Consider the following 57671-nt stretch of genomic DNA (forward strand, 5'->3'; position numbering starts at 1 on the left):
TGCAACCTACATGGTCGTTGCTCCGGAACACGCTATGGTGCCGGAACTCACGACTGCCGAACAGAAGGCCGCCGTGGAAGAATACGTGCATGCCGCCGCTCTCAAGAGCGACCTCGACCGTACGGAACTCGCCAAGGAAAAGACCGGTGTGTTCACTGGTTCTTACGCCGTGAACCCGCTCACCGGCACGAAGATTCCGGTGTGGGTTGCTGACTACGTTTTGACGGGCTATGGCACCGGCGCTATCATGGCTGTGCCGGCTCACGATACTCGTGACTTTGACTTTGCAAAGAAGTTCAACCTCCCGGTTATCTGCATCATGGAACCGGATGCAAGCTGCCCCGAAGATGTTAAGCCGCTCGTGCTCAAGGGCGAAGCCTGCTGGGCTGCCGACGGCACCTACATCAATAGCGAAAATGCAACGCTCTGCCTCAACGGCCTCAACAAGAAGCAGGGTATCGCCAAGGTCATCGAATGGCTCGAAGCTAACAAGATCGGTAAGGCAACCGTGAACTACAAGCTCCGCGACTGGCTCTTCAGCCGTCAGCGTTACTGGGGCGAACCGTTCCCGATTATCCACTGGGAAGATGGCGAAATCTCTACGGTGGATGACGCCGAACTTCCGGTGCTCTTGCCGGAACTCAAGGACTACAAGCCGGGTGACGGCGGTCAGTCTCCCCTCGCCAACGCTACCGAATGGCTCCAGGTCGTCGATAAGAACGGCCGCAAGGGTATCCGCGAAACGAACACCATGCCGCAGTGGGCTGGCTCTTGCTGGTATTACCTCCGCTACATCGACGCTTGCAACGGCGACGCATTTGTGGCAAAGGAACTTGAAAAGTACTGGATGCCGGTTGACCTCTATGTGGGTGGTGCCGAACATGCCGTGCTCCACTTGCTCTACAGCCGTTTCTGGCACAAGGTCTTGTTCGATCTCGGCCTCGTCTCTACCGACGAACCGTTCCAGAAGCTCTTCAATCAGGGCATGATTCTTGCCTTCGCTTACGAAGATGCCGCTGGCTCCAAGGTCCCGACCGATGAAGTTGAAGAAAAGAACGGCAAGTACTTCAAGAAGGGTACTGACATCGAACTCAAGCAGATTGTGGCTAAGATGAGTAAGTCCCTGAAGAACGTGGTGAACCCTGATGATGTCGTTCGCGACTACGGTGCCGATAGCCTTCGCTTGTACGAAATGTTCATGGGCCCGCTCGATGCTGTGAAGCCGTGGCAGACCAAGGGCATCGAAGGCATGTTCCGCTTTTTGAATCGTGCTTGGCGAGCTGTTGTTGGTGATGATGATTGTCCTTCTGAATTTGTTGAAGGTTCTGCTCCAGAAGATATTGAAAAGCTTGTACATCAAAGTATCATTAAGGTGACAAATGATATTGAAAGCATGAGCTTCAATACAGCGATTAGCCAGCTAATGATTCTTGTTAATGAAATGTCGAAAACGCGGTATGTGCCTACGAAATTCGGAGAATCGGCTCCGGTGCTGTTCCCTGAACGCAAGCGCTACCGCGAACCGTGCGAAACGTTCGTCAAGCTCTTGCACCCGTTTGCCCCGCATATCGCCGAAGAAATGTGGAGCATCCTCGGTCACGAAGGCTCGCTCACGAATGTTGCCTGGCCGGAAGCCGACCACTCCAAGGCTGTGGAAAACACCGTCGAAGTCGTGTTCCAGGTGAACGGCAAGGTCCGCGCCAAGGCATCCGTTGCTAAGGACTTGGACAAGGCCGCCCTCGAAAAGCTCGCCATGGAAAATGATCGCATGAAGGAGTTTATGGCTGGCAAGACCGTCGTGAAGTCCATCGTTGTCCCGGGCAAGCTCGTGAACATCGTCGTTAAGTAACGCGACCATTTGTCGCGTCATCCTGACGCCGAAGGCGGAAGGATCCAGTTAAACCAAAATCTTAGAAAAAGCTCTGAAGTTCACCTTCAGGGCTTTCTTTTTGCTGTTTTTATATATTTTGTAAAACGAAAAATATTGTCACTTAATGGATTTGCCTTATGGAATGGAACGCTTCGGTCAAGAAAGAAATTGAATCCCGCTTGATGGAAAAGGAAAAGTCGCTTGCAGAATACGCTTGCAAGTCGTCGTCTGCGATTCGCTATTACGAAGCACAAGAAGATATTCGTCCGAACTTTTCTCGTGATGCGGACAAGATTATCCATTCCTATTGCTATAGCCGATACATTGACAAGACGCAGGCTTTTTACCTTGTTGAAAATGACCACATCACGCATCGAGTATTGCATGTGCAGCTGGTTGCAAAAATTGCAAGGACCATTGGGCGCTTCTTGAATCTGAACGAAGACTTGATAGAGGCAATTTCGCTAGGGCACGATGTGGGCCATACGCCTTTTGGACATGATGGCGAAAAGATTGTCTCGGCGTTTTTGCAGGAGTGCGGTGGAGGAATTTTTGAACACAACGTTCAAAGCTTTAGGCTGTTCCATGACCTTGAAGCGCGCGGCAAAGGGCTGAACCTTACTGCGCAAGTGCTTGACGGAATCATCTGCCACAACGGCGAAATCTTGAAAAATGAATACGGCTGCAACCGTAGCAAGACTCCAGAAAAACTGCTGGAAGAATACAGGAATAGCTTAAGCGGAACGCTGAAATCGAAAGAGATGGTCCCGATGACATTGGAAGGTTGCGTCATGCGAATCTCGGACGTGATTGCGTACGTTGGCCGCGACATCGAAGATGCCATCATTTTGAAATTGGTGAATCGCGAAGACATCCCCCAGGAAATCACAAAAATTCTTGGTAACAAAAACAGCGAAATCGTCAACACGCTCATTACGGACCTTGTCAACAATAGCCTAGACAGAGGAACGCTCGTCTTCTCGCCAGAAGTTTATGATTCGCTTAACCAGCTGAAAGAATGGAACTACAACAACATCTATTTGAATCCGAAAAAGTCAACCCAGGATGAAAAAATCAAGATGATGTTCCGCACCGTCTTGGAAGAATGCCTTGATGAACTTCAGTCTGGCGTGAAAAAGGCAACCGGAATCAATCACTGGCGCGAGTCGCTGGGTGAAAAATACAGGGAAACGACGCCGCTCTCGCGCATTGTCGCTGACTACGTTTCTGGAATGACCGATGACTACCTGATGAGCGTCTATAAGGAAATCGTATTGCCCAAATCCTTCGGCGTGAGCTTTGGGGAAAAGTAGTTTACTTTGCTTCTTCCTTATCCTTGGGCAATACCAAGTTCAAAAGGACGGCGAGGATGAATACCACAGCGACGCAGTTTTCAGCGAAAATGGTCTGGATAATCTGCGGGAAGATTTTGAACATCTGCGATGCGGATGTGAATCCGAGACCGGTGCTTAAGGACAAGCTAACGATAATCATGTTGCGCTGCGAGAAACCGCTTTTGGCGATCATGCCGAATCCTGCGAAGAGGATGGAACCGAACATCATGATGGTGCAGCCGCCGAGAACGGCTTGCGGGATGGTCGTGAGGAGGGTGCCTACGGGCGGGAAAAGGCCGCCGAGGAGCATGATGCCTGCGCTTGTTGCGATGGCGAAGCGGTTCACGACGCCAGAGAGCGAGGCGAGGCCGACGTTTTGGCTGAACGATGTAATCGGGGTGCAGCCGAAGAGTCCGGAAATGGAGCTGACAAAGCCGTCACAGCTGATGGCGCCTCCCATTTCGACTTTGTGAATCTGGCGCTTGAGGGCGCCGCTGCAAAGGGCGCTGGAGTCGCCGACGGTTTCTGTGGCGGACACGAGATAGATGGCGATGACGGAGAGAATTGCGCCCAAGTTAAATTCCGGAGTGAACGGGAGGAGCTTGGGGAGCGCGAAAAAGCCGTTGCTTGAAATGCCCGAGAAGTCCACCATGCCCATGCAGAGTGCAAGAATGTAACCGACGATGAGGCCGACCAGCACGGAAAGCGAACGGAGGAATCCCTTGGCAAAGACTTGCGTGAGTAGGCAGGTGAGGAGCGTGACACTTCCGACAATCCAGTTCTGTGCAGAGCCAAAGTCAGCGGCGCCTTGACCGCCTGCGAATGAATTGGCGCCGATGGGGAGTAGCGAGAATCCGATGGAGGTCACGACGGTAGCTGCCACGATATGTGGAATGAGCTTGAGCCAGTATTTGGCGCAGAGGCCGAGAAGTCCTTCGACGATACCGCCGACGATAACGGCGCCCATGAGCGTTCCCATGCCTTGCGAGACTCCGATGGAAATGGAGACGGAGAGGAACGTGAAGCTGATGCCCATGACGATGGGGAGGCGGGAACCGATTTTCCAGACGGGGTAGAGCTGGATGAGCGTACCGATGCTTGCGATAATCATGCAGTTCTGGATGAGCGAGGCGGTAAGGCCTTTTTCAATCCCGACGACATTTGCAAGGATGATGATCGGCGTAATGTTGCTCACGAACATGGCGAGCACGTGCTGCAAGCCGAATGGGATTGCCTGTAAAAGCGGAACGCGTCCGTCAAGTTGATAAATGTTGTCCGAAGTCTTCATGCTTTACCTTAAACTTTATTTCGTCATTACGAACCTTGAATGTATTGTCACGTCATTGCGGACTTTGAATGTTTTTTTACGTCATTGCGAGTTCCGCAAGGGGCGAAGCAATCTATGATTTACTGTTCGCGGAACTTGATGAATCCGGTTTCGGGATCCATGCTATCGACGATGGCGATGGATTCCAGGCGAACGCCTGCGGCGCGGAGCTTTGCTCCACCGGGCTGCATGCCCTTTTCAATGGCGATACCGACACCGACGAGTTCGGCGCCTGCTTGCTTCACGAGGTCGATGAGCGCCTTGCTGGCTTCACCGTCGGCAAGGAAGTCGTCCACGATGAGGATCTTGTCGGTCGGCTTGAGGTAGGGGCGCGAAACGAAAATGTCGTTGAACTTTTTGTGCGTGAATGAATATGCCTTGGCCACGTACTTGTCGTCGGTGCTGTTGACGGTCTGGCCCTTCTTGGCAAAAACTACGGGCACGTCGTTCAGGTAGGCGATGAATGCCGCGATGGCGATACCGCTTGCTTCGATGGTGAGCACCTTATTGAACTGGACGTCGGCAAAACGACGTTTGAACTCTTCGCCGATTTTTTGCATCAGGCGGATGTCAATCTGGTGGTTTAAGAAACTGTCAACTTTTAGGACGTTGCCGGGTTTGACTACGCCATCGGCAAGGATTTTTTGCTCAAGGAAGTTCATGCATGAAATCTAGCAAAAGGCGCGTTTTTTGCAAAGATTGCCTTGTAATAAGGATATGCCCAAAATTCCTCTTAAATAGTCAAATTGTCCATATATATGTAAAAGATAAGGATTTGGCGGGCGTGACAAGGGTGGTAATTGACGGTTATAGCGTGGCTTTTGCTGAGGCAATAGTAAAAAAGTATAAAAGTTTAGCCTTGACTAATTAGACTGGGCTTATTAAATTTAGTCATGTCTAATTAAATTAGACGACGTTAACGTAAAAGGATCATCATATGGAACACAATCACGTGAAGCTCAGCCAGAGTCTCGAAGACTATCTTGAGATGGTGCACATGCTTCGTTTAGCGAACGGAATTGCCCGTGTCAAGGACATTGCGGCAGCTCTGTCTGTCAAGATGCCTTCTGTGGCTAAGGCAATTCTCGAACTCAAAAAACTCGGGCTTGTGACGCAGGAACCTTATAGTGGTGTGGAACTCACCGACGAAGGTCGCAAGGCTGCAGCCGATGTGCTGAACCGTCACATCCTCCTCAAGGGATTTTTGATTCGTCTGGGAGTTTCAGAAGCGATTGCGGACAAAGATGCTTGCAGCATGGAACACATTCTTTCGGCTGAAACGCTTGCGACTATTGAAGAATTCATGAAGAAGAATAACGCAAGTGCCGTCGTGAAGAAGGCTCCCAAAAGTGAAAAAAGGAAATAACAATGGGTTGTAATTGCGGTTGCGGCGGCAAGTCGCAAACTAAAAAGTGGGATTTGGAACCGAAATTTTCGGATCTCAAGAAGGGCGACAAAGTTGAAATTGTCGGCTACAATGAGGGCGATGCCCGCTACAAGTCCAAGCTTTTGTCGATGGGACTTGTCCGTGGCGTAACGCTTGAAGTCTTGCAGATTGCACCTCTCGGGGATCCGATTGAGGTGAGTGTTCTTTCTTACCGTTTGTCGCTTCGCAGACAAGAAGCGAACGTTCTTAAATTGAAGAGGGTCTAATGGCTCCGAAGCTTTTTACTATTGCAATTGCCGGTAACCCGAACTGCGGTAAAACGGCTCTTTTTAATGCTCTTACGGGTGCTCGCCAACATGTTGGTAACTGGCCGGGCGTGACTGTCGAAAAGAAGGAAGGCTTCTTTGAACTCGGTAACCAGCATATCCGCGTGGTGGACTTGCCGGGTACCTATGCTCTCTTTGCCAATGCCGAAGATGAACGCGCCGCTGTGGACTACTTGCTCACTCGCGAAGCGGACCTTATCATCAATATCATTGATGCTTCGAACATTGAACGTAACTTGTTCCTCACTTCTCAGCTTGCCGATATGCACCTGCCGATGGTGATTGCGGCAAACATGATTGATATTGCTGAACAGCGCGGCTTGCATTTGGATTTGGATATCCTTGCTGAACGCTTTGGCGTGCCGGTGGTTCCGCTTTCTGCTGTGAACGACAAGAGCATTACGAACTTCATCAGTGAAATGGCCCACGTGATTTCGGGCAAGATGATGAAGCCGAAGGCTATTGATTACGGCGAAAAGGTCGAATCCGCTATCAAGTATTTGGAACCGAAGGTTGAACCGGTTGCAAAGCTTTTGGATACGGATGCTCGCTGGGTTTCGCTCATGTACTTGGGCAACGAAAAGAGCTATGCAGACAAGTTTGCCGAAGCCAAGGTCCAGATCAACAAGGCTGAAGTGACCTCTATTCTTGGCGAAGAAAGCGAATTTGCGATGGCAGATGTGCGCTACAGCATGGCGCACGAAATTGCAAGCAAGACGATCCTTTCGAACCGTTCCAAGAGGACTTGGTCGGATAAGCTCGACTCCGTGCTCTTGAACCGCTGGGCATCGCTTCCGATTTTCCTCTTGGTCATGTACCTGGTCTTCTGGGTTGCAGTGACGATCGGTTCTGCTTTCATTGATTTCTTTGACGTGCTGTTTGGCGCTATCTTTGTGGATGGCCTTGGCTACTTGCTCACGGATGTGCTCCATGCGCCGGGCTTTGTATCTGCAATCCTCGCGGACGGTATCGGTGCCGGTATCCAGACAGTTTCGACGTTCATCCCGGTCATCTTCTTCATGTTCCTCTGCCTTTCTTTCTTGGAAGACTCTGGTTACATGGCGCGTGCCGCTTTTGTGGCAGACCGCTTTATGCGATTCCTCGGACTCCCGGGCCGCGCATTTGTGCCGATGATGGTTGGCTTTGGTTGCGGTGTGCCGGGCATTATGGGTTCTCGTGTGCTCGAATCCAAGCGTGAACGCTTCCTCACGATTTTCCTCGTGCCGTTCATGAGCTGCGGCGCTCGCCTCCCGGTGTATGCGCTGTTTGCGGCTGCATTCTTCGGAACGCAGGCAGGGACGGTCGTGTTTGCCCTCTACCTTGCGGGCGTTCTCTTTGCGATCGTGTACGGCTTGATTCTTCGCCGCTCCTTGTTTGTTGGTGAGGCCAGCAACTTTGTGATGGAGCTGCCGCCTTATCACTTGCCGAAGTTCAAGTCGCTCATGATCCACTCCTGGCTCCGTTTGCGTGACTACGTGATCCGTGCCGGTAAGGTGATTACGATTGCGGTTGCTATTCTCGGCTTCCTCAACAGCTTTGGCTTTGTGGACAAGCTCTACACCGAAATCAATGGCGAAAAGACTGAAATCGTGAAGAGCGAAGAAGGCTACGTCATGATGCAGGACGAAAAGGAAGTCCCGCTCCCTGAAGGTGTCGTGATTGACGAATCCAAGATCCAGACGGAAAGTGAATTTACTGCAGGTAACGGCGATTCCGAAAACAGCTTGCTTTCTGTAATCGGTAAGGCGATTACCCCGATTTTCGAACCGTTCGGTGTTGAATCCAACAACTGGCCGGCTTCTGTGTCCCTCTTCACGGGCCTCCTTGCTAAGGAAGCTGTGATTGGTACGATGAACTCGTTGTACTCCATGGCGGGTTCTGGTGAAGCCGCAGAAGAAAGCGCTACTGCTGAAAAGGCTGCTCCGAACGTCATTCCGGCCTCCGAGCCGGAATCCTCTACAGCTGAGATGGCGGATCAAGCCCGCCATGACGGTGAAGCACCTGCTGCCGCCGCTGATAGCGCTGTAGTGGATTCCGTAAAGGTCGCCTCGAACGTCATTCCGGCCTCCGAGCCGGAATCCTCTACGGCTGAGATGGCGGATCAAGCCCGCCATGACGATGAAGCTCCTGCCGAAGAAAAGGTTCTCATCGCTGGCGTGGACGAATGCCCTGCCGAAGAAGAGGAAGAAGGCGGTGCTCCGGACATTCTCGGTGCGCTCAAGGAAGCCCTCGGCACGATTCCTGAAAATTTGAGCGAAGTCTTTGGTTCACTCACGGACATTCTCGGGACTTCTGGCGAACTTGAAGCTCAGAATGCCGCAGAACTCAAGAAGGTCACGCTCGACAAGATTCTTGATGCGAAGGCAATTACTTGCGAAGAATACGCTTCTATCGAAACCTTCAGCGAAGATGAAGGTGCTGACAAGGCTCGCGAAGAAGTCTTTGCAAAGCTTGCTGCTGCAGGCCTCACTTTGAGCGAAGATGAAATCGGTGCTCTCGAAGAAGGCGACTTGAGCGAAACGGCTGACATCTATGCCAACCTCCGTTCTTACTTCCACAACCCGGACAAGAACGGAAATCCGGTCGATGGATTTAACTGGCAGGTGTTTGCATTCCTCATCTTCATCTTGCTCTATGTGCCGTGCCTTGCTGCGATGGGTGTCGTGGTTCGTGAAATCGGCCTTGGACTCGGTGTGCTGATGGCTGTGGTGCAGACTGTCCTCGCTTGGGCTGTCGCGGTACTCCTCTACCAGGTGCCGGTCGGTGGAAATGTGTTCTGGATTGTAAGCTCGATCATCGTGCTTGTGGCAACGTTTGTATTCCTCAAGCTCTTTGGATTGAACGCAAATAAGAAAGGGCGTTTCGAAGACTAATTGTATTTGAGTCAAGAATCATTATTAAGGGCTGGTAGGCCCGAAACCTGCCAGCCCTTAATTAAACGCCTTGAATTAGACTAAACTAACAAAGATAGGAGAAACTAACATATGGGCGCTGAAAAAAATGATTCTGAATGGAATGAACTGAAAAATAATTGGCACGCTCTTTGCTTTAAGAAGAGTAAAAAGGGCGAAAAGCCAAGGATTTTGTAACACAAAATGTAAAATACTTGACGGAGTGTTACAAAAGCGAATAAAAAATCCGTCATGGGAGTGATTTATGAAGACTCGTTTAACATCCAACCTTTTGTTTGGTCTTGCTGCTGCATCTATCCTTGCCGTTCCGGCTATTGCTCAGGAAGCTGAAGCCGCATCTAAAGGCCCGGAAGTCAAGTTCTCTGGTGAAGTAGAATTTGATGCTTATACAGGTGATGTCGTCAATGAAGATATTAAGAGCCATAGCTACGAATCAACATTTGACTTGAACGTAGATGTGAAATTTAACGAAAAGTGGTCTGCATCCGTACAGTTGGAAGCTGATGGCAAAACGACGGATCCGAAAGCTATTTATAATGGTGCATTTGTCCAGTACACGCATAGCGACAAGTTTGCCGTGAAGTTTGGTGACTTGACTTTCTCGGAAGGCGCTTTCCTCAACTTCTACGATTATGACGATCCGGCTGATAACGCCGCTGGTATGGCAGAACACGATATCCGCGGTTTCGAAATCGACTATGACGGCCTTGTGTTTGGCCTTGGCTTTGGCCGCGGTGGCAACGACAATCCGGATTCTTGCCCAGAAGATGAAGAATGTGTCGGCTATGCCTATGATCTTCACCTTGCTTACGAACTCGGCCTTGGCGATCAGGTGTTGCGTCCGTTTGTGGATTACAAGTCCTATCAGGAAGCTAAGCATAATGAATTCCATGCCGGTCTTGATGCAAATTTGAAAGCAGATGTATTCACTTTCCACTTTGTGTATGGCTTGCATATGGATAATCTTGGTGAAGATACTCCGAAAGCAACGCATGCATTCCTGGCTGAACCTGCTGTAGAACTTGGCAAGGTGAATATTAAGGGATCTGTGTTCTTTGCTATTATCGATAAGGACGATCCGACTGATCACGGCGAAGAAATTCCTGAATATTTCTTTGCCTATGGTGAGCCGAGTGTGAAGATAAACGATGTCATTGCTCTTGGTCTTCCGTTGGAATATCACACAAATACGACGGATAAGGACGAAGATGTTTCTGTGTTCAACATTGGTCTTCGCGCATACTTCACTCCTATTGAAGGTCTTGACGTAACAGGCTTTGCCAAGGTGAATATCCCTGTTGGTGACGACGCTGATGACGCTGGCCTCAAGCTTGGTCTCGAAACTGTGTTTGCATTCTAAGATTTTGCCATAGGATAAACCTCCCGCCTCGATGAATGTCGTGGGCGGGATTTTTATATAGATAAATTTTATTAGATGAATCTAACTTTAAGGATTGTTTTGTGTCTATTTGGAGTTGAGTTAGGGAATAAAAAATTCTAAAATACATCTCAGAGACTATTGCCATAGAAGCTCGGCTAGCATATAGATTTCGTTACCTCATATATGCTAGATAGGTTATCCCGCCGTGGCGAAGGCTAACGGCGGGATTTTTGACTTTATACTAAATACTTAGGTTGTTCATGGATAGAAGCCTTGATTCCTGCTTGGTTCGACAATGCGCCCCGACTCTTGCGGGCCATAAGTTGGGCAATCTCTTTTGTGTTGATGTTGCTGATGGTGTTTTGCTTTGCAATATCCTTGCTCGTTGGAATCAGGCATTGAACCCTAAGGGCGTTATTGCTCGCGTGATTGCTGAACGTTGTGGACGTTATTTTATCTATGTCTACCGGAATAGCGCTTTACAAAATTTGGGATGCTCTTGCGAAGTACGTAATTTTTTGAAAGGTTTTGGCTACAGCTGCTTTGATGCTGAATCGCTGTTGAACTTTTTTCAGGTTCGCATGACGCGCTCGGTGTGCTTTCCGCATGAAGTGGGCGTGTTTTTGGGCTATCCGCTTGACGACGTGAAAGATTTTATTACGTACGGCGGTAAAAATTACAAGCTGATTGGCTGCTGGAAGGTCTATAACGACGTGCCGAATTCCATGCACATTTTTGAAGTATACAAAAAATGTCAAAAAATTTTACGTGAACGATTTGAATCAGGCGATTCTTTGGAAGAATTGACTGTTGCATGTTAACTAACCGAAAAAACAAAAAGGAACATAAAATGAATAAAATTGCTGTTATTTTCTGGACGGGTACGGGTAATACCGAAGTTATGGCGAATGAAGTGGTTGCTGGCGCAAAGGAAGCTGGTGCCGATGTGACGCTTTTCAATACGTCCGCTTTTTCTGCCGATAAGGCCCAGGAATTTGACAAGTTTGCTTTGGGCTGCCCGGCAATGGGTGCTGAAGAACTCGAAGATAGCGAATTCCAGCCGCTTTATGATCAGCTGAAGGCCCAGATTTCGGGCAAGAAGGTTGTGCTTTTCGGCTCTTACGGCTGGGGTGGCGGCGAATGGATGAATCCGTGGAAAGAAGATGCTGCAAATGCAGGCCTCGTGCTTGCTGATGAACCGCTCGCTATTGAAGGCGCGCCGGATGACGCTGGCAAGGAAAAGTGCCGTGAACTCGGCAAGGTTCTTGCACTTTCCTAGTTGTTGAGTCTTGATGATCCAAAAAAAAATGTTAGGCTCTCTAACAAAATTAGAGAGTCTAACATTGTTAGAATTTCACTAACAATGTTAGCGTTAATCTCGTGAAACTCAACTGCGATGCGGGGTCGCGTAAGTTGAGCATTTAATTTATTTGTAATTTGCAATTGGAGGGGAGAGTATCTAATTTTGAGATGCGGACAGGTGCTCCGCTGATTTTTCTTTAATAAGGAGAAACATATGTCTATATTCAAAAATGAAAAATTCTGGCTCGTCATTGCTGGCGCTGTGGGTTCTGCTGTCGCTAAGAAGGTCCTCAAGGCTAAAAAGACCCGCGAACTCGCTGTGACCGGACTTGCCCATGGCATGAAGTTCACCGCTGACGCCAAGGCAGCCTTCCAGGACATGAAGGACGAAGCAAACGATATCTGCAACGACGCCAAGGCAGAAGCAGGACTTGAAAAATAATTCGGAATTAGGATTTCGGAATGCGGAATTGAAATAATCGCGGCGAAGCCGCCAAATTAACTAATTCCTAATTCATACTTCCTAATTCCTAATTTTAATTGATATATCGCTATGAGATTCAGAATCGTTTACGATAAGCCGGGTCGCCTTCGCTTGCGTGCTGGGGCGTACGCTTTTGAACGTGAATATGAAGCGCGCATTCACAAGGCTTGCTTGAATGAGCCTTGCGTTAAAAGTGTTGTGGTGCGTAGCGTCAATGGCGGCCTCCTTTTTGAATATACCGCCAAGGCGGGTGATTTCGAGACTAGCCGTAAGCAGATTCTTGATTTTGTAAGAGCGCTTAACCCCAAAGAATTGCCCGAATGCGATGGTGAAACGGAATACCAGTTGCAAGCATTGGATGATGGCTTTAAGGCAAGCCTCACGGGAATGATTGCAAGGCGCTATTTGTTGCGCTGGTTTGTTCCGCTTCCGATTCGCACGGCGATTACGGTGGTTCGCGGGTTGCGTTATGTGGCTCGCGGGATTTCGACGCTCATGAGCGGAAAGCTCACCGTCGATGTTTTGGACGGGGCGGCAATTGGTGCAAGCCTTCTCCAGAAAAATTATGAGTCCGCAGGCACGGTCATGTTCCTTTTGGGCGTGTCGGGCTTGCTGGAAGATTATACCAAGGCGCGTACGCGCACGGCTTTGACGGGTAGCCTCGCCGTCAAGGTCGATAAGGTCTGGGTCGTGAAAGACGGCGTGGATACATTGGTGGATATGAAGGACGTCCAGGTCGATGACTTGGTGCGCATCCGTTCCGGTAGCATGATTCCTGTTGATGGTCGCGTGATTGAAGGCGAAGCCTTTGTGAACGAATCGACGATGACGGGCGAATCCAAGGCGGTGATGAAAACTGCCGGCAGAATTGTTTTTGCAGGGACGGTTCTTGAAGAAGGCGCGATTGTCGTGAAGGTCCATGCGGTTAACAGCAACACGAAAATCCAGAAGATCGTGGAACTGATCGACCGTAGCGAAGACTTGAAGGCGAGCGTGCAGAGCCGCGCGGAACATTTGGCCGATAGCATCGTACCGTTCAGTTTCCTTGGCTTTGGGCTTACGCTGCTCTTGACGCAGAACATCTCTCGTGCGGTTTCCATCTTGATGGTGGATTACTCTTGTGCGATAAAGCTCTCGACTCCGATTTCCGTGATTTCTGCACTGCGTGAAGCGGCGGATATGGATATGACGGTGAAGGGCGGCAAGTACTTGGAAGAACTTGCTCTTGCCGATACGATTGTGTTCGACAAGACGGGAACGCTCACGAAGGCGGAACCGCGACTTGAAAAGATTATTCCGTTTGGCGAATATTCCGAAAAGCGAATCTTGAAAATTGCGGCATGCATCGAGGAACATTTCCCGCATAGCATGGCTCGTGCGATTGTCAAGGCCGCGATGGAACGCAATATCAATCACGCCGAAGAACATGCCGATGTGCAGTACATCGTGGCGCACGGTATCGCAACTTCGCTTAAGGGCAAGCGCGTGGTCATCGGAAGCAAGCATTTTGTCATTGAAGACGAAAAAGTCAATGTCTCTGAAGAAAACCAGGCGATTATTGATGCGCAGGCGGGTGCAGCCTCCGTGATTTACCTCGGCATTGGCGGTGAGTTGGCAGGTGCTATTTGCATTGGCGACCCTCCGCGTGAAGAAGCTGCGGAAGCGATTCGCGGGCTGCGTGAAAGCTGCATCAAGAATGTGGTGATGTTGACGGGCGATAGCCTGAATGCGGCGGAACGCGTTGCGGAACATTTGGGAATCGATACGTTCTTTGCGCAGGTCTTGCCTGAAGACAAGCACCATTATGTGGAACGCATGAAGGCCGAAGGCAAGCGCGTAATCATGGTGGGTGACGGCATCAACGATGCTCCAGCACTCGCTGCGGCAAATGTCTCTGTCGCCATGAGCGATGCTTCGGACATTGCCCGTGAAACTGCCGATGTGACGCTCCGCCGCGAGAATCTCCAAGACCTCGTGGAACTGCGCCTCTTGAGCCAAAAGCTGATGGATCGCATCATGATGAACTACCGCTTTATCATCACGTTCAATACAAGCTTGCTTGTAGGCGGATTCTTCGGTCTGCTTTCTCCGACAACGTCAGCGTTCTTGCACAACATCTCAACAATGGGCATCTGTGCAAAAAGCATGACCAAATTGAAGGTTGAGTAATTAAAATTCAAAATGTTTGCAAAAAAGGTAGTCGAAAGACTACCTTTTTTGCAATATTTCTTTTAAATTTATTGTTGAGACGCTGATTTTACAAAAACCACTGAGTGTTCGTGATAGGATTGTTCCACTATGATTCAATTGAAGTCCATATATCTTTTTGTTATGATGTTTCTTTTGCTTCATGCTGCTTGTTGGGCTCAATTGCTAAATTCTTCACCCAAAAAACAATTGGTGGAGCAAGATTCTGTTGTTTTGTACCCATTAAATTTTGCGGATGCAACAAAAGAATCTGCTCTTGATAGCTCGATGAATTTTTTAAATCGTCCGCAAAATGAACCAAATTTCTTAATACGTCTTGGAATTTGCGCTGCTTCAGCTTTAGCGTATAAACCGGGTGGTTCGCCTGCGTTATGCAATATTGTACCCCCGGTAAAACGTTGGTGATGTAGTAATTGATACGATCAATCTATTTGCGTTTTTCTTTCCCGTAGGGCTTGGTGACGTATACGAGGGCGGTGGTGAGCGTGTAGTCGGCGACGAGGGCGGCGGCAAGACCGACGATGGAAAGCAATCCGACGTTGTGCAATGCGCCCATCGGGCTGAAGATGAACACGAAGAACATCGCGCAGAGAATGAATGTCGTCATGCCCATTGTCTTTCCAATTTCACGGTAAGAGAGCAACAGCGCTTTTTTGTAGCTGTCTGTGCGTTCGTATCCGTATTTGATGTGGTTGTTCATGTGGATGGTGTCGTCAACGGCAATGCCCAAAATCATCGGCATCACGATCATTGTTATCATGTCAAGTGGCATTCCCGAATAGCCCATGACGCCGCCGATTAAAAGCACGGGCGCGACGTTTGGAATCATGCCAATCAGGCCCGCCTTGATGCTCCCGAATGCGAGAATCATCATAATGGCGATAATCACGAAAGAGCCTCCGAACGAACGCAATAATCCGTTCACGAGCTTACCGTTCATTTCGGCGTAGTTTACGACTTCGCCGACGATTGACGTTTTGGCGTCCGGGAAAATTTGTGCGGCATATGATTCTGCGGAATCGAGGTCTTCTACAATTTTCTTGGCGTCGTATCCAGCGAGTTCGATATGGATGTATGTTGTTTTGTAATCTTCGTCCATGCGTTCAAAGAGCGCGTCGGCATCTGAAATCTCGTAGAGGAAAAGCAATTGCGTGAGCATGTCCTGCGCATCGGGAATCTTGTAATATTCCGTGCTGTCGCTGTTCAGCGTACGGTTCATTTCTTTCACGAGTCTCGTTATCGATTGCACGCGGGGTTTGTCACCCGAAGTTTTTGTGAGCTGGAGTGTGCCGAGTTTTTGTTCAAGCGCTTCGATGCGTTTCATGTTGGCGGGGTCTTTCAAGGCGTCGCTGTCGTTGAATTCGACCATCACATTGAAATCGTAGAGGCATCCGAGCTTGCCGCTGAGCATGTCCATGAGTCTTGTGACGAATGGGATTTTTTCGCCCATTGTTTTTGTGTAGTCCATGTTCACGTCAATGTTCATGACTCCTGGAATTTGCGCCAGCATTATGGCGGCTGAAATCGCGGCGACGATTCCGCTGTGCCTGCAAACTTTGCGACCGAAAAATTCAAAGAGAATGTCCGCTTTTGTGGCGCCTGCCGCTTTTACTTCTGTCGGATCGGGCTTTGCGTTTTTGCCGAAGCTCATGAGAATCGGAATCAAGATGATGACATACAAATAAACCATGAAGACGATGCCTGCCGAAATGCCACCAATCCAGCGGATGGGGCGGATGCCTGCGAACAGGAACGAAATCAGCGAGGCAACGGTGGTGATGACGGTGAAGAGGATCGGCCAGCCAGTTTCTTCGACGGCATTAATCACAGATTCGCGGCGGTTGCCCGTGCGCCTAAAATGCATGCGGAAAGAATTGATGTAATGGATGGAATAGCCGACCGAAAGTGCCATGCCCAAAAGTATGGGGAGTGCGACCATGCTTTCGTCGCCGACGATGCCAAGCCAGGCGTTTACGCCGAGTACGGATGCGATTCCTCCGACGGTTGCAATGGCGGGAACGATGACTCCACGCAAAGAGCGTACGAATAAAATGAGGCAAACGAGCATAACGGCGAAGCCGAAGCAAATGCGCATGGCGCATTCACGCGAGATGACTTCGTTTTCTTCCATTTCTGTGTAGCTCATACCAGTTGGCAAGAACTGGAACTTATCACTTTGGAATTCTTCGGAGAGGATGACGTTGCGGGCGAAAGGTGCTATGCTGTCTTTGCCGAAATCAACGCCGCCTTCGTACGATTTCAACGAGAGAATGACCCATGTTTCTTTGACGTCGTCAGAGACGATGTTGTTTACGAGCGATTCGCGGCTCATGATGAGCGATTTCTTGGTGGAGAGTTGCGCCGTGTCTGTCGGGATACCGCTTTCGAACGGATTGATAACTTCGAAGCCTTCATCGTTTGCGATGGGTATGGATAAGTTGTGCGTGAGTGAAACGACGCGGTCGGCGTAAGGAACTTCGTTTTCGAGGCGTTTAGAAAGTCGGTCAATGGCGCTTAAAACTTCGGGGGCGAATACATCGTTGGCGCGCACGAGAACCATGTAAGAATCTTCGCTGCCAAAAATTTCGTTGAAGTGAGCCTGATCGATTTTGACTTTGTCCCAGTCGTCGAACCATTCTTCTTCGCTGGCGGTCATTTGCAGTTGCGGAAGCCCGAGGCATGCGGCGAGAGTCACAAGAATTGTTGCGAGTAAGATCAGCCAACGGAATTTGACTTGAAAACGCCCCAGACGGGCGAAGACTTTATTAACGCGAGAAACTTGCATGTTTCCTCCCCAAAAAATTTGCCCGAATTTAAGATAACGCGTTGTATTTTTCTACTCCAATCGGACGCGTTAGGAACATGCGCGTATATAGTATGTATGGAAAATATTAAACTAGGCTAAGTTGCGTCTAAACGGAGTAGAATTTAATGGAAAAATTTCTCTATTTTCGCCAAAAAAATGCAATCGGAACTGTATAAGGAGATGTCCGCTAAAACAAATGTGAATTAGAACAGTATGGATTCTCCTTCGGAGAATGACAAATTTAAGGAATTCGGTTTCAGAATTGCATCGTTTGACAGAATAGAGTGCTAGATAACAATAGAGAATGGACTATGAGCAATACGAGAAAAACTGGTAAAAAATCTTCGAATACATTGGTGCGTGACCTCGTGAACGTGGGCATATTCGGCGCCCTTTACCTTGTGCTTTCTGGACTTGGAGCGAGCATCGGTTTTATTCCTGCGTTTATTGTGGTTTCCACATGCATGGTGAGCCTGGTGACGAGCGTTCCGTTGTTCCTTTTCTTTTCGAAGGTTGAAAGACCTTTGCTTTGCTGTGTGCTGATTTGCGCCCTTTTCGGCGTTGTGATGGTGTTCTCCGGTCACGGAATTTCTTTTGGATTGCTTTGCGTTGTTTATGGCGTTTTAGCGGGCCTTTGCTTAAAGCTGTTCCATAAAAATTTTGTCGGCTGCCTGCTTGCAAATGTGATGATTAGCTTTGTGCCATCTTCGATGATGATTCCGCTTTGGTCTTCGACTGAAGAATATTTGGCATATTGCAGTTCTGTTTGTGATAGCGCCTATATCGCTCACTTGGCTGAACTTTCGAACAGCTATTGGCCTTTGATTGGGCTTTTTGGATTTGGTGCTGCTGGCGCTGTGGTGGGCGGCTTCATTGCCCGTCGTGTGATGAAAAAGCATTTTGACCGCATCGGACTTGCGAGATGACGTCGTTGCGAGGAACGAAGTGACGAAGCAATCTAGGAGTCTTGCGGTTGCATTGGATCCGCGGACAAAACTGATTTTAGCATTGGCGGCGAATGGAATGATTTTTACCGCTCCGCTCGCCTATAGCTTGTTGATGGTTGTAGCTGCGTCTATTTTGCTATTGTTTGAAGGAAAGTGGAAATTTGTTTGTACTTTCTTTTTGATTTATTTGAGTGCAGCGTTTTTCTTTGGTCAAGTGAAAAATTTGGATATTGGAGCTTCTGGCACCATTATTCTAGCGTCGTTGTTTTTGATGTTCCGCATTATGCCGGTTTGTTTTGTTCTCTACTATGTCATCACGACGACCAAGGTGAATGAATTTTTGGCGGGGATGTCGCGGATGCATATTTCGAATAAGGTGACAATCCCATTGATTGTGATGATTCGCTTTTTTCCGACGGTATTCGATGAATCTCGTGCGATTGGCAATGCGATGCGGATGCGTGGAATTCGCTTGTTCAGTTTGCGGACACTAAAAAATCCTGTGGCTTTTCTTGAATACAGATTGGTTCCGCTTTTGGTATCCATTACGAAAATTGGCGATGAACTTTCGATTGCGGCGGTAACGCGTGGCCTCTCGGCGGAAACAAAACGCACCTGCGTTGCGACGATCGGATTCCGCTGGGTGGATGCTGTTGTATGGATTTATTGTATTGCAGTCCTTGTTGTGTTTATGCTCCGAAATTAGTGCTGTCATGTCATTGCGAGCGTAGCGAAGCAATCCATTATAATTGCCTATGAACATCTCTTTAAAAAACGTTTCCTTCTCTTACTCTGATTCTTTGGACGATGCGATTCTCAAGAACTTGAATTTGGAGATTCGTTCGGGCGAATGCGTTGTGCTAGCGGGTGAGTCGGGCTGCGGAAAGACGACGATTTCAAAGCTTATTAACGGCTTGATTCCGCATTACCATTCGGGAACGATGGATGGCGATGTGCTGCTCGGCGACAAGAATACCGCCGATATGACGCTTGCCGAAATTTCAAGAACTGTGGGTTCCGTTTTCCAGAATCCGCGTTCGCAATTTTTCAACATTGATACGGATTGCGAGCTAGCGTTTGGCTGTGAAAATATGGGGATGGATCCCGAAGAAATCAAGCGGCGCGTAGCTAATGTTGTTCAGGAATTTCATTTAGAGCATTTGCTGGGCCGTAGCATCTTTAATCTTTCGGGTGGTGAAAAACAGAAAATTGCGTGCGCGTCCGTTTCGGCGACGGGGCCTGAAATTTTTGTGCTGGATGAGCCTTCTGCAAATTTGGATCTCAAGACGATTGCGGATTTGAAGGAAATTGTTGCACGATGGAAGAAGGCGGGAAAAACGGTCGTTGTCGTGGAACATCGCCTTTACTATTTGCGCGATGTCGCCGATAGAATTTGCTATGTGAAGGATGGACAAATCGCACACGAATGGACTCCTGCCGAACTTGAAGCCAAAGGCGCTGCATACGCATCGAGCCTTGGACTCCGATGCATGAATTTGGGAATGTTGAGTGAACGTGCCGAACCACACCAACCTAATAACGTCATTGCGAGCGAAGCGAAGCAATCCATAACATTTGACAACCTTACTTTCTGTTACCATCGCAAGCATCCGATTTTGGACATTGACCGTCTTGAACTCCCGTGTGGGCAAATTACGGCGCTTATCGGCCATAACGGTGCAGGTAAATCAACGCTTGCGCAGGTGCTGTGCGGATTGCAAGGCTCTTGGCGTCAAAAGCGTGCAGCTCGCAAGCGCGGCACGTATTTGATTATGCAAGATGTGAACCATCAGCTTTTCACCGAAAGCGTTCTGGATGAAGTCTTGCTCGGCATGAAACCGCAAGACGAGAATTTGGCTCTTGAAATTCTTGATGGCTTAAATCTTAAGCAGTATGCGGACAATCATCCGATGGCTCTTTCGGGTGGGCAAAAACAGCGTGTCGCCATCGGCAGCGGAATTTCGAGCGGTTGCGATGTCGTCGTCTTTGACGAACCCACAAGCGGTCTTGACTATAGGCAAATGCTTGCTGTTTCTGCAACGCTTAAAAAGCTTGCCGCTAGCGGAAAAACGCTACTCGTGATTACACACGATCCCGAATTTATTTTGAACAGCTGCCAGTCCGTGATTCGCATGGAACATGGCAAAATCGTAGAACAGTATCCGCTTTCAGGGAATGAAAAACAGCTCGTCAAGACGATGACGGAAAACTATAGAGACTGTAATTGAATAATTTTCAATATCATAATGATTAGTCATTCTCCGAAGGAGAATCCATACATTTTTTTTTGAAATGTTTATTCTTTTTTCTCGCGGAATGCTTTGGGCGTCATCCCTGTCATTCGCTTGAAAAATTTCCCGAAGAAGCCTACGTCAATAAAGTTCAGCTCGTTTGAAATTTCTTGAATGTCTTTTTGCGTTGATTGTAAAAGGACCTTGGCGTCTAGGGCGATGTATTCGTCAATCCATTGTTTTGCGCCTTTGCCGCTCATTTCTTCAATGACTGTAGAAAGATATTTTGGGGTGATGAAGAGTTCGTCGGCGTAATATTTGACGCTGTGATTCTCGCGGTGATTTTCTTCGATTTTTTGCAAGAATGCGTTGAATAATGCTTTCTTGCGGTTAGATCCTTGTGGCTCAATGCATTTTTCGGTTAAAATGTCGATGCATTCGAATGCGGTGGATATCACAAGATTTTTGATGATTTGATAGTGGTAACGATTGCCTTTTGTGACTTTTATTTTCTCTTGAATATGCCGGAACGATTTTTTTATTTGTTCAAATTCTTCACCGTCTCTTTGCTGGAATGGTGATTGCTTTGCATGCTGGAATAGTTGTAAGCTGTCTTTGACTTGTGACATTAAGTCGTTCATCATGTCGATAGAGCATGCGATACATAACGGTTTAATGTCATTGCTTATGCTAATAACGTGGATGATTTGCCCGGGGAAAACGACAAAAATACAGCCTTTTTCCAACTCGTATGTTGTTGTGTTCACTTCGATTGTGCTGTGGCCTTTTTCAATCAAAAACAATGCAAGACCTTGTAGGTAAAAATAGCCAGATGTGTCTAGCCCTTCAATGTTTTCAAAAAAGACAATTTTCCCAGGAACAGTGTTCGACTGCTTTAAAAAATCTAATAGGGAAAGGTCGGCTTTCTTTATGTTATTTGCGTTTGTAGGCTTTCTTTTCATAAAATCGAATAATGAATGTTTAAAATTGCTCCTAGTAAAAATTACCTCAATTTTGCCTAAATAAGCACTAAAAAGTGTAAATTATGGTAAAAATTTCTGTTTTTGGCGAAATTTTAACCTTATAATTGACGAGCCTAAATCATATTTTTTAAAGTATGAATACGAAATTGTACATACTTCCTCTTTTGATATTGTCTCTTGTTGCTTGCGAAAGTGACTTCAATTCTCGCAATGACAAGAAAACCGCTCAGAAACAAACGCCGATAGTTAAAGTCGAAACTATTGTCGCCAAAAATTCAAATGTCGGCAGCTCTTTGCGTTATGCGGGTTCTGTAGCCGAAGTCGCGACTACGATGGTGAGCTTTTCTTCGCCAGGAACGGTAAAGTCGATGCATGTGGCTGAAGGCAAAAAGGTGAACAAGGGTGCGCTTGTGGCGACCTTGGATGATACCTCTGCAAAGAACGCTTTGGAGATCGCGTCCGCGTTGAAAACGCAGGCCGAAGACGCTCGCGCTCGTATGGAAAAGTTGCATGAGAACAAGACTATTTCGGAAATCCAATGGATGGATGTTGAAAGTAAGTACAGGCAAGCGATTGCGGCGGAAAAGCTTGCGCAAAAGGCGCTGGATGATTGCAAACTTTACGCTCCTGCAACGGGAATTGTTGCGGGAAAATCGCTCGAAGTCGGGCAGAATGTGGTGCCGAGTGCTCCTGTGTTTCGCATCGTGAATATTGCGACGGTTAAGGCGGTCGTTGCCGTTCCTGAAAAAGATGTTGCTATGCTCAATGTGGGCGATAAGGTTGAAGTTCGCGTCGGTGCGCTTGGCGATAAAGCTTTTGAAGGGAAGATTACAAATAAGGGGATTTCTGCAAACCCGCTTTCGCGTTCTTACCAAATCGAAGCGGAACTGAAAAATAAGAGCGGCGAACTTTTGCCGGGAATGCTTTTGGAAATGTCCATTGATAGCAAAAATTCTGTGACGGGTGTTGAACTCCCTGCTTCTGCTGTGCTTTTGGATGAATACAATCGTTCTTTTGTTTGGGTTGTCCGTGGTGGAAAAACGATGAGAAAAAATGTTGAAACCTCTCTAGGAAATGGTTCACAGCTTTTGGTGCAGGGAATTGACGATGGTGATTCCGTTGTGGTAAAGGGTATGTCTAAGGTGGGCGAGGGTGACCGCGTCCAGACGGCTAATCAGACTGTTGTTCAATAGGGGGATTTTATGAAAAAGAAACGTTCCTTTGTTGAAATCGCCATGCGCTATCGCGGCATTGTGTTTATGCTTTGCTGCTTTTTGGTGCTGTTTGGCGTTTATGGCCTTTCTGCCAACCGAAAAAATGAGTTCCCTGAATTTACGGTGCGTCAGGGCGTCGTGATTGCTGTTTATCCCGGTGCAACTGTAAAAGAAGTCGAAGACCGCGTCACGAAACCGCTTGAAGACTACATCTTCACTTACGGCGATGTCAAAAAAAGTAAAACGATATCTACGACTCGCGATGGCATGGTGATTGTTCAGGTGGTGCTCGAAGATTACGTGTATGACAAAGATGGCTTTTGGAGTCGCTTCAAGCATGGTGTTTTGCAGTTCAAGTCGAGCTTGCCGGCGGGAGTCCTTGCAATCATCGTGATGGATGATTTTGGCGATGCTTCATCGATGCTGTTGGCGATAGAAAGTAAGAATAAGACTTATCGTGAATTGGGTGAATATCTTGACGGACTTGCAGATAACTTAAGGCCGCTTGAAAGTGTTGGTCGCATTACGCGCTTTGGCGAACAAAAAGACCAGATTTCAATTTATCTGGACAACGATAAACTTTCCCAGTATGGGTTAGGCTACAAGTCGGTGGCGGCATTCCTTTCGGGGCAAGGTCTCGTGAATATTGCGGGAACTTTGAGGGATGGCGAATACAATCACCCGATTTATGTAGAAAGCGGCGTGAATTCTTTAGAAAGCGTTCGCGAAACAATAGTCTTTAGCGCGTCTGACGGAAGTGTGGTTCGCCTGAAAGATGTTGCTCGTGTGGAACGCGAATATCCTGATCGTACGGCTTACATCGAGGTGAACGGCAACAAGTGCGTGATGCTTAGCGTCGAAATGAAAAAAGGCCACGACATCGTGAAAATGGGCAAGGAAATCAAACAGGTGCTATCGGATTTTGAAAGCAGCTTGCCTAAAGAAGTTAAGATGTTCCGCATTACGGACCAGACGGAAGTTGTCGGCAAGAGCATCGAAGACTTTTTGAGAGAAATTTTGATTGCCGTATTGGCGGTTATTCTTGTGGTCGTTCTGTTGCAGCCATTCAAGGTGGCTCTGATTGCGGCTTCGACTATTCCCATATCCATTTTCATTTCGCTTGGGCTTTTCTTTGGTCTTGGCTACGAAATAAACGGCGTGACGCTTGCGGCCTTGATGGTGTCGCTGGGAATGATTGTGGATAATTCCATCGTGATATTGGATGACTATCAAGAACGAATTTATGGACCTGGCTCACGTTGGAGAGCGGCAGAACATAGTGCCGTGCATTTCTTGAAATCGATTTTTTCGGCTACGCTTGCCATAAGCATTACCTTCTTCCCGTTCTTGGTGACGATGAATGGAATGTTTAGCGATTTCGTGACAACGTTCCCGTGGGCGGTGACGATTGTCCTTACGATTTCTTTGCTCGTGGCGATATTTATTGTTCCCTATTTGCAATTCGCTTTCTTGAAGCCGAAAACGAAAAAGAAGAGCAAGTTTTCTTTTGAAAGTATCTCGAACTTTATTTATGAACGCGTTTTAAGGACTTGTTTCAGGTTCCCGAAATTGACCATTCTCGCGGCGCTTATTTGTGTTGTCTTGGGCGCGGTTATGATTATTTCTCGCCCCATAAAGCTTATGCCGATTGCAGAACGCAACCAGTTCTCTGTAGAATTTTATTTGCCGAACGGGACTTCGATTAATCAGACCTCTGCCGTGGCGGATAGCATGAAGCGTATCTTGGAAAAGGATCCAAGAGTTACCTACATTACGACATTCAAGGGAATGTCTTCGCCGCGTTTTCACATGACTTATGCGCCGCAATTTGCGGGTGAAAATTTTGCTCAGTTTATTGTAAATACCGAAAGTGCTCATGCGACAGATGAAATTATCAAGGAGTATTCGGAAAAGTATGTGGACCATTTTGCAAATGTATTTGTGCGTTTTAAACAGCTCAGCTTTAGCGATGCCGCGTCGCCCATAGAAATTCGAATTTCTGAAGGGACGGATGAAAGTCGTAGAATTGCAAGTGATAAAGTGAAAAATTATTTGCGCGGTCTCCCGGGAGTTTATCTTGTTCGCAGTTCTTATGGAGAACCGTTGAGTGGCGTAAAAGTATCGCTTGATGAAAACGCTTCAAAGCTTGGAGTGAACCAGTTCTCTCTTGAGGCGATGCTTGCTTCTCGCTACAATGCGGGGTTCCCGATAGCAACGCTTTGGGAAGGTAATAAAAATGTGCCTGTAGTGCTTAAAGGAACTCATGCCGATTCTGCGAGTTTCTCGGATCTTGAAAACGAAAAAATTGCAACTTATGGTGGGCTTGCCAATGCACCGCTCCGCCAGATTGCGAAATTCTCGCCTGTATTTAACGAGGGCGCTCGCGATAGAAGAAACGGTCTCCCGACGGTGACGATTTCTGCGGAAGTCTCGTCTGGCGTCAGTGCGAATGACCTTGCTTTAAAGCATTTTGAATCTTTGAAAAAGCTGACCGCAGATGATGGGGTTAAATTAGAGTTGGGCGGCGAAGCGGCCTCTGTTATCGAAACGCTCCCTGGCCTCCTTAAGGGTCTCGTTGTTGCGGTTGCCATGATGTTCTTTATCATGGTGTGGCACTTCCGTAGAATTCGTACGGCTTTAATGCTTTTCTCATTGCTTTCGCTATCCACTTTTGGAACGGGCGTTGCTATGTGGATTATGGATTTGGATTTCACGATTACGGGTGTTCTTGGCATGGTGAGCTTGCTTGGAATCATGGTGCGTAATGGAATTATCATGATTGATTATGCCGAAGAATTGAAGCGTGACGAACATTTGGATTCTAAAAATGCCATCTACAATTCGGCACTCAGGCGTATGCGCCCGATATTCCTGACTTCGGCGGCGGCATCTGCGGGTGTCTTGCCGATGATGCTGAGCGGGGACGGCCTTTGGGTGCCTATGGCAATCATCATTTTCTGGGGAACGCTTGTGACGATGTGCTTGATTTTGACGGTGCTGCCCGTTGCCTATTGGGGCGTAAGTTGTATGAAATTCAGACGCAGAAAAGGGGCTAGTAGACAGTAGGCGGTAGGAAGGGTAATCGTGTCATCCTGAGCGAAGCCCGTAAGGGCGAAGTCGAAGGATCTAAAGAGGTTTATTATGGATAATGTAAAATTAATTTTGTCATTTATTGCTTTTAGCGTTTCCGCTTCTTTTGCGGCGGATGTTTATACGCTTGATGATTGCTTGCGCCTTGCCCGCGAAAATAATGCCACGCTGAAGAGTGCAAAAGTGAATCGCCAAATGGCCGAAGAAACGGAAGGGAGTGCTTTCCCGGCGTATTTCCCGAAGGTGTTTGCCGGCGGCTTTGCCTTTATCGCGAACGATTTCTTGGTAAAGCAAAAAATGGACCTGTCCAAAGAAATGGAAAGTTTCGGGCAGCAAGTGGCCCCTGCTATGATGCAGGCGGGGATTGACCCATCTATGTTGGCGGGGCTTCCGACGACATTTAATATGGGAATGGTCGATAAAGGTATTATCGGGCATTTGACTTTAATCCAGCCGATTTTTGTGGGTGGTCAAATTTATAACGGAAATCAGCTCGCCAAAATTGGGACCCGCGCTGCAAAGTTGCAAGAGACTCTTGCTGAAAAGGAAATCCGCAAGAATACGGAGACTTATTACTGGCTCATTGTTTCGCTTAAGGAAAAACTGAAAACGCTTGCCGAAGCCGAAAAGCAAGTGGATGGAATTTATAGCGATGTCCAGGTTGCTGTAGATGCAGGTGTCGCTGTCAAGAATGATTTGCTCCGTGTGGAACTCGAAAAGAAAAAGCTGCAAAGCAATCGTCTGAAGCTTGAAAATGGAATCTCGGTTGCAAAGTTGATGTTGGCTCGGCAAATGAACCGCGACAATGCTGACTTTGACCTTGCTGATGCTGATTTGTCGCAAATTACTCCGCCTGAATCTTACGCAATTTCTGCTGACGATGCCGTTGAACGCCGTGCCGAAAGCAAGCTGCTCGCCATCAGTCGCGAAGCTGCCGAAAAGGAACGCTCGATGGAACGCGGCAAAGTGCTGCCTACGGTTGCTGTGGGCGCGAGCCTTTTGTATCAAAACTTGCTCGACGATGATGCTGTAAATGGAGTGCTTTTTGCGTCGCTTACGGTGCCGATTTCGGATTGGTGGAGCAATAGCTATTCTACCGCGAAACTTGATTTAAAGGCGAAAAAGGCGGCAATTGATGAAGTGGAAAACAAGAACTTGATTAAAGTGGATATTGACGCCAAATGGAATACGTTGAATGAATCTTTCAAGCAAATTGAAATCAGCCGCGATGCCATTGCCCAGGCCGAAGAAAACCTGCGCACGCAACGTGAATTCTATAATGCGGGTACGGTGACGCTCAGCAATCTGCTTGAAGCTGAAACATTACGCCAACAGGCGACAGATTCTTACACCGAAGCTGTCACAGGATATTATACGGCAGTCTGTGCGTACCTGACGGCAACGGGCCGGTAAGTTGAGCGGTTGTGGGGAATGCGTTGGGTTATTCTTGCTTTCTGTGTAGTTTTTCAGTGTAGTCTTCAGTGTAGTTTTCTGTGTAGTTTTCAGGTCATTGCTTGCGTTTTCAATTATCGTGTGAGTTGCTTGTAGCAATGCCTGATATATTTATTTAACGAAAACTTTTAGAATGTAAAAACGGATGCCGAGTTTTCGACATCCGCTTTTGTTTTGTGTTTACTTAATGAATGCTTGAAGTAACTTTATCGCTTCGTTACCTACGACAAATCGTGTTTCGATAATCGTGCGGTATTCGAATCCCGAGAATTGCTGCAAGTGGAATGCTGCGAATTCGTGGTCTCGCGAATAGCAGAGATTCAGTTTCATATTCCCGTTCTCGCCAGTTTGCGGGCGACCGTTCTTTTGCAGAATGGCGTCGAGTTCGGTAGGAGATGCTTCCAGAATAGCCTTCACCTTTTGCCCTTCTGCGGGCGCGAATTCCAGGTAAGTTCCCACGACTGGTGAATTTGTCGGGGCGTAAGTGACTTTGGTCTTGAAACCGAAAAAGCATTTTTCAGTCTTGATATAGATTTGATTGAAGAGGGCATTCGCCATCTCCATTTTGGAAATGTTTTCCATTGTTCTTTCTCTTTGTTAAAAGTTTAATTATTGCCGTTTGTTTGCACGGCGGAATATATGCTGAGAGAAAGAACTTGTTAACAAAGTATTCGCTTTAGTGTGAATACGTAATATTCTTTGGGAACCTGATATGCGAGGGGTGTCGGAAATCCATTGTGTGTTCCGATCGTTGCAAAAGCTTTTTGAACGGTGTGCTTTGCTCCCCATTTAAATGCTACAGCATCGCGACCGCCGACTCCTTGAAAACCTGCGTTCCGCAAAGTGCGCGAAAGTGCCTGTTGCCCAGCTCTGCGCGTGAGCAAAACGGCTTCGGACGAAACTTCCCGCGATAGGAAATGTGATTTTTCGGGAGCTGCGCTTTGATTGAATTTGGCGTCGCTTAATTCGACGCTTGATCTTAATTCAACATCATAATCGTAAACAAAAGAACCCTCAACAACTGCGGCTAAAATTGCAAAAATTGCAGCCGCAATCATCAAAAAGAAGTTTTGTTTAATGGTCTTCATCGGTGTTTAAAATAGAATTATTATTGCAGGAATAAACCTTTTTCACTGAAATGTTTATATTTTTGTAGGTGTCGGGAGCAATGATTTTTTCTTGGTAACTGTTATGGGCGATTGCAAAAAATTTATAGCAGAATTTCCAGTGAACTCTGCGGAGTTTTTCACTGCTATAACTTACGCTACTACTGAACTGTATATTTCGATGCATGTAATTGATCTTGAGGATAACACGGCGTTTCCTATCAAGACGAACGAATTCATCGATAAGTTTATGAAATGCGGCAATTCCCCACAAGAAAGTCTTACCAATGTCATGGTGAATCTTGCATGCCCAGAAAGTGTTGAAACCATCAGGAATTTTACGATTCTTTCGACATTGCCACAACGCCTTAAAAATACAAATGTTATTTCAGAAATTTTTCATGGAAAGATTCACGGTTGGAGTAAGGCGATATTTGTGCGCGTAGGCGATGAAAAACCTCTACGTCGAGTTCTGTTCCTTGTCGAAAATGTGAATGCGCAAATGACTAAGCTGGAACAAGAGAAAGAACTCTTGGAACAGAATCGCAAACAGCAAAATATGATCAATGCGCTTATGAACGGATACGCCTCCGTTGTCAGCGTCGATTTTGTAACAGAAAAGGTGGAAATATTTCGCATTAGCGATCGAATCAAAAGTGCGCTAAGCTCTACGAAAGAACTGCCCCCGTTTAAGCCTCTTGTTGAAAAACTTATCAATACAGTTGTTCAAGAAGATGACCGAGATGGTCTCCGAAAAGTGGCCGATGAGTCCTATATTAAAGAATACTTGCCGGTTGGTAGCAGCTTGTCAAAGATATTTCACAACGAAATCGGTCAGTATGTTGAAATGAAGGTTGTGCGAACTGGCGAAGAGACAACCTTATTTGGCTTTACCGACAAGAATAACGAAATTACGGAAATAAACGATAAAATCTACAGAGATTCGTTGACACAGGTGATGAACCGTAAGTATTTTGATGATAAACTATCGTCGCGTAATAGTCAAGCGGTCGTAATGGCTGATATTGACTTTTTCAAAGATGTTAATGACAATTATGGCCATCAGTGCGGTGATGCGGCTCTTGCTGCCGTAGCGGCGATATTGAGTTCTTCTGTTCGTAATTTGGATCGCGTAGTGCGTTATGGTGGCGATGAGTTCTTAATTTCGTTCAAGGGCATCAGCCATGAAGTGTTGAAAAACAGACTTGAGCAGATGCGGGCTCGGGCAGAAAAAATCAAACTTGAAGATTACCCGAATGTGAAATTAACGATGAGCTTTGGCGGAACATTTGGAGATGGAACCGTTTCGGACATGCTCTCTTTTGCCGACAAAGCGCTCTATGTATCCAAGAAAAAACGGAACTGCGTTACCTTAGTTCCGTTTGAAGAACAAGATTAGGTTCTATAAAAACGGATGCCGAGCTTTCAACATCCGCTTTTATTTTGGTTTACTTAATGAATGCGTTGAGCAACTTTTTCGCTTCGTCGCCTACGGCAAATCGCGTTTCGATAATCGTGCGGTATTCGAATCCCGAAAATTGCTGCAAGTGAAGTGCCGCAAATTCATGGTCTCGCGAATAGCAGAGATTCAGTTTCATGTTCCCGTTCTCGCCAGTTTGTGGGCGACCGTTCTTTTGTAGGACTGCGTCAAGTTCGGCAGGGGCGGCTTCCAGAATTGCTTTCGCTTTCTGTCCTTCTGCGGGGGTGTATTCCAGGTAGGTCCCCACGACGGGAGAATTTGTCGGAGCGTAGGTGACTTTGGTCTTGAGGCCGAAAAAGCATTTTTCAGTCTTGATATAGATTTGATTGAAGAGGGCGTTCGCCATCTCCATTTTGGAAATGTTTTCCATTTTCTTTCTCTTTGTTAAATGTTTAGATTTTGATGTTTGCCCGCACAGCGGGACTATGCTGAGAGAAAGAACTTGTTAACAAAGTATTCGTTTTAGCGTGAATACATAGTATTCTTTGGGAATTTGATACGCAAGGGGTGTCGGAAAAACATTATGCGATCCGATAGATGCAACTGCTTTTTGAACAGTGTGCTTTGTGCTCCATTTAAATGTTGCGGTATCGCGTCCGCCGACTCCTTGAAAACCTGCGTTCCGCAAAGTGCGCGAAAGCGTCTGTTGCCTGGCTCTGCGTGTGAGCGAAACAGCTTCTGACGAAACTTCACGCGAAAGAAGATGTGATTTTTCAGAAGCTGCGTTTTGGTTGAATTCGGCGTCGCTTAATTCGACGCTTGACCTTAATTCAACATCGTAGTCATAAACAAAAGATCCTTCAACAACTGCGGCGAAAATTGCAAAAAGCGCTGCCGCAATCATCAAAAGGAAATTTTGTTTAATCGTTTTCATCAATTGCTAAAATAGCATTTTTATGAATGCGAAATTGCACTTTTTTCGTCAACGAGAATATTTGACCATTGCCATCATCACGAAATGCATCACCATCGCAAACAGAGCCATGATGGCGATGTAATCTAGCGCGAACAGCAAATAGCCGTGTTCTAGATCCAAAAAGAAGAACGGTTGCTGGAGTGTAAGATATTTCCAGAGGCCGCGGGTGATAAAGGCGTAAATTCCGTAAGCACCAAGTGCCGCGACAATCCCCATTGCAACACGGTCTTTAATAAACATCGACAAATGCAGCCCGATATGGAGCGATACAAACACCAAGTACCAATGACTCGCAAGCATGTGGGCGTTGCGGGCAAAACTTGCTCCGCTTTCAATACCGAGCCAAGAAAACACGTGGTTCGATAGCATCACTCCGCTTACAATCAGGAACAAAACGCAAACGATAACGCCCGCGTTAATGACCGTCTGCACGGTTCGAAGCGCATTGTATTTGCCGTTAAGCACGCCTTTGATCCACGCACGGTTCCAAAAAATGTGAACCATCCAAAGGATAAATAAGACAACGCCTAAAATTTCGTGGATCAACCCGCTGTCAAGCGCGCCATCAAACAAGTCGCCCAAAGCACTATAAAAAAGACCGTTCCCACCCATCAAAATGAGGGTGAGCACGGCCATTGCGATATCTAATGTACGGCGGGCTATTTTACCCACTTGTCCACTTCCTTCTGCGCTTTTTCGCGTTCGTTTTGCGCGACATGCCCGTAGATGGCAAGGCCCACAGTCACATTTGCGCCCGTCACTTTCTTGAGCTTCGCGACTCCCGAAAGGCCGCTACCTTCGTGCGTCATGAACGGGTGAATCGTCTTGCCTTTGAGATTGTACTTCTCGAGGAAGGTGAACATGGGCATCGGCATTTCGCCCCACCACACCGGATACCCGATGTAGATTTCGTCGAAGTCCTCGGGGTTCACGTTCACGGGCTTGATTGCCGGGCGTGCGTTCTGCGCGAGTTCCTTCTTCGCAACATTGATGCAGTCGTCGTATTTCTTGGGGTATTCCTTTGCGGGTTCCACATGCAAGAGCGTACCGCCTGTTTTTTTCGCGATCATCTCGGCGATGATTTCGGTGTTGCCCTTGGTGATTGTTCCGACACCGTAGTTTTCGTCGGCGCGCGAATAATACGCGATAAGGATTTTCTTTTCGGCAGCCATAGTGACTCCAATGAGGAATGTTAAAAGGATGAGTATTATGCGTTTCATTGCGGTCCCCTTTATGCTCTTAAGATAACAAAAATCCATCGAAATAGCAATTACTTATTTACTATGGCATTCTATGCCTTTTAAGCATAGAAATGTATCCAAATTTAGTCCTTTATTAGTTAAGCCATTGACTAAAACATCTAAAATATGTTATTTTAAATGTATGATGTATCAGCCTTTGGTTCGAATAACTCTTTTAACGGCTTTGTTGCTCCTTGTCGGGTGCGGTGACGAAAAAGCCTCAACAGCACCCGAAGATTACACAACTCTTATGGAATTGGGTGAATTTACCTATGGTGAGTTTAAGGTTCGTACTCCGGGATATCCTATTTTTGAGCACTTGGACGATGAGTACGATATTTTTGCTGTTGGTAACGGTCCCAAAAGTCGTGTAATGCGGATTAAACGTGTTGCTACGCCGTGTAGCGACGGTGCTGTTGATGAAATGAGAATGGATTTCTTGATTGTTTGCAATAGCTCTGTTTGTGAGGGGTATCCTAAGCAGACGATAAAATTCTATCCGTTTGGAGATTATTTCCAAACGCTGGTGAATGCCCCATCAAGTGATGATTATAATCCGGACACAGACGGTCGCTTACTAGTTTTTGCAGATAACATTGAAAAGGCTGGATTTACTGTTGGTGATGTTCAATTGGTGGCGATGCCAACAAATGCACAACGATTAGCCATACAAGCTTTTAATTGCGTTACCGGGAATCCTTCCCAAACTCATTCGTCTATTTGATGGGAGTTGCTGTGAAAAAATATTGAAACTCGAACCCTTTGAGTCCGAGTTTATTTTGTGATATACACTTACTTCAAATTCGTCTTGAAAAATTCTTCCATCTTGTCGTAAGGGATTCTGCCGTTCACATCGTCGTAGAGGTCGGTGTGGACTGCGCCCGGGATAATCAGGAGTTCCTTGTTGCCGACGGTCATGCTCCAGTTTTTGCTTGCATCGAGTTTTGCGGGAACCTTGACCTTTTTGCCGGTCATCTTTTCGAATGCGCCTTCGCTGAAGTAGCGGCTGTGGGCCTTTTCGCCGTGAATCACGAGAACTGCGCTTTCGATTTCATTGGCGTAGGCGAGCAGTTTCGTATTTAGGAGTGATGTGCCTGCCGATTTGATCCAGCCGCCGTTGCTGTTGAGCGAACGCTTGTGGTAGCCACGCGGAGTCTTGTAGTAGTCATAGTAATCCTTCACAAAGAAGGGTGCGTCAGCCGGGAGCGGGTCCACCACGCCGCCGGCGAGCTCGTATTTGCCTTCCTTGAATTCCTTGGTGCGCTGTGCCATCAAAGCCTTGCGCATTTCGTTGCGTGCCTTTGCACTGTTGGCGGATTCAAAGTAACCATTGGCGGTGACGCGGCTCATGTCGTACATGGTTGAAGCGACGGTCGCCTTCACGCGGGTATCGATTCCGGCAGCATTGATTGCCATGCCGCCCCAGCCGCAAATGCCAATGATGCCAATGCGTTCCGGGTCGACATCGTCGCGAGTCGAAAGGAAGTCCACAGATGCCATGAAATCTTCGGTGTTGATGTCCGGGCTGTTCATATAGCGCGGTTCGCCACCCGATTCGCCAGTGAACGACGGGTCAAAAGCGACGGTCAAGAATCCGCGTTCAGCCATATGCTGCGCGTAAAGTCCCGAAGACTGTTCCTTGATGGCACCGAATGGCCCCGAAACAGCGATTGCCGGGAACTTGCCATTTACCTTGAGTGTCGTGTCCTTAGGAATGTAAAGGTCTGCGGCGAGTTCAATGCCAAAATGATTCTTGAAGGTGACCTTGGAATGTTCCACCTTTTCGCTCAGCGGGAAAACCTTGTCCCATTCGGTGGTGAGTGTGAGTTTGTTCATATCTTTCTCCGGTGCGGGTTTTGCAGCTTCTTGTGCGGACTGTGCTGCTGCGTTTTCTGTTGCTGGTGCAACCGTCTTTACTGCTCCTTGCGCAGCATTGTTTTCTTTTTCGGGGTTGCAGGCTATTAGAGCACCTGCGGTGAGTACGGCAAACGCCGCGGTCAAAATTTTGGATTTCATGATTTTCTCCCTTGTTGTTAAACTTTGCTTCCCATCGTATAAACTTTTTTCAGGAATGTCGGGCGCTCCTTGACATCACCGGGATTCTCGGCACCGGTGGCACAAATGCCGCCCTTGTATTTTACGCCGTCGAAACAGGCTATCCATCCGCTGATGCCGCGCTTTGCGATATTCATCGCCTTCTTGTCGGTGTCGGCGGCAGAAGCGAGCAGATACACTTCGCGGAACTTGTAATCGCTCGAGTAAAGCGAATTGGCTCGATCAAGCATGGTCTTGAGCTGACCGCTCATTTCGTAATAGTAAATCGGTGTCGCAAAAACAATGACTTCGGCTTTCTTCATCTTCGCGGTGATGGCGTTCGCATCGTCGTTGATGACGCACTTGCCCTTCTTTTGGCAAGCAAGGCAACCCATGCAAAACGCAATCTTCTTGCCACGCAGCGAAACGAAATCCACCTTGTTGCCGGCTTCTTTTGCTCCCTTCGCAAATTCCTGCGCCATCGCCTCGGAATTGCTCTTGTTGTGCAGACTGCTCGAAATCACTAGAACGTTTTTCATAATGGTTACTCCACGAAGAATGTCGCGGTCACATTCCCCTTGCCAAGAATTTCCTTGAGGCGTTTTTTGTTCACATTGTCAATTTTCCCAAGCCGTGTAAAGTTCCAGGAATTCTTGTCGTAATAAATGGTTATCGAATTTCCCTGATACAGAATGATGTCGCCTGCATCTGTATCGATTTGCTTGTCATTGCGCGGAAAACTTTTGGGTAGGTCGGCAACTTTTTCAAAACTGCCGTAATCATGCATGTCCAAAGTCATTTCTCCCTGTTGCAAGAATTCCGCCAAAGCCTTCGCCGAAGAGTTGTCTTCAAGTGTTGCCGTAAAAGTCGTGTCGTTCACGCGGATTTTTAGTTTCATCGGAGATTCCGTTGTTGCTGATGATTTATCCGTTTGCACCGAATTGGCCTTCGAATCAACTTGCGTCGGGGTAGACGCCGCATCGCTTGAGCAAGCGGCTAAAAAGATAAAAACCATGAACAAAATTATTCGTATGGTTATAATATACCTAATCCGTTATGTAATAGCAATTACTTATTTATTATGGCTTGTTATGCCTTTTAAGCATAGGTGCGTATAAAAAGAAACCGACCCAACAGGATCGGTAAATTTATTCCAAATACACGACTTCGCCGATTTGCGGCATGAGCACGGGCTTGCCCGATTCCTGAGCGGCCTTTTTCGCGTTTATAGGAGTAAAAATGAATAAACAGAGCGTTTTCCTTGAAATCACAAAATGCATTGCGGTTCTTTTGGAGGAATAAAGAAGCGGCTCATGTCAGACTTCTCCAATTGCAGAAGTTGGACTTTTTTATTGATACCGCCCGCATACCCTGTCAGGCTTCCGTTTGTGCCTACTACTCGGTGACAAGGAATAATCAGAGATATAGAGTTATGCCCGACCGCTCCTCCGACAGCCTGTGCAGACATCTGAGAAAGCCCTCGTTCCTTCGCAATTACAGTTGCGATTTCACCATAAGTCATAGTTTTTCCAAATGGGATTGTCAGCATAATCTCCCATACTCTTTTACGAAAAGCGGTCGTTTTCATATTCAGCGGCGGCGTAAAATCAGGATCTTTGCCGCTGAAATAGATATCGAGCCATCTGTCGGTCAGCTTAAATATCGGGAGCGTTTTTTCTTCGTGCTCCGTATCCAGTACATCAGCGAAGTATTTCTGTCCGTCAAACCACAAGCCGATCAATGCTTCGCCGTCAGACGCCATCGTAATCCCGCCAATCGAAGAATCGTAGTGATGCGTATATTCCATAATGCGCCCCAACTTATTCCAAATACACAACTTCGCCGATTTGCGGCATAAGCACGGGCTTGCCCGATTCCTGGGCGGCCTTTTTTGCATTTTTGAGAGGTTCGAAACACGAATGCTTGCTCAAGCAGAACTTCTTGATACGCTCCAGGCGCTCGCCGCGCGGCACATGTCCAAACTTTTCCTGACTCAGGAACAGCACGCCCGCGTCACCCAGGATAAACAGCACAGAAAGGGCAATGGCGGTAATCATGATTTTCTTTTTTTTCGGGTTCATCGTATGTCTGTAATATAACTAATTTCCCATGCAATAACAATTACTTATTTGTTGTTGGTCATTATGCTTTCAAGGCATAATAAAGTATATTATATAAAAGGAGATTCCCGCTCGGAGGCGGGAATGACATTTGCATGGAACTACGGACTCTTAAATACTTTTTGGCGGTGGCCGAGCAGGAGAGTTTTTCGCAGGCGGCGAACAATGTGCTCTTTGTGACGCAGCCGACGCTTTCGCGCCAGATGCAGGAACTCGAGGAAGAAATCGGGGCGCAACTTTTTGTACGCAGCAACAAGAAGACGACACTGACCGAAGAGGGATTGCGATTCAAGAAGCGTGCGCAGGAAATCATGGAACTCGTGAAGCACACGCAAAAGGAATTTGCGGAATCGAGCAAGGAGGAAGTTGTCGGCGACGTGTATATCGGTGGTGGCGAAACGAAAGCGTTTAGCATTATCGCGGCGGCGTGCAAGCGCATGCAAAAAGAACATCCGAAAATTTGTATGCACATCACCAGCGGCAATGCCCAAGATGTGACCGAAAAATTAGACCAGGGGCTTCTGGACTTTGGGCTTTTGGTGGAACCCGTTGACAAGTCGAAATATGAGTTTGTGGAACTCCCTGCAAGGGACACGTGGGGTTTGCTTGTGCGCAAGGACAATCCGCTTGCGAAAAAGGGATTTGTGACGGTTCACGATTTGGAAAATATTCCGCTGCTTGCCTCTCGGCAGACTATGATGATGCGGGAATTCTCGGGACAGCTCGGGCGCGACATTCATTCACTCAAAGTCATCGCGACTTACAACTTAATCTATAATGCGGCGATATTCGTGGAGCAGGGACTTGGTGCGGCTTTTACGCTGGAAGGTCTCGTAAATACGGGTGGCAAAAGCAAACTCGCCTTCGTGCCGTTCACGCCAATTCGCACGAGCGGTCTCGTGGTCGTGTGGAAAAAGAATCCTGTGTTCAGCAAACCCGCCGCGCAGTTCCTTAAATTTTTGAAAGCGGAACTAGAATCTAATTAGAGATTGCTTCGTCACTACGTTCCTTGCAATGACGGAGGATAAGCGGAGATTCCCGGTCGAGCCGGGAATGACAAAAAGCGGAATTGGAGGAAACAAAATGACTGAAAAAGAAAAGATGCTTGCAAGCGAACTTTACGACCCTTCCGACGCAGAACTCGTGAGACTGCGCCAAACTGCGCACACTCTGTGCCGTCATTATAACAATCTCGACGAGACGGACGACGAACGCGAAAGTATTTTGGACAAACTGTTCGTTAAGCGAGAGCCGGGTGTTTATCTGCAAGGACCGATTTTCTTCGACTATGGTGTGAATACGCGAATTGGTGAAAATACCTACGCGAACTTCAACTTTACCGTTCTCGATTGTGCTCCCGTCACTATCGGCAAGAATGTCTTTATTGGTCCAAATGTCTCCATATACACGCCTCTGCATCCGCTCCGCTGGCAGGAACGCAACATGTTCAAGAAGTCCGACGGAACACTTGCGAATAATGAATATGCAAAGCCGATTACTATCGGGGATAATTGCTGGATTGCAGGGAATGTCACCATTTGTGCTGGCGTAACGATTGGCGAAGGAAGTGTAATCGGGGCGGGGAGTGTTGTGACTCGCGATATTCCGCCGAATGTTGTGGCTGTCGGCAATCCTTGTCGTGTTTTAAAGCCAATTGATAACGAAATCAAGGATTAGTTGCCATACCCAAAATTGAACTGTAGCGGTTACAGTGCGCTGTCGAGCGCCATCATGAGCGTGAAGCCGACGGCGAAGAGGATGGTGCCTGCGTCAAAGTGGTCGCCTTCGCTCACTTCGGGAAGCATTTCTTCTACGACAACGTAAATCATTGCGCCTGCGGCAAACGAGAGCAGGTAGGGCATGAACGGCGAAAGAATTTCAGCAGCGATTAAGGTGATCAATGCGCCGATAGGTTCGACGGCTCCGGAGAACGCTCCGAGTGCGAATGCTTTTTTGCGCGTTGCGCCTTCGGCTTTTAGCGGGAGCGAAACGACGGCTCCTTCGGGGAAGTTCTGGATCGCGATACCGATGGATAGCGCGAATGCTGCCGAAAGTGTGATGGCGACATTTCCAGAAAGCCAGCCTGCGAAAACGATGCCGACAGCCATGCCTTCGGGCAAGTTGTGGAGCGTCACGGCAAGCGTAAGCATCGTGGTGCGCTTGAGTTTTGCTCTCGGGCCTTCGGGCGTTTTACTGCCTAAATGCAAATGTGGCGTGATTTTGTCCAAAATGTACAAAAATAAAATGCCGGCCCAGAATCCCACTGCGGCGGGGGCGAACGATAATTTGCCTAAATGTTCGCTTGCGCTGATTGCTGGGAGGAGCAAGCTCCAGACGGATGCTGCGACCATGACGCCTGCTGCAAACGCCAAAAGTCCGCGCTTGAGGTTTTCCTTCATCTGTCCACGGATAAAGAATACACAGGCTGCACCGAGAACTGTTCCTAAAAACGGGATGGCAAGACCTTGAATAATGGGTAAAATGGGTTGACTCATGCGTGAAAAGATAGTATTAAAATGAGCGAATTTTCAAAAAGCTTGCTGGAGTTTTGAAGGTCTAATTGGAGTAGCGCAATCGATTGCTTTTTTGTATCGTAAGCGCATGAATAGAATAAAGTCTTTTGTTGTTGCGGCCTCTGCCGTATTGCTCTTTACGACGTCTGCGAATGCATGCCTTGCCGCCTGCAAGGAAAAGAAACGGGATGAGGCGTATAGTAAGCCTCTCTCGGCTGCAACATTGCAGTCCATTATTGATTATTCCTTGCCGTTGAAAACGGTGGATCCGGAACTTGGCGAACCTTATCAGGTTTATCCGATTGATGTAAAGCCGTATGATAAAGATTTTCATGCAACGCTGATTGAATATCCTTACGGAAGTTCCCCGCGTACGGTGACGCATGAACCGAATCCTCGTGGAATTATCTTGTATGTTCATGGCTACAATGATTACTTTTTCCAGGAAGAGCTTGCGGAAAAGTCGGATTCAGCGGGATACGCTTTCTTTGCCATTGACTTGCATTACAATGGTCGTTCGTATAGCGAAGGCGAGCCGCGTTCGGATATGCGTAGCGTCAAGGAATACTATGCGGAATTGGATGCAGCTGTAGCGCTCAGCAAGAAAATCGTGGCAAAAGGCTCGGAAGCGAAATTGCCGTTTGTGATTCTCGGCCATTCGCAGGGTGGATTGATTACACCGAATTATTTGAATGAACGCAATAGCGAAGATTTTGCGGCTCTCGTTTTGAACAGCCCGTTCCTGGATTATAAAAATAGCTGGTTTGTTCGCAATGTGGCTTTTCCTGTGTTCTCGGATATTGCGCTCCTTTTCCCAGATATGGCGGCCCCTGCGCAGGAGTCTCCCCAGTACAACATTTCTCTTTTGAAAAGCGAAAAGGGCGAGTGGGAATTTAATCGCGAATTGAAAAGCGATGAATGGCCTCAACAGTATTTCGGTTTCCTCCGTGCGACGGAAAGAGGCATCAAGTGGATTCATGCGGGAATGCAGATCAAGGCTCCTGTCCTTATGATGCGTAGCGGCTGCACAGTGAACAATGTCAAATGGAATGAAGACTATATGCGGTGCGACTGCATGCTCGATGTGAAACTCCTTGAAAAGTGGGCCCCGAAATTGGGTGGTGACGTCACGACCGTTACGATTACGGATGGTATGCACGACTTGTTCCTTTCGCGCAAGGAGGTCCGCGATAACGCTTACCGCACGATGTTTGAATTTGTGGATGGTGCCGTATTGCGTAAGCTGATTGTGGTTGCGCAAAACTTTTAATAACTAGATTTTGTTTTAATCGGTTAGCGCACTTTCCTTGTCATGAGGGGAGTGCGTTTTTTAGGAGAAAATGATGAGTAAGAATATTTGGGATATCTTTGCGCCGGTTTATGAATTCTCGATGCGCTCGCAGAAGAACATTTATGATTTTATGTATGGGCGGATTGGCGAGGTCGCTCAAGGCAAGGACGTGCTTGAACTGGCGACAGGTCCGGGGATGATTGCTCGGCATATCGCGCCGCTTGCGAATCATGTGGTGGCGACTGATTTTGCGCCGAAAATGATCGAGACGGCTCGCAAGGCGAAGAATCCGGAGAACGTGCGCTTTGAAGTGGCTGATGCGACTTCGTTACGTTTCATGGACAAATCTTTTGATGTGGTCGTGATTGCAAATGCGCTCCACATTATCCCGGAACCCTCAAAGGCGCTTGCTGAAATACGCCGAGTCTTGAAAGATGACGGTATGCTCATTGCCCCGAACTTTATATTCCCTGCTGACGGTAAAAGAAACTTGTGGCAAAAGCTTTTGAGTTTGGTCGGCGTCCGCTTTGTGCACGAATGGACAGATACGGAATACAAATCGTTTTTAACGGCAAATGGCTGGACGATAACGATGGATTGCATTCTCAAGGGCCGTATTGGCTTGGCCTATGTGGAATGCGGAAAATAAATATTCTTAAAATTCTGCTTGAAATTTTACTTAAAATTATGTATTTTGAGAGAGGAGGATTCTTATGCCCTGTATCTTGCCTGTCTCGGATTTGCGAAATTATAATGAGGTACTTCAGAATGTATCTGAGGAATCTCCTGTGTTCTTGACCAAGAACGGTCGTGGCTGCTATGTTGTCATCGACATTAAGGAATACGAGCGGATGGTTGCTGCTTTGAAGCTCCAGAAGGCTCTTGCCGATGGTGAACGCTCCGCTGAACAGGGTGGTTGGCTTTCTGCGGCTGATGTGCGAAAGAAATACGAGGTGTAAATGCTCACTGTCGTATTTTCGCCAAAAGCCTCTGCGGATTTGGACGAAATCAAGGCTTATATAGAATCTGAGCTAGGCAGCCCCAAAGCTGCGAACGAAAAGGTTCTTGAAATACTTGATGCAATCGACAATCTTTCGATCTTTCCTGAAATTGGTGGGTCTTTGAAAGGTAAAATTGATTCTCTTGCTCGGTATAGAAGATTGTCTGTCGCTGGCTGCTTGGTCTTCTATCGAATTGAAGCAGAGAAGGTGCTTGTTGTCCGCATTTTGAATAGTCGGATGGATTACCTGCGAATATTGAACTAAATTTTCGATTATGTGTATATAAGAAAATTGCCTCGGATTTCTCCGAGGCAATTTAGTAGGTGGTTATTGAATGAGTTCTAGTTCACTTCTTGGAGCTTGAGCATTTTGCCGAAGAGGCCGCCTTTTGCCTTGAGTTCTGCGGGGCTGCCAGTTTCGACGACCTTACCGTTTTGCAGGACCACGACCTTGTCCGCATTGGCGATGGTGCGCATGCGGTGGGCGATGATGATGACGGTCTTGTTTTGCACGAGTTCCGAAATGCTCTGCTGAATCTTGGATTCGTTTTCGACGTCGAGGCTTGCAGTGGCTTCGTCGAGGAGCACGATGGGGGCGTCCTTGAGGATGGCGCGGGCGATGGAGATTCGCTGGCGTTCGCCGCCGGAGAGCGTGTCGCCGTTTTCACCGATGACGGTGTCGTAGCCTTGCGGGAGCTTTTGCACAAAGTCGTCGCAGTTCGCGAGTTTTGCGGCTCGTAGAATTTCTTCGTCGGTGGCGTCGCGTTTACCGATGCGGATGTTGTCGCGGATGGAGGTGTTGAACAGCACGACATCCTGGAAGACGATGGAGAAATTCTTGAGGAGCGTTTCGGGGTCAATTCTCGAAATGTCCTGGCCGCCGAGCGTGATGGTGCCGCCTTGAATGTCCCAGAAGCGAGCGGCGAGCTTTGCGGCTGTTGTCTTTCCGCTGCCAGACGGGCCCACGAGTGCGGTGATTTCGCCTTGCTTTGCGGTGAACGATGCCTTCTTCAAAACTTGCTTTTCTTCGTTGTAGTAGAAATCAACGTTCTTGAATTCTATGTCGTAATCGGCGGGTTCGAACTTTGTGGAGCCGCGTTGGACTTCCATCTCGTCCATTTCCTTGAATCGTTTGAGGCGAACATCCAAGAAGAAGAGTTCCGTCATGTTGTTTAGAACGAGGTAAATGGGACTGTAAATTGTCGATGCGCAGACGATGTACACGAGATAATCAAATACGCTTAATTTGTCTTGTGCAAGGAGAATGGAACCGAAGATGAGGACGGATGCAAGGCCAAGTTTCAAGAAAATCTGGGCGCCGTTCAAGATGACGCCAGACATGAACTCGCCTTTAATTTGGGAACGTTCATAAAATTTGGAGTGATCATCTAATGCTTTGCAGACGCTTTCTTCTTCGCAGTAGGACTTGATTTCTTGAATGTTTTCAAGGCTTTCCTGAATGTCTTCGGTAATGACGCGGGCGGCATTGTAGGTGTGCTTGAAATTCTTGAATTGAAATTTGCGGGAAAGGTAAATGAGCAATCCTGCAAACGGTGCAACCCACAAAAGTGCTGCCGCCATCAACGGGTTGTAAATGATGAGTGCGACTGCGCAGATAACGAGCATCGCGGCGACTGCAAAAATTTCAGGAACGGCGTGCGAGAAAATCATTTCAAGGGCGTTTACGTCATTCATGATGGTCGAAGTCAAGTCGGAAAGATCCTTTTTGCCAAAGAAGGCGAGTGGGAGCTTGCGCAACTTTTCAGCAAGCGTGATGCGGCGCTTTTTGCATTCCGAATAGACGGATTCGTATGTGCTGTCGTAAGAGAGCGCATAGATGAAGTACATGACAAGGTAAATGACGACCGCAATTGCTATGTAAACCCAGAAATTATGCGGTTCTGCCGACGGATTCTGCATTTTCGCCATGAATTCCTTGAGGAACAGGAACACGAACGAAAGCGGGAGCATTAACGAAAGGTAATGCCACGTTGTCCAAAATACGCCTTTGATAAATGTTTTTGTACCTTCATCAGAGAGGACAAAGCGATTCTTGATCCAATTATACATTCTTGCCTCCGATAGTCCAGCTGACGGACTGCTGATAATCTTGCCACATCTTGGCGAATATGCCGCCCTTTTCGACGAGTTCCTTGTGCGTACCGCGTTCCACGATTTCACCGCCTTGTACGACGAGAATCTGGTCAGCATTCACGATGCTTGTGAGCCTGTGTGCAATCATCAAGACTGTTTTGCCCTTCGAAAGCGTTTGCAATGCTTGCTGGATAAGGCTTTCGTTTTCGGGGTCTGCAAAAGCGGTGGCTTCGTCGAGAACGACGATCGGCGCGTTCTTGAGAATGGCGCGGGCAAGGACGATTCGCTGCTGTTCGCCACCGGAGAGGTATGTACCCTTGCTGCCGATGACGGTGTTGATGCCTTCGGGCAGGCGGTCAATGATTTCGCGGCATTGGGCGAGATCGAGTGCCTTGTTGACGCTTTCGATGGAAGCCTCAGGAGTTCCGTAACGGACGTTTTCCAAAATACTCTTCTTAAAGAGTCGAGTATTCTGGAAAACGAATGATGTGTTTTTCATGAGGACTTCTTGGGGTATTTCCTTGATGGGCGCGCCGCCGACTAAAATTTCACCGCCGTTTGCATCGAAGAATCTTGGGACGAGCTTTGCGATGGTGCTCTTGCCGCCGCCAGATGCACCGACGAGTGCGACTGTTTCGCCTTCCTTTATTTTGAATGAAATGTTGTGAAGAACTTCGTTTTCTGTGCCAGGGTAGGTAAAGCTTACGTTCTTGAATTCGACATCAAAGTGACTGACTTCTTGCGGATTTGTCGGTGTAGCAAGTTCTGGGTAATTTGTCAACGATTCGATGCTGCCGATGGCGAGCTTTGCCTGGTTGACAGCTTGGCTCAAGTACATGCTGCGCATGACGCACTGTGAAAATACAGGGGTCACGAGAACATAGAGCATCAAGTCTACAATCGTTGCGGCGATGTTGCCTGAACTTGTTGCAATAAGGAATGCCGTTGGAACAAGGATGAGGGCGACGCCGTTGATGAGTGTCGTGTAAGAGCACATGATGAATTTCCAGCTGCTGGAATATGCAGTGACCATCTGATGGTAATCATCAATTGTCTTATAGAAGTTCTTGAAGGAGAAAATCGTTTGCTGGAAAACTTTCACGACGGGGATGCCGCGCACATATTCGACGGCTTCGGTGTTCATGTCTTCGAGCGACTTCATGTACTTTTGCATAAAGTCCTTGCTCTTGTTCATCTTGGAACCGAGCGTGATAATGGCGTAGGCAATCGGAACGATGGAGGCGATGCCGAGTCTCCAATCGAAAATGAACATCAATACGAGCGAGGCGATGGGAACAACGATGGTTCCTGCCAAATCCGGGAGTTCGTGCGCCATGAATGTGTGCGTGATGGCGGCATTGTCGTCAATGATTTTGCGAATGCGTCCGGTGGGATTCTTGTCGAAAAAGCCAAGCGGGAGCTTGAGCAACTTTTTCATGGTGATTCTGCGGATGTTGCCTTCGATGCGGAATGCCACCAAGTGCGAACAGATGAGCGCTGAAAAATAGAGCACGATGCTTGCGGCTGAGAAAATCACGGCCATTAAAGCGTAATGCTTGACCATATCGTATGAAATCTTGCTTGCATCTGCAAATAATTCACGGACGATGAGCCATACATATATAAAGGGAGCGATCCCTGCGATGGAACTCAGTGATGAAAATAAAAGTGCAAACGGATATAAAATTTTTCGCGATTGCATATAAGGTGTTAATCTTTTGAAAACACTCATAGTTACCTTCTGTTTGTTTTTCGCACCAATTTTAATTTATTGAGGTCTTGTTTTAAAGGTTATATTAGTCATATCTAACTTTTTGGATTGGTTTGAGTCCATTTGGAGTTGAGACGGTCTTTTGGGATTTCTAAAATGCGCTCGAATCTTAAAAAGGTGTATAACACTAGGAGTCATGTATGAACAAAAAACTGATTGCACTTACTTTTGCTGCAAGCATTTTTGCTGCCTGCGGTAGCGATTCTTCGAGCAACGCTTCTGATTCGGATGATTACAAGCGCGAATTTGCGACTTCCATTTCAACCGGTGAAACGATGTTTATCGGCACGATGTCTTTAGACCATACGGATGATTTGGGCAAGGACTTTGTTGAAGTCGGTACGCGTGCAGGCGTTGTGTATTATGACAATGCCTTGTTCATCGCTGATTTGGATGTTGGTTCCATTTCCCGTTACAGCTTGGGCGAAAACAACAAGCTTGGCAAGGTGACGGCAAAGCTTTCTCTCCCGGGAACTTGGGTAAACCACATTTATTTTGTCAACGAAGAAAAGGCTTATTTGGGCGGTATGCTCGATTCCTTGATCATCATCAACCCGAAAACCATGAAGAAGACGGGCGCAATTGACCTTTCCAAGTACAAGGATAAGGATGCTCTCGTGGTGAGTCCGGGAACTGGCGTGATTGTTGACGGTCGCCTTTATGTGGGCTTTTTGCAGAATGTGAACGATTATGCCACGGGTAATGAAGCTCAGGTTGCCATTATCGATGTCAAGAAGGACAAGGTGCTTGCTGTCGCCAAGGACGACCGCATTGCTGCCGTGGGTTCCTTGGATGACTCCCAGAATCAGGCCTTCACCGTGCTTGACGGTTACATTTACTGCTACAGTAACGCTTCTTGGGGTTACGCTCCGGGCCAGGTTGATGGATTCCTCCGTATCAAGGTGGGTGAAACCAAGTTCGACGAAAAGTACATCTGGAAGGTCAGCGAAGAAGTTAGCATCAAGGACATTACGGCAAAGGGCAACTTCAAGTATCTCTCTCCGGCAACGTATCCGTCGGAAAATGGCTATGTCTATTCTTTCTTGAACGTGATGGTCGATTTGCAACAGGCCTGGACGGACATGGATAGCTACCACAATAACACTTGCAAGCCGGTGCAGATTGACCTTGCCAAGAAGAAGATCAAGGCTTTGCCGATCGATTATTCTTCGAGCTGGGCAAGCTACGGCAAGTATGTGGAAGACGATGGCAAGGTGATCTTTGCGGTCTCTACGGAAAAGGATGGCAATGCCTACTTCCGCTATGATCCGAAGACGGATAAGGCTAAGAAAATTGCCGAGTCCGAACAGATTCCGATGTGGATTGTACCGCTGAAGTAATAATGCTTTGAAAAATGGTGACCCCGGAGCAAACGCAAGATCAAGAAATAATGGATCCCCTTCGCGTTGCTCCGAGGATGACGAGTCTGGGTTTTATTGAAGATGAATATTCGTAAGTTTGCTGTTTCTTTTGCCGCTGTTGCGGCATTTGCCGTTGTTTCTGCTTATGCGCAGGATGATGAAGTTACTTCGTTCGAAGATTTTGATGAACCGGCCGCGGAAAGTTCTACGACTGATGTTGGCGTTTCTGAAACGCGCGGCGATGCTGCGGGCGGTTCTGCGAGTTCCGAAGATGTCACAAAGCTGGATCTACTTTCGGTCGAGACGGAATCTGAAGCGGAGCAAGCTGCCATTGCAAAACAGGTAGAAACGGTCTCTACGATTGACGCTGCTGAATTGCAAAATACGAGCAAGAGCGTTTCCAAGGCTATAAATTCTGCTTCTGGCGTGAAAGTCCGCAAGTCTGGCGGAATGGGCAGCGAAGGCAAAATCAATATTCGCGGCATGGAAGGCAAGAACATCAAGGTGCTTGTCAATGGCGTTCCTGTCGAAACGCAAGGAAATTTGGGACTTGACGATATTCCCATCGATCAAATTGCGGATATTGAAGTCTATAAGGGCTATATTCCGGCGCGCTTTGCAACAGACGGCGCGGGCGGTGCCATTAACATTGTGACCAAGAAGCGCAATGCAAATTCGATTGACGCATCTTACAGTATTTCGAGTTTCAATACGCACAAGGCATCCGTTGCTGCAAGCCATTTGATTGATAGCATTGCTGGCGCTGCAAGCCTCGAAATTGGCGTGTCTGGCTACTTTAACCATTCCGATAACGATTACGAATTCACTTCGCCGTACATGAAGAGTTCTACAGGCGAAGATACGAGCGTCGTTCGCGATCATGACCATTACACTTCTTACAATGTGCAAGCTTTTGCGAACTTGATGAACGCCTGGTTTGACCAGATTTCGCTCGGTGCTAGCTTTGGTGCGCTTGACAAGCAGATCCAAGGTGTTGAAAATCGCATTGTAGAATCTAGGGCTGAGGGTTATAATTTTGGAGCTTCGCTCGGACTGGACAAGAAAAATTTCTTTGCTAAAGATCTGAATTTCAGTGACCATTTTTCGTTTGGCTTTGCTGAAAATAAAATCATCGATACGAGCCGAGTCCATTGCCGCAACTGGTTTAGCTGCGATACGGCGTCAAAAAATGTGGGTGAACTTGTGTCCATGGGACTTCCGAGATTGCGTACGGTGCAGATCTATGATTTCAACAACTTGCTGAATTTTGATTACCAGTTTATTAAGGATCAAAAGATTTACTGGAATACGCTCATCAAATACCACAAGGAAAATCCTGAAGACGATTACGGCTCTGAAAAGGCTCAGTTTAATACGGCGGGCCTTCCAGGAGAAGTTTTCTCGGTGACGACGGGACTTTCGCTTGAAAATAATTTCTTTGATTCGCGCCTCCAGAATCTTCTCGGTTTCAAGTTCCATTACATGAAGGCAGAGATTTCGAATATGCCGACAAGCCTTCTGATTGAACCTGCGGTAGAATCGAACGATTACAACGATTTTAGCTATGATGAAAGCTTGATGTTCAAGGTGGCAAAACCGTTTTCCATGAAAGCTTCGTATCAGCATGCAGTGCGCTTGCCGACTCCTGAAGAACTCTTTGGCGATGGCATTCGCGTGAGTGCGGCGACAAGCCTCAAGCCTGAACAGGCTGATAATTTCAACTTTGGAATTTCTGTAGACTTGCAGGAATTGCCGCTTGTGACAAGGCTCCGCTTTGATGGCGACGTGTTCTATTCGTACTACAAGAATCGAATTCACTATATGAGTTCGGCTCAGATGTCTACGCCTTACTTTAACATGAATCCGATTCGTGGCTGGGGCTACGAAGGTGATGTAAAGCTGGATGTGAATGAATGGGTTTTGCTCGGGACGAACTGGACTTTCCAGGATTTGCGCAACATGAAATATACGGCGAAGCAGGGTGTCCCGAAGAAGGCGATTGTGCCGAATATTCCGCGATTCTTTATGAACTATCTCGCAGAATTCCATATGGGTGATTTGTTTGGCAAGGAAGACTTCTTGAAAGTCTGGTGGTCTGCAAATTATACAGATGAATATTTCTACGGCTGGAAGATTAGCTCCCGCCAGAGCCGTAAAATTAAATCCTCGTTCACGCAAGATATTGGCGTTGAATATTCCCTTTGGGATAATAAACTGGGCTGGAGCTTTGAAGTCGATAACATCACGGATAGCGAATCGTTCGACAAGTTTGGTGAAAGTAAACCGGGTAGGAGTTTTGCAACAAAGATTCGCTACAGCTTTAAATAGAAGGAGGTTATAGGAATGTGTTTGTCTGAATTACAGGAAAATCAGAAGGGCTTGATTCAAAAGATTAACGGGGATTCCCGATTCATCTCTCGCGTCGTGTCGATGGGGCTTCCGCCGAGCAGCCCGTTCTTGGTGCTGCAAAATGACGGGCGTTCCCCGGTTCTCGTGTATTCGCACGATACGATGATTGCGATTAACCGCAAAGAATGCATGCAGATTGATGTGGAGATGGCATGAGAACGATTGCTTTGCTGGGACAGCCGAATTCCGGCAAGTCCACGCTTTTTAATGCATTGACGGGCTCGCATCAGCATGTCGGCAACTGGCCCGGAAAAACGGTGGAAAGGGCGGAAGGCTTTTTCACGCAGGGTGAAGAACTTTATCGCGTTGTCGATTTGCCGGGCAGCTATGGGCTTACGGCAAACTCTGCCGAAGAGGTCGTAACGCGTACTTACATCGAACATGGTTACGCAGACATTGTCTGCGTTATCGTTGACGCGTCGCAGCTGGAACGCAGCCTTTACATGCTTGCGGATTTTGCGGGCGTGAAAAGCCCGGTGATGCTTGTGCTCAACATGATGGATGTTGCCGAGCAGAAAGGCAAAAAGATTGACGTCCAGAAAATCGAAAAGCTCTTGAACATTCCTGTGCTTGGTTTTACTGCGGCGAATCTGGATGGCTATCCGAAATTCTTTGAAACGCTGAGTCGTGCGATCGAGAAAAAGGCGACGATTTCATCGGAAAAAATCCGCGAAATTGCTTTACGTGAAGGCGATAAAGCGCGCGTTGCAAATCTGAAAAAGCTTGAAGATCTGATTGCGTCCTTGAAGTTTGACAATCGCGAAAAATTCTGGATGGCGTCAAAGCTTTTGGAAAATGATTCGCTTGTGCGTTCGGAAATCGAAACGGCGGTGACGCCGGAACATTGGAAAGAAATCAAGGGGATTCTTGATTCTGAAGGTTCTGATGGCGGCCTTCTGACGGGCGAGGCAAAATACCGCTTTGTCTCTGAAGTTCTCCGTGAAGCATCTTCGGGCGAAGAAAAGACAGCAAAGCTTTCTCGATTTGACAAGATTGCGACGCACCGCATCTGGGGCAAAATTGTCGCTTTCTTTATTCTCGTGTTTACGCTTGCAGTGAGCATGATGATTGCGGTCCCGATTATTGCAGGAAGCTTTGGGTTCCAGCATGTCGCAGAGCCGTTTGTGATCCAGATGTGTGAAAAGCTTGGCTGGTGGCCTTCTGTGGCGTCGCTTATCAATGGCGTTATCATTGGCGGCCTTGCTGTGACTGTTGCCATGATGAGCTTTGTCTTTGCGATTCTCGTGACATTTGGCCTGATGGAAGATACTGGTTACTTGGCAAGATCTTCGTATGTGTTTGACTCGTGGCTTTCTCGACTCGGCTTGCATGGCAAGGCTTTTATGCCGCTGTTTTCGGGCCTTGCTTGCACGGGTGGCGCTGTCTGCGGTACACGCGTCCTGGATACACGTGGACAGCGCTTGTTTGCAATGGTGCTTTTGTGGTCGATCCCGTGCGGTGCTAAAGTCTCCGTTGTGCTTTTCCTTGCGTCGGTGTTCTTTGGCTCGGCGGCTCCGCTCTTTGGCGTGATTTACGTGGCGATGATTTTTGCATCGTTCTGGCTCTCGTCAAAGCTTTTCGGAAATAAGTTGATGCCTGTGAACGAACGTGTGGGCATGATCATGGAACTCCCGCCGTACCACAAGCCGCATTGGAAGATTTTGTTCAAGACGGTTGCCCGTAATGTCTGGGCGGTTTTCAAGAAGGCGATTGCTGTCATTTGGTTTGTGTCCCTCCTGTTCTGGATTGTTTCTTATTCGAAAGACGGCATTGTTGAACACAGTGTCCTTTACACGATTGGAAATGCAATTGAACCGTTTACGCAGATTTTCGGTATGCGCTGGCAACTCTTTATCTCGTATTTGGGCGGTGTTTTTAGCAAGGAAGCATCTCTTGGCGTGATGAGCGTTGTTTTCGCAAGTACAAGTGATGCGTTCTCGCTTGTTGCCCGTAATGAGGCTGGTGCAAATCTTGGCGAAATGATGCGGGCTGTGGTTACAATTCCGGAAGCTCTCGCGTTTATTTTTGCATCGATGTTCAATATTCCCTGTGTGCTTGCAATGGGAACAACGTATCGCGAAACACATTCTCTCAAGTGGATGCTTACAATTGCGGGTTACTACTTTGCAATTTCGCTAGGCTTGGCGTTTATAGTTTACCACATTGCGTTGTGGGTGCTTTAAGACTTCTTCGAAAAACCCAGACTACAATAGAAGCGGGTATGGCGTGCCGAACGGTGCGCCATACTTGTTTATATAACAACCGCTCAGAATGACGAGAAATTAGCTTAGTCTAATCGGATTGTTTTAAAACTGTTTAGAGTAGATGAATTATAGGTGCTTAATTTATTTTTACTCGTCCAAGTTGGAATTAGGGTTTTCGAAAATGAAAAAGAAAATTGCGTTTTCTGTTGCGTTGTGTTCTGCTTGTGCAATTGCACAGACTGATGAAGTTACAAGCTATGACGATGCGTTCTTTGATGAACCGGCAACAGTGAGTGAAAAGCCTGCTCCTGAGGCTTCTAATTCTGAAAGTGCAGCAAAGATCTCTGATGTTACGGTTCTTGACGGCCTGTCGGTTGAAGACGAAAGTGAAGCGGAGACATCTCCAGTTGATACAAAGACGAAGGCCGAATCGGTCAAGGTCTTGGATACAAAGGAACTGCAAGGCTCGAGTGCGACAATTGCCGAAGCGACAAATCGTTCTAGCGGCGTGAAAATCCGTCAGTCGGGCGGCCTTGGCGGTGAAAGTAAAATCAATATCCGCGGCATGGAAGGCAAGAACGTGAAAGTCCTTGTCGATGGCGTCCCTGTGGATAATGGAAACGGCTCGCTTTCAATCAATGATATTCCTATTGACAAGGTGGACCGCATTGAAGTTTACAAAAGCTATGTGCCGGAACGCTTTGCGACGGATGGCATGGGTGGCGTGATCAATATCGTGACGCGCAATTTGCCTGAAAGTTCTATTGCTGGGTCGTATTCCTTCGGAAGCTTCAATACGCACAAGGCTTCCCTTGATGCAAAGTATGTATGGGTTGTAGATTCTACTAAACAGCGTTCTGTAGAAACAGGGCTTTCCGCTTATTACAACTATTCCGATAACGATTACAGATTCACAACGCCGTACATGGATACAACGGTGACGCGTGAACATAACCAATACTATAGCTATAACATTGCGCCATTTGTCAACTTGAATAATTTCTGGTTCGATAAAGTTTCTGTTGGCGGCTCTTATGCTAAATCGTTTATGCAGGTGCAGGCGACTTCGCATCGAGTAGAAAAGATGACTATGGATGGTGATGGCTTGGGGCTTTCTTTGGGTCTCGAAAAGTCTAAGCTTTTTTTGGATGGCTTGTCCGCAGGGCTTGCTTTTAATCTTTCTACATCTGAAGCAAATTTAGTGGATACAAGCTCTGTGTATTTTTACAGCTGGGACAAGACTGATACACGCGTGTCTGATGAACCTTTAGGTGAACGCGCTATCGGAGCGCCCTCTCTTGCCAAATACTCTAAATTCTCCATAAATGTGCCGTGGAATGTCGCTTATTCCTTTAATGACAACCATTCCCTTACATGGAGTGGCTTGTACAAATATGATTCCCAGAAATTCGAGGATGAGCTTACTTTGGTCCGGACGATCAATAATACGCCTTTTGATGGCTATGATTATTCTATTGTGTCCGGCCTTTCCCTGGAAAACAACTTTTTTGATTCGCGTCTTCAGAATGTGCTTGGTGTGAAAGGCTTCTATTACAAGCTGAATGCCGATAATGAAAAAGACAAGATTACTCGTTTGAAAAATGAGAATATTGATAAGAAGGATTTTGGCTACAGCGAAAATATAAGATGGAAAATTATTGATGCCGTTGCTTTGCGCGCAGGCTTCCAGCATAGCTTGCGGTTCCCGACCCGTGATGAAATTTTTGGCGATGGACTTTATGTTGCCAGCGCTCCAACCCTGAAGCCTGAAAAATCGAATAATTTTACTGCGGGCATTGATGTCGATCTGGATAAACTTCCGCTTATTCTGAAATTGCATCTTGAATGGAACGGGTTCTATTTGCTCATGGATGACCGAATTTACATTAGCCCGTTCTCTTCTACGCCGCGTCCTTGCTATAACAGCTCTGGAACAAAGACAAAGGGCTTTGAAATTGAAGCCAACATTGATGTGAATGAATATGTGAATCTTTCGTGGAATATGACGTTCCAGGATGTGCGCAGCCGTGAAGACGACCGTACATATGGAATTTCTAAAGGCTGGATTGTTCCGAATATCCCGAGATTCTATACAAATTTTGGCGTGGAATTCCATGCAGGAGACTTGTTCTTTGCTGAAGATTTCTTCAAGGTCTATTGGCTTGCAAATTATACGGATGAATATTACTACTCCTGGAAAGTTTCAAAGAAACAGAAGCGTGTAATCCCGAGCGCATTTACGCAGGATGTCGGTATTGAATATTCCATTTGGGCGAATAAGCTCTCCTGGAATTTTGAATTGCACAATCTTATGGATGTAACAGCCTATGACAAGTTTGGTGAATCCAAGATGGGCCGCGCATTCTTTACAAAGTTGAATTTTAACATATAAACAAAGGATAAAACATGAAAAACCTCTTTAAAAATATTTTCTTGGCGGCATCGCTGAGCCTTGCTCTTTCGGCTTGCGGTGATGACACGGGTTCCAATGCCGATGACAACGGCTCTGGAAAGGATTCTGAATCCGCTAATTATGCGCTTTCGTTTAAAGTGGATAATGCTCAGTATTATGGCGTGGGCAAGTTCACTGATAACCAAAAGAAGCTCATTGAAAATTTTGATGAAGGCCCGTCTACAGGAAGCGTCGCCTATTTTGATGGTGCCGTCTATACGTTGATGGTAAGTGAGGACTTCTCGTCTACGACATTGTCCCGCTATGAACTGGATAAGAAAGGCCGCATGCCGGAAAAGGCCACGGCAACGTACAAGATTACGTCCGGTCCGTCTCTCATGTTCATTTTTGTGGACAAAAATAAGATGTATGTCGAAGAGCCGTATGGTGACAAGCTTACCGCTCTTAACCCGAAGACATTGAAGAAATTGGGCGAAGTGAAGTTTACACCGGATAAGGGTGCCCAGCTTGCGGCTCCGAGTTCCGCCGTTATTCGCGATGGCAAAATCTATGTCTCGCTTGCACAGATGATTGATATTGAACAGGGTGTCGGCTCCCCGTATGGTTCTGTTGCTATTGTTGATATTGCTACGGATAAGGTGGAAAAAGTTATCAAGGAAGACAAGACGGCTTATCTTGGTATTTATGACGATATGAATAACACGATGGCTTTTGTTGATGAAAATGGCGATATCTACTTCTATGCTATGGCCATGTTCGGCATGCTCGGTGAAGATTACAAGGAAGGTTATGTCCGCATCAAGAAGGGCGAAACGGAATTTGATAAGGATTATGTCCTTCGCTTGAATGATTGTGCATATAAGGGAAAGAGAGTCGAATATGGTGGCCTTATGACCGGTGGTGCTTATGCTGGTGACGGTAAGTATGTTGCCTTGTTCGGTACTTTCGAAGACCCGTCAAACATGAACAATTACGAATGGCAGCCCATCCTGATTGACATGAAGAAAAAGAAGATCACAAATCTTGATCTTGGCCCGACGCTTTCCTGGCTTGCTCCGTCAATCCGCCTTGATACGGATGGAACTGTTATCTTTGGACATAACGACGGTAAGAAATCCGCTATTTACCGTTACGATGTAAAGGCAAATAAGCTTAAAAAGGAAATGGACGTTTCTTCTGGCGATGCTTATTTCATCGTTCCTACTAAGGATTAATTTAATCTAGGCTTTATGATCTTCTAAAAAATCCAGACTCCCATAGAAGAAAAAGTATGACGTGCCAAACGGTGCGTCATATTTTTTTTGCGTGAGACTCGTCATCCTGAACGCGTAGCGTGAAGGATCCAGTGCTTGACTTGACTGGATTCTTCGCTTCGCTCAGGATGACGGGTGTAAATGTTCTGGTGACGAGTGCGAAAACAAGAAGCGCCGGGCTTTGTACCCGACGCTGATTTTTACTAAGGAGAGCTTTTTTGCTAATAGATGAGAGTTATGAATTCCCTGATGCTCTTGGCTTGGAGAATCTGGTCGATACTTACGGTTTTCTTGAGGTCTAGCGCAATCTTATCGACGAGTTTCATCAAGGTGATGGAATCACCACCGATAGAATAGAAGTCATCGTCAAGTGTGATGCCTGGATTCTCGAAAACGCTTTGCCAGAGTTCAAGCATTGCTTTTTCTTCATCGGAGATGTTCTCGTTTGCGGTCGCGCTTGTTGCGTTTTGTGCGGCCGCTGCAATGGGCGCTTCCGGAATCGGGAGCTGCTTCTTGTCAACCTTGCCGTTTGCAGAAAGCGGGAAAGAATCCATCGTGACGATTCTTGAAGGAATCATGTAGCCTGTGAGCGTTTTGGATATTTCGCTCTTGAGCGTAGCTTCTGCATTTTCGGTATTGGCGCCGAGAACATAGGCGATGATTTGCTTGCCGCTCCCTGGAACATCCTTGAGTGCAGCGACAGCTCGTGTGACGAGTCCCGTGTGCATCAATGCGGCTTCGATTTCACCGAGTTCAATGCGGAATCCGTTGAGCTTGATTTGCGTATCGGAACGCCCGAGGAATTCGATGTAACCTTCGGTCTTGAGCTTGCCCAAGTCTCCGGTGCGGTAGATGCGGCCAAGTTTCGGATGGTTGATGAATGCCTTGCTTGTCTTTTCGGGATCGTTGTTGTAGCCCTTGGCGAGTCCCACGCCGCCAATGTAGAGGTCGCCCTGGACTTCTGGCGGACAGAGCTTCAAATCGGCGTTGAGCACGTAGAAGGTCTGGTTCTTCATCGGGTAGCCGTAAGGTACGCAGTCCCAATCCACTCGCACTTCGCTGAACGGGTAGATGATGGACCAGATGGCCGCTTCGGTAGCGCCGCCGAGACTGATGAGGTCTGCCTTGCAGCCCGCATTTTTCGATGTTGTGCAAATGTCAAGCGGGATGCGGTCACCCGAAAGGAGGACCTTGCGGAGCGAAAGATTCCTTGAATCGTTTGCCGAAATGCGGTGCTTCATCGCCATGTCGAAAAGCACGGGAACGGAATTCCAGACGGTCACGTTCTGCGTACTGAGTACTTCGCAGACTTCGCGCATGTCACGCGCGTCGCTCACTAAAGCGAGCTTTGCGCCGCTGCTGAGAGCGCCGAATATGTCGTACACGGAAAGGTCGAAGCAAATCGAAGAAATGCCGATGAGCGCGTCGTTTTCGTTGAGGGCGAGTCGTTCGTTGACATCGATAATCGTATTTGCGGTCGCTCCGTGCTGCATGATGACGCCTTTGGGCTTGCCTGTGCTACCGGAAGTGTAGATGATGTAGGCTTCGTCTTTGGGCGTGTTGATGGCTGGGAGCATCTTTTCGCTGTAGCTTAAGATTCCCTTGGATTCGAGATAGGACTTTTTCAGCAGGAATTTGCAGTTGCCATCTTGCATGATGAAGTCTACGCGTTCTTTGGGGTACGATACGTCGATAGGAACGTAGACGCCACCGGCCTTGAGGATGCCGAGAATGCTTGCAATCGTTTCCGGGATGCGTTCGCCGAGAACAGCAACGCGGTCACCGCGAATGACCCCGTTATCGTGGAGGTAGTTTGCGATGCGGTTCGAAAGAATGTCGAGTTCCGCGTAGGTAAGCGCTGAATCTTTTCCGATAACGGCTGTGCGGTCCTTGAAATTCTGCATGGCGCTATTGACAAGCCCATGCAGGTTTTTTACAGGAGTTGCACCGACAGCGGGGTTGTAGTTATTCCATACGTTCTTGAGTTCCGGGAAATGGAGCTTGTTTTCGCCGTTGGCGATGTAACGGATGTTTTCGACAAAGTCCTTGAATATCTGGTCGATAATTTCAGGTTCAAACATTTCCTTGACAACGTCCCAGGTGACGTAGAGCTTTTTGCCCATTTCTCCAATTTGGTTGTCAATGAAAATTTGCGGAGTCTGCGAAATGGAATAACGCAGCTTGCCGAGAACTTCGTAGTAGTTTTCAGGCGCGTCAAACAAGACACAGGTGAAGACTACGGGCAGAATAGCCTTGCCAAACTGGTTCCTTGATTTGGCAAGTTCGCGCATGATTTCGGTGCCGTCGTAAGACAAGTGCTCAAGACCGTCCATGATGCGCGTTTGCACATCGGAAGCCTGTTTCCACAAGTCGTTTTCGTTCATCGAAAGTGCGAGTGGCAAGAGTTTGGTAAAGTCGCCGATGATTTTTTCGACATCCTTGTGGAACGGCTTGCGCTCGAATGCGGTCAAGTTCAGCACCATGTCTTGCTGATTGCTCCAGCGTTCAAGAACCTTGGCGTAGATGGTGCAAAGCAGTGCCGATGGCGAAATGCGATGTTCTTTGGCGACCTTCTTGAAGTTGCTCCAGGTCTTTTTGCAAATAACATCTTGCTTTCGTGTAATCGTGTATTCTGTACAGTCTGAAACTTTTTGTGCAAGTGGCACATGCGGGTATTCGGGGAATGTCGGCAATCGTTCCATCCAATATGCCTTATCTTCTTCGTAACGCTTTTCGTCACGAGAACGAGATAGGTCACGGACATAGCGTTCGTAGGAGTAGCCGATGCGTTCTTCGAACGGCTGCTTGCGCAAGACGCGTCCCAAATCCGAGAAGAAGATTTGCATGCTGTCACCGTCGCAAACCATCAAGTCGAAGCTCACGAAAACAGTGCGGGTTTCTTCGCCGTAATCGACAGCCTTGAATGTGAAAAGCGGCCATTCGTCGTGCTTGTAGATGTGGTGCGAAAGATCGTTCCTGATCTTGAGCGTTTCTTTTTCTCGCTCTGCCGAGGTGCATTTCACGACTTCCATCTTGTAATCGGGAACATCGGTGAGAACCTTCTGTGTTCCGTTGGGGAGGAATATGGCGCGGAAAGCGTCGTGCTTTTTCACGACCTTGCGGATGGCATTTTCGATTTCGGGAACCGTATATTGCGATTCGATTTCGAAGTAATAATGGGCGTTGTACTTGCCGAGTTCAAAGTGTTCGT

Annotated in this window: 50 protein-coding genes (1 of these 50 running past the window's edge); 31 read left to right on the top strand and 19 right to left on the bottom strand. The window is 47.4% G+C overall.

What is annotated here, in order from left to right:
* Both leuS and ACJMM9_RS14880 read left to right on the top strand, forming a co-directional pair.
* On the top strand, positions 1-1849 hold a 1849-nt coding region (gene leuS, locus ACJMM9_RS14875; RefSeq protein WP_405328638.1), incomplete at its 5' end, for a leucine--tRNA ligase.
* Positions 1850-2007: 158 nt separating this feature from the next.
* Complete coding sequence (locus ACJMM9_RS14880; RefSeq protein ID WP_405328640.1) at positions 2008-3183, top strand: deoxyguanosinetriphosphate triphosphohydrolase family protein; 1176 nt, start codon at positions 2008-2010, stop codon at positions 3181-3183.
* 1 nt (position 3184) lies between these two features.
* Here the strand turns inward: ACJMM9_RS14880 and ACJMM9_RS14885 are convergent, their stop codons facing one another.
* Together ACJMM9_RS14885 and ACJMM9_RS14890 are read right to left on the bottom strand one after the other, a co-directional pair.
* Positions 3185-4492, bottom strand: a complete 1308-nt coding sequence (locus ACJMM9_RS14885; RefSeq protein WP_405328642.1) for a nucleobase:cation symporter-2 family protein — start codon at positions 4490-4492, stop codon at positions 3185-3187.
* Positions 4493-4611: 119 nt separating this feature from the next.
* A complete protein-coding gene (locus ACJMM9_RS14890) occupies positions 4612-5193 on the bottom strand; it encodes a xanthine phosphoribosyltransferase (RefSeq protein WP_014546335.1) in 582 nt (193 codons plus the stop codon).
* Positions 5194-5468: 275 nt separating this feature from the next.
* On the opposite strand from ACJMM9_RS14890, the gene ACJMM9_RS14895 reads away from it, so the two are divergent.
* The 9 genes from ACJMM9_RS14895 to ACJMM9_RS14935 all read left to right on the top strand — a co-directional run bounded on the left by ACJMM9_RS14895 (position 5469) and on the right by ACJMM9_RS14935 (position 14936).
* The gene (locus tag ACJMM9_RS14895) at positions 5469-5897 is read left to right on the top strand and encodes a metal-dependent transcriptional regulator (protein ID WP_405328645.1); all 429 of its coding nucleotides are present in this window, start codon (positions 5469-5471) and stop codon (positions 5895-5897) included.
* Between the two features lie 2 nt (positions 5898-5899).
* Complete coding sequence (locus ACJMM9_RS14900; RefSeq protein WP_015732083.1) at positions 5900-6184, top strand: FeoA family protein; 285 nt, start codon at positions 5900-5902, stop codon at positions 6182-6184.
* Entirely contained in the window at positions 6184-9117 is a 2934-nt protein-coding gene (gene feoB, locus ACJMM9_RS14905; protein ID WP_405328648.1) for a ferrous iron transport protein B, read from the top strand. The genes ACJMM9_RS14900 and feoB (ACJMM9_RS14905) overlap by 1 nt, the downstream gene beginning before the upstream one ends.
* Positions 9118-9400: 283 nt before the next feature.
* Positions 9401-10516, top strand: coding sequence for a hypothetical protein (locus ACJMM9_RS14910; protein ID WP_405328651.1), 1116 nt, complete (start codon positions 9401-9403; stop codon positions 10514-10516).
* A 281-nt stretch (positions 10517-10797) separates the two neighbouring features.
* Positions 10798-11358, top strand: a complete 561-nt coding sequence (locus ACJMM9_RS14915) for a DUF3793 family protein (RefSeq protein ID WP_405328653.1) — start codon at positions 10798-10800, stop codon at positions 11356-11358.
* 29 nt (positions 11359-11387) lie between these two features.
* Positions 11388-11816, top strand: coding sequence for a flavodoxin (locus ACJMM9_RS14920; protein ID WP_015732085.1), 429 nt, complete (start codon positions 11388-11390; stop codon positions 11814-11816).
* A gap of 237 nt (positions 11817-12053) precedes the next feature.
* Positions 12054-12281 (top strand): DUF1490 domain-containing protein, encoded by a 228-nt coding sequence (locus ACJMM9_RS14925; RefSeq protein WP_405328656.1) that lies wholly within the window; start codon positions 12054-12056, stop codon positions 12279-12281.
* Positions 12282-12392: 111 nt separating this feature from the next.
* Positions 12393-14492, top strand: a complete 2100-nt coding sequence (locus ACJMM9_RS14930; protein ID WP_405328659.1) for a heavy metal translocating P-type ATPase — start codon at positions 12393-12395, stop codon at positions 14490-14492.
* Positions 14493-14621: 129 nt separating this feature from the next.
* Complete coding sequence (locus tag ACJMM9_RS14935; protein WP_405328662.1) at positions 14622-14936, top strand: hypothetical protein; 315 nt, start codon at positions 14622-14624, stop codon at positions 14934-14936.
* A 22-nt stretch (positions 14937-14958) separates the two neighbouring features.
* Here the strand turns inward: ACJMM9_RS14935 and ACJMM9_RS14940 are convergent, their stop codons facing one another.
* Positions 14959-17316 (bottom strand): RND family transporter, encoded by a 2358-nt coding sequence (locus tag ACJMM9_RS14940; protein ID WP_405328664.1) that lies wholly within the window; start codon positions 17314-17316, stop codon positions 14959-14961.
* A gap of 332 nt (positions 17317-17648) precedes the next feature.
* Between ACJMM9_RS14940 and ACJMM9_RS14945 the strand changes: the two genes are divergently transcribed.
* The 3 genes from ACJMM9_RS14945 to ACJMM9_RS14955 are packed head-to-tail and all read left to right on the top strand — an operon-like array spanning position 17649 to position 20512.
* Positions 17649-18263, top strand: a complete 615-nt coding sequence (locus tag ACJMM9_RS14945) for an MptD family putative ECF transporter S component (protein WP_405328667.1) — start codon at positions 17649-17651, stop codon at positions 18261-18263.
* Positions 18264-18282: 19 nt separating this feature from the next.
* Entirely contained in the window at positions 18283-18990 is a 708-nt protein-coding gene (locus ACJMM9_RS14950; protein ID WP_405328670.1) for an energy-coupling factor transporter transmembrane component T, read from the top strand.
* Between the two features lie 49 nt (positions 18991-19039).
* The gene (locus tag ACJMM9_RS14955) at positions 19040-20512 is read left to right on the top strand and encodes an ABC transporter ATP-binding protein (RefSeq protein ID WP_405328673.1); all 1473 of its coding nucleotides are present in this window, start codon (positions 19040-19042) and stop codon (positions 20510-20512) included.
* Positions 20513-20580: 68 nt separating this feature from the next.
* Here the strand turns inward: ACJMM9_RS14955 and ACJMM9_RS14960 are convergent, their stop codons facing one another.
* On the bottom strand, positions 20581-21477 hold the full coding sequence (locus ACJMM9_RS14960) for a helix-turn-helix domain-containing protein (protein WP_405328676.1): 897 nt from the start codon (positions 21475-21477) through the stop codon (positions 20581-20583).
* 155 nt (positions 21478-21632) lie between these two features.
* Here ACJMM9_RS14960 and ACJMM9_RS14965 point away from each other — a divergent pair, with 155 nt between their 5' ends.
* From ACJMM9_RS14965 to ACJMM9_RS14975, 3 genes are all read left to right on the top strand, one after another.
* Entirely contained in the window at positions 21633-22691 is a 1059-nt protein-coding gene (locus ACJMM9_RS14965) for an efflux RND transporter periplasmic adaptor subunit (protein ID WP_405328679.1), read from the top strand.
* 9 nt (positions 22692-22700) lie between these two features.
* Positions 22701-25778, top strand: coding sequence for an efflux RND transporter permease subunit (locus tag ACJMM9_RS14970; RefSeq protein ID WP_405328681.1), 3078 nt, complete (start codon positions 22701-22703; stop codon positions 25776-25778).
* 75 nt (positions 25779-25853) lie between these two features.
* A complete protein-coding gene (locus tag ACJMM9_RS14975; protein ID WP_405328684.1) occupies positions 25854-27215 on the top strand; it encodes a TolC family protein in 1362 nt (453 codons plus the stop codon).
* Between the two features lie 219 nt (positions 27216-27434).
* Here the strand turns inward: ACJMM9_RS14975 and ACJMM9_RS14980 are convergent, their stop codons facing one another.
* Together ACJMM9_RS14980 and ACJMM9_RS14985 are read right to left on the bottom strand one after the other, a co-directional pair.
* Positions 27435-27836 carry a hypothetical protein gene (locus tag ACJMM9_RS14980; RefSeq protein WP_405328687.1) on the bottom strand — a complete coding sequence of 134 codons (402 nt, stop codon included), beginning with the start codon at positions 27834-27836 and terminating at the stop codon, positions 27435-27437.
* A 77-nt stretch (positions 27837-27913) separates the two neighbouring features.
* Positions 27914-28342, bottom strand: a complete 429-nt coding sequence (locus tag ACJMM9_RS14985) for a hypothetical protein (RefSeq protein ID WP_405328690.1) — start codon at positions 28340-28342, stop codon at positions 27914-27916.
* A gap of 103 nt (positions 28343-28445) precedes the next feature.
* Between ACJMM9_RS14985 and ACJMM9_RS14990 the strand changes: the two genes are divergently transcribed.
* Positions 28446-29759: a GGDEF domain-containing protein gene (locus ACJMM9_RS14990; protein WP_405328693.1), complete on the top strand. Its 1314-nt coding sequence runs from the start codon at positions 28446-28448 to the stop codon at positions 29757-29759.
* A 49-nt stretch (positions 29760-29808) separates the two neighbouring features.
* Here ACJMM9_RS14990 and ACJMM9_RS14995 read toward each other — a convergent pair whose 3' ends face one another.
* From ACJMM9_RS14995 to ACJMM9_RS15010, 4 genes are all read right to left on the bottom strand, one after another.
* Positions 29809-30210: a hypothetical protein gene (locus ACJMM9_RS14995; protein ID WP_405328696.1), complete on the bottom strand. Its 402-nt coding sequence runs from the start codon at positions 30208-30210 to the stop codon at positions 29809-29811.
* A gap of 75 nt (positions 30211-30285) precedes the next feature.
* On the bottom strand, positions 30286-30714 hold the full coding sequence (locus ACJMM9_RS15000; RefSeq protein ID WP_405328698.1) for a hypothetical protein: 429 nt from the start codon (positions 30712-30714) through the stop codon (positions 30286-30288).
* Positions 30715-30762: 48 nt separating this feature from the next.
* Positions 30763-31428, bottom strand: a complete 666-nt coding sequence (locus ACJMM9_RS15005; protein ID WP_405328701.1) for a DUF4405 domain-containing protein — start codon at positions 31426-31428, stop codon at positions 30763-30765.
* Entirely contained in the window at positions 31416-31976 is a 561-nt protein-coding gene (locus ACJMM9_RS15010) for a flavodoxin (protein WP_405328704.1), read from the bottom strand. The genes ACJMM9_RS15005 and ACJMM9_RS15010 overlap by 13 nt, the downstream gene beginning before the upstream one ends.
* A 73-nt stretch (positions 31977-32049) precedes the next feature.
* On the opposite strand from ACJMM9_RS15010, the gene ACJMM9_RS15015 reads away from it, so the two are divergent.
* Positions 32050-32721, top strand: coding sequence for a hypothetical protein (locus ACJMM9_RS15015; RefSeq protein ID WP_405328707.1), 672 nt, complete (start codon positions 32050-32052; stop codon positions 32719-32721).
* 68 nt (positions 32722-32789) lie between these two features.
* On the opposite strand, the gene ACJMM9_RS15020 is transcribed toward ACJMM9_RS15015, so the two are convergent.
* The 5 genes from ACJMM9_RS15020 to ACJMM9_RS15040 all read right to left on the bottom strand — a co-directional run bounded on the left by ACJMM9_RS15020 (position 32790) and on the right by ACJMM9_RS15040 (position 36112).
* A complete protein-coding gene (locus ACJMM9_RS15020) occupies positions 32790-34013 on the bottom strand; it encodes an alpha/beta hydrolase (RefSeq protein ID WP_405328710.1) in 1224 nt (407 codons plus the stop codon).
* A gap of 17 nt (positions 34014-34030) precedes the next feature.
* A complete protein-coding gene (locus ACJMM9_RS15025) occupies positions 34031-34570 on the bottom strand; it encodes a flavodoxin family protein (RefSeq protein WP_405328713.1) in 540 nt (179 codons plus the stop codon).
* Positions 34571-34575: 5 nt separating this feature from the next.
* On the bottom strand, positions 34576-35046 hold the full coding sequence (locus ACJMM9_RS15030) for a cyclophilin-like fold protein (RefSeq protein ID WP_405328715.1): 471 nt from the start codon (positions 35044-35046) through the stop codon (positions 34576-34578).
* A 252-nt stretch (positions 35047-35298) separates the two neighbouring features.
* Positions 35299-35838: a methylated-DNA--[protein]-cysteine S-methyltransferase gene (locus ACJMM9_RS15035; RefSeq protein WP_405328718.1), complete on the bottom strand. Its 540-nt coding sequence runs from the start codon at positions 35836-35838 to the stop codon at positions 35299-35301.
* Between the two features lie 13 nt (positions 35839-35851).
* The gene (locus ACJMM9_RS15040) at positions 35852-36112 is read right to left on the bottom strand and encodes a hypothetical protein (RefSeq protein WP_405328721.1); all 261 of its coding nucleotides are present in this window, start codon (positions 36110-36112) and stop codon (positions 35852-35854) included.
* A 134-nt stretch (positions 36113-36246) separates the two neighbouring features.
* Here ACJMM9_RS15040 and ACJMM9_RS15045 point away from each other — a divergent pair, with 134 nt between their 5' ends.
* Together ACJMM9_RS15045 and ACJMM9_RS15050 are read left to right on the top strand one after the other, a co-directional pair.
* On the top strand, positions 36247-37137 hold the full coding sequence (locus tag ACJMM9_RS15045) for a LysR family transcriptional regulator (RefSeq protein ID WP_405328724.1): 891 nt from the start codon (positions 36247-36249) through the stop codon (positions 37135-37137).
* Positions 37138-37234: 97 nt separating this feature from the next.
* Complete coding sequence (locus ACJMM9_RS15050) at positions 37235-37828, top strand: sugar O-acetyltransferase (protein WP_405328727.1); 594 nt, start codon at positions 37235-37237, stop codon at positions 37826-37828.
* Positions 37829-37857: 29 nt separating this feature from the next.
* Here the strand turns inward: ACJMM9_RS15050 and ACJMM9_RS15055 are convergent, their stop codons facing one another.
* Positions 37858-38646 (bottom strand): ZIP family metal transporter, encoded by a 789-nt coding sequence (locus ACJMM9_RS15055; protein ID WP_405328730.1) that lies wholly within the window; start codon positions 38644-38646, stop codon positions 37858-37860.
* A 106-nt stretch (positions 38647-38752) separates the two neighbouring features.
* Between ACJMM9_RS15055 and ACJMM9_RS15060 the strand changes: the two genes are divergently transcribed.
* From ACJMM9_RS15060 to ACJMM9_RS15075, 4 genes are all read left to right on the top strand, one after another.
* A complete protein-coding gene (locus tag ACJMM9_RS15060; RefSeq protein ID WP_405328733.1) occupies positions 38753-39934 on the top strand; it encodes an alpha/beta hydrolase in 1182 nt (393 codons plus the stop codon).
* A gap of 73 nt (positions 39935-40007) precedes the next feature.
* A complete protein-coding gene (locus ACJMM9_RS15065) occupies positions 40008-40604 on the top strand; it encodes a class I SAM-dependent methyltransferase (RefSeq protein ID WP_405328735.1) in 597 nt (198 codons plus the stop codon).
* Positions 40605-40668: 64 nt separating this feature from the next.
* Positions 40669-40914, top strand: a complete 246-nt coding sequence (locus ACJMM9_RS15070; RefSeq protein WP_173387885.1) for a type II toxin-antitoxin system prevent-host-death family antitoxin — start codon at positions 40669-40671, stop codon at positions 40912-40914.
* The gene (locus tag ACJMM9_RS15075) at positions 40915-41220 is read left to right on the top strand and encodes a type II toxin-antitoxin system RelE/ParE family toxin (RefSeq protein ID WP_405328739.1); all 306 of its coding nucleotides are present in this window, start codon (positions 40915-40917) and stop codon (positions 41218-41220) included.
* A 77-nt stretch (positions 41221-41297) separates the two neighbouring features.
* On the opposite strand, the gene ACJMM9_RS15080 is transcribed toward ACJMM9_RS15075, so the two are convergent.
* Both ACJMM9_RS15080 and ACJMM9_RS15085 read right to left on the bottom strand, forming a co-directional pair.
* Positions 41298-43025: an ABC transporter ATP-binding protein gene (locus ACJMM9_RS15080; RefSeq protein WP_405328743.1), complete on the bottom strand. Its 1728-nt coding sequence runs from the start codon at positions 43023-43025 to the stop codon at positions 41298-41300.
* Positions 43018-44781: an ABC transporter ATP-binding protein gene (locus ACJMM9_RS15085; RefSeq protein ID WP_405328746.1), complete on the bottom strand. Its 1764-nt coding sequence runs from the start codon at positions 44779-44781 to the stop codon at positions 43018-43020. Before ACJMM9_RS15085 ends, ACJMM9_RS15080 begins: the two co-directional genes overlap by 8 nt.
* 179 nt (positions 44782-44960) lie before the next feature.
* Here ACJMM9_RS15085 and ACJMM9_RS15090 point away from each other — a divergent pair, with 179 nt between their 5' ends.
* The 6 genes from ACJMM9_RS15090 (at position 44961) to ACJMM9_RS15115 (ending at position 54421) form a co-directional block, all read left to right on the top strand.
* Positions 44961-46160, top strand: a complete 1200-nt coding sequence (locus ACJMM9_RS15090; protein ID WP_405328749.1) for a hypothetical protein — start codon at positions 44961-44963, stop codon at positions 46158-46160.
* Positions 46161-46262: 102 nt separating this feature from the next.
* A complete protein-coding gene (locus tag ACJMM9_RS15095) occupies positions 46263-48509 on the top strand; it encodes a TonB-dependent receptor (protein ID WP_405328752.1) in 2247 nt (748 codons plus the stop codon).
* A 15-nt stretch (positions 48510-48524) separates the two neighbouring features.
* Complete coding sequence (locus ACJMM9_RS15100) at positions 48525-48746, top strand: FeoA family protein (protein ID WP_014546404.1); 222 nt, start codon at positions 48525-48527, stop codon at positions 48744-48746.
* On the top strand, positions 48743-50773 hold the full coding sequence (feoB, locus tag ACJMM9_RS15105) for a ferrous iron transport protein B (RefSeq protein ID WP_405328753.1): 2031 nt from the start codon (positions 48743-48745) through the stop codon (positions 50771-50773). Before ACJMM9_RS15100 ends, feoB (ACJMM9_RS15105) begins: the two co-directional genes overlap by 4 nt.
* Before the next feature lie 202 nt (positions 50774-50975).
* Positions 50976-53186: a TonB-dependent receptor plug domain-containing protein gene (locus ACJMM9_RS15110; protein ID WP_405328756.1), complete on the top strand. Its 2211-nt coding sequence runs from the start codon at positions 50976-50978 to the stop codon at positions 53184-53186.
* A 14-nt stretch (positions 53187-53200) separates the two neighbouring features.
* Positions 53201-54421, top strand: a complete 1221-nt coding sequence (locus tag ACJMM9_RS15115) for a hypothetical protein (RefSeq protein ID WP_405328758.1) — start codon at positions 53201-53203, stop codon at positions 54419-54421.
* Between the two features lie 260 nt (positions 54422-54681).
* On the opposite strand, the gene ACJMM9_RS15120 is transcribed toward ACJMM9_RS15115, so the two are convergent.
* On the bottom strand, positions 54682-57671 hold the 3' portion of the coding sequence (locus ACJMM9_RS15120) for an amino acid adenylation domain-containing protein (RefSeq protein ID WP_405328760.1). The gene runs 3376 nt beyond the window's last position; only the last 2990 of its 6366 coding nucleotides appear in the window; the start codon falls outside the window, past its right edge; it ends in the stop codon at positions 54682-54684.

Origin of the sequence: Fibrobacter sp. (genome assembly GCF_045112255.1) — a bacterium.
In the GTDB taxonomy this organism is placed as follows: domain Bacteria; phylum Fibrobacterota; class Fibrobacteria; order Fibrobacterales; family Fibrobacteraceae; genus Fibrobacter.

Bases quoted from the DNA above. Each gene is read 5' to 3' on its own strand.
- ACJMM9_RS15060 (WP_405328733.1), top strand. From the start codon at position 38,753: ATGAATAGAATAAAGTCTTTTGTTGTTGCGGCCTCTGCCGTATTGCTC.
- ACJMM9_RS15020 (WP_405328710.1), bottom strand. From the start codon at position 34,013: ATGAAATCCAAAATTTTGACCGCGGCGTTTGCCGTACTCACCGCAGGT.
- ACJMM9_RS14920 (WP_015732085.1), top strand. From the start codon at position 11,388: ATGAATAAAATTGCTGTTATTTTCTGGACGGGTACGGGTAATACCGAA.
- ACJMM9_RS14895 (WP_405328645.1), top strand. From the start codon at position 5,469: ATGGAACACAATCACGTGAAGCTCAGCCAGAGTCTCGAAGACTATCTT.
- ACJMM9_RS15085 (WP_405328746.1), bottom strand. From the start codon at position 44,781: ATGAGTGTTTTCAAAAGATTAACACCTTATATGCAATCGCGAAAAATT.
- feoB (WP_405328753.1), top strand. From the start codon at position 48,743: ATGAGAACGATTGCTTTGCTGGGACAGCCGAATTCCGGCAAGTCCACG.
- ACJMM9_RS15100 (WP_014546404.1), top strand. From the start codon at position 48,525: ATGTGTTTGTCTGAATTACAGGAAAATCAGAAGGGCTTGATTCAAAAG.
- ACJMM9_RS14975 (WP_405328684.1), top strand. From the start codon at position 25,854: ATGGATAATGTAAAATTAATTTTGTCATTTATTGCTTTTAGCGTTTCC.
- ACJMM9_RS14885 (WP_405328642.1), bottom strand. From the start codon at position 4,492: ATGAAGACTTCGGACAACATTTATCAACTTGACGGACGCGTTCCGCTT.
- ACJMM9_RS14925 (WP_405328656.1), top strand. From the start codon at position 12,054: ATGTCTATATTCAAAAATGAAAAATTCTGGCTCGTCATTGCTGGCGCT.
- ACJMM9_RS15030 (WP_405328715.1), bottom strand. From the start codon at position 35,046: ATGGTTTTTATCTTTTTAGCCGCTTGCTCAAGCGATGCGGCGTCTACC.
- ACJMM9_RS15035 (WP_405328718.1), bottom strand. From the start codon at position 35,838: ATGGAATATACGCATCACTACGATTCTTCGATTGGCGGGATTACGATG.
- ACJMM9_RS14940 (WP_405328664.1), bottom strand. From the start codon at position 17,316: ATGCAAGTTTCTCGCGTTAATAAAGTCTTCGCCCGTCTGGGGCGTTTT.
- ACJMM9_RS14945 (WP_405328667.1), top strand. From the start codon at position 17,649: ATGAGCAATACGAGAAAAACTGGTAAAAAATCTTCGAATACATTGGTG.
- ACJMM9_RS15115 (WP_405328758.1), top strand. From the start codon at position 53,201: ATGAAAAACCTCTTTAAAAATATTTTCTTGGCGGCATCGCTGAGCCTT.
- feoB (WP_405328648.1), top strand. From the start codon at position 6,184: ATGGCTCCGAAGCTTTTTACTATTGCAATTGCCGGTAACCCGAACTGC.
- ACJMM9_RS14980 (WP_405328687.1), bottom strand. From the start codon at position 27,836: ATGGAAAACATTTCCAAAATGGAGATGGCGAATGCCCTCTTCAATCAA.
- ACJMM9_RS15025 (WP_405328713.1), bottom strand. From the start codon at position 34,570: ATGAAAAACGTTCTAGTGATTTCGAGCAGTCTGCACAACAAGAGCAAT.
- ACJMM9_RS14990 (WP_405328693.1), top strand. From the start codon at position 28,446: ATGGGCGATTGCAAAAAATTTATAGCAGAATTTCCAGTGAACTCTGCG.
- ACJMM9_RS14910 (WP_405328651.1), top strand. From the start codon at position 9,401: ATGAAGACTCGTTTAACATCCAACCTTTTGTTTGGTCTTGCTGCTGCA.
- ACJMM9_RS14930 (WP_405328659.1), top strand. From the start codon at position 12,393: ATGAGATTCAGAATCGTTTACGATAAGCCGGGTCGCCTTCGCTTGCGT.
- ACJMM9_RS14985 (WP_405328690.1), bottom strand. From the start codon at position 28,342: ATGAAGACCATTAAACAAAACTTCTTTTTGATGATTGCGGCTGCAATT.
- ACJMM9_RS14880 (WP_405328640.1), top strand. From the start codon at position 2,008: ATGGAATGGAACGCTTCGGTCAAGAAAGAAATTGAATCCCGCTTGATG.
- ACJMM9_RS14970 (WP_405328681.1), top strand. From the start codon at position 22,701: ATGAAAAAGAAACGTTCCTTTGTTGAAATCGCCATGCGCTATCGCGGC.
- ACJMM9_RS15040 (WP_405328721.1), bottom strand. From the start codon at position 36,112: ATGAACCCGAAAAAAAAGAAAATCATGATTACCGCCATTGCCCTTTCT.
- ACJMM9_RS14915 (WP_405328653.1), top strand. From the start codon at position 10,798: ATGGATAGAAGCCTTGATTCCTGCTTGGTTCGACAATGCGCCCCGACT.
- ACJMM9_RS15055 (WP_405328730.1), bottom strand. From the start codon at position 38,646: ATGAGTCAACCCATTTTACCCATTATTCAAGGTCTTGCCATCCCGTTT.
- ACJMM9_RS15070 (WP_173387885.1), top strand. From the start codon at position 40,669: ATGCCCTGTATCTTGCCTGTCTCGGATTTGCGAAATTATAATGAGGTA.
- ACJMM9_RS15075 (WP_405328739.1), top strand. From the start codon at position 40,915: ATGCTCACTGTCGTATTTTCGCCAAAAGCCTCTGCGGATTTGGACGAA.
- ACJMM9_RS15090 (WP_405328749.1), top strand. From the start codon at position 44,961: ATGAACAAAAAACTGATTGCACTTACTTTTGCTGCAAGCATTTTTGCT.
- ACJMM9_RS15045 (WP_405328724.1), top strand. From the start codon at position 36,247: ATGGAACTACGGACTCTTAAATACTTTTTGGCGGTGGCCGAGCAGGAG.
- ACJMM9_RS15065 (WP_405328735.1), top strand. From the start codon at position 40,008: ATGAGTAAGAATATTTGGGATATCTTTGCGCCGGTTTATGAATTCTCG.
- ACJMM9_RS14890 (WP_014546335.1), bottom strand. From the start codon at position 5,193: ATGAACTTCCTTGAGCAAAAAATCCTTGCCGATGGCGTAGTCAAACCC.
- ACJMM9_RS15110 (WP_405328756.1), top strand. From the start codon at position 50,976: ATGAAAAAGAAAATTGCGTTTTCTGTTGCGTTGTGTTCTGCTTGTGCA.
- ACJMM9_RS15080 (WP_405328743.1), bottom strand. From the start codon at position 43,025: ATGTATAATTGGATCAAGAATCGCTTTGTCCTCTCTGATGAAGGTACA.
- ACJMM9_RS14935 (WP_405328662.1), top strand. From the start codon at position 14,622: ATGATTCAATTGAAGTCCATATATCTTTTTGTTATGATGTTTCTTTTG.
- ACJMM9_RS15050 (WP_405328727.1), top strand. From the start codon at position 37,235: ATGACTGAAAAAGAAAAGATGCTTGCAAGCGAACTTTACGACCCTTCC.
- ACJMM9_RS14995 (WP_405328696.1), bottom strand. From the start codon at position 30,210: ATGGAAAACATTTCCAAAATGGAGATGGCGAACGCCCTCTTCAATCAA.
- ACJMM9_RS14955 (WP_405328673.1), top strand. From the start codon at position 19,040: ATGAACATCTCTTTAAAAAACGTTTCCTTCTCTTACTCTGATTCTTTG.
- ACJMM9_RS15010 (WP_405328704.1), bottom strand. From the start codon at position 31,976: ATGAAACGCATAATACTCATCCTTTTAACATTCCTCATTGGAGTCACT.
- ACJMM9_RS14900 (WP_015732083.1), top strand. From the start codon at position 5,900: ATGGGTTGTAATTGCGGTTGCGGCGGCAAGTCGCAAACTAAAAAGTGG.
- ACJMM9_RS14960 (WP_405328676.1), bottom strand. From the start codon at position 21,477: ATGAAAAGAAAGCCTACAAACGCAAATAACATAAAGAAAGCCGACCTT.
- ACJMM9_RS15000 (WP_405328698.1), bottom strand. From the start codon at position 30,714: ATGAAAACGATTAAACAAAATTTCCTTTTGATGATTGCGGCAGCGCTT.
- ACJMM9_RS15095 (WP_405328752.1), top strand. From the start codon at position 46,263: ATGAATATTCGTAAGTTTGCTGTTTCTTTTGCCGCTGTTGCGGCATTT.
- ACJMM9_RS14965 (WP_405328679.1), top strand. From the start codon at position 21,633: ATGAATACGAAATTGTACATACTTCCTCTTTTGATATTGTCTCTTGTT.
- ACJMM9_RS15015 (WP_405328707.1), top strand. From the start codon at position 32,050: ATGCCTTTTAAGCATAGAAATGTATCCAAATTTAGTCCTTTATTAGTT.